At 61.4% G+C, this 57,311-nt stretch carries 53 protein-coding genes and 2 pseudogenes (1 of these 55 only partly in view); 32 read left to right on the plus strand and 23 right to left on the minus strand.

Annotated elements, in window-relative coordinates; genetic code table 11:
• Positions 1-77: 77 nt before the first annotated feature.
• Entirely contained in the window at positions 78-236 is a 159-nt protein-coding gene (locus ACQK2M_RS15010; RefSeq protein WP_425418444.1) for a hypothetical protein, read from the plus strand.
• Between the two features lie 400 nt (positions 237-636).
• Here the strand turns inward: ACQK2M_RS15010 and ACQK2M_RS15015 are convergent, their stop codons facing one another.
• Complete coding sequence (locus tag ACQK2M_RS15015) at positions 637-912, minus strand: hypothetical protein (RefSeq protein ID WP_425418445.1); 276 nt, start codon at positions 910-912, stop codon at positions 637-639.
• A gap of 4 nt (positions 913-916) precedes the next feature.
• Positions 917-1,339 (minus strand): hypothetical protein, encoded by a 423-nt coding sequence (locus ACQK2M_RS15020; RefSeq protein ID WP_425418446.1) that lies wholly within the window; start codon positions 1,337-1,339, stop codon positions 917-919.
• Between the two features lie 413 nt (positions 1,340-1,752).
• Between ACQK2M_RS15020 and ACQK2M_RS15025 the strand changes: the two genes are divergently transcribed.
• Positions 1,753-1,884 (plus strand): hypothetical protein, encoded by a 132-nt coding sequence (locus ACQK2M_RS15025; RefSeq protein ID WP_425418447.1) that lies wholly within the window; start codon positions 1,753-1,755, stop codon positions 1,882-1,884.
• Between the two features lie 235 nt (positions 1,885-2,119).
• On the opposite strand, the gene ACQK2M_RS15030 is transcribed toward ACQK2M_RS15025, so the two are convergent.
• Positions 2,120-3,145: a hypothetical protein gene (locus ACQK2M_RS15030; protein ID WP_425418448.1), complete on the minus strand. Its 1,026-nt coding sequence runs from the start codon at positions 3,143-3,145 to the stop codon at positions 2,120-2,122.
• Between the two features lie 163 nt (positions 3,146-3,308).
• Positions 3,309-3,515: a helix-turn-helix transcriptional regulator gene (locus ACQK2M_RS15035; RefSeq protein WP_425418449.1), complete on the minus strand. Its 207-nt coding sequence runs from the start codon at positions 3,513-3,515 to the stop codon at positions 3,309-3,311.
• A 261-nt stretch (positions 3,516-3,776) separates the two neighbouring features.
• Here ACQK2M_RS15035 and ACQK2M_RS15040 point away from each other — a divergent pair.
• A pseudogene (locus tag ACQK2M_RS15040) lies at positions 3,777-4,465 on the plus strand (IS3 family transposase); the annotation flags it as partial.
• A 264-nt stretch (positions 4,466-4,729) separates the two neighbouring features.
• A pseudogene (locus tag ACQK2M_RS15045) lies at positions 4,730-5,206 on the plus strand (IS3 family transposase); the annotation flags it as partial.
• Positions 5,207-5,433: 227 nt separating this feature from the next.
• Here the strand turns inward: ACQK2M_RS15045 and ACQK2M_RS15050 are convergent.
• Positions 5,434-5,925, minus strand: coding sequence for a hypothetical protein (locus ACQK2M_RS15050; RefSeq protein WP_425418450.1), 492 nt, complete (start codon positions 5,923-5,925; stop codon positions 5,434-5,436).
• Positions 5,926-6,305: 380 nt separating this feature from the next.
• Between ACQK2M_RS15050 and ACQK2M_RS15055 the strand changes: the two genes are divergently transcribed.
• Genes ACQK2M_RS15055 through ACQK2M_RS15070 form a run of 4 tightly spaced genes read left to right on the plus strand, consistent with a single transcriptional unit; the run spans position 6,306 to position 9,630 of the window.
• Positions 6,306-6,608, plus strand: coding sequence for a PqqD family protein (locus ACQK2M_RS15055; protein ID WP_425418451.1), 303 nt, complete (start codon positions 6,306-6,308; stop codon positions 6,606-6,608).
• 21 nt (positions 6,609-6,629) lie between these two features.
• Positions 6,630-7,643, plus strand: a complete 1,014-nt coding sequence (locus tag ACQK2M_RS15060; protein WP_425418452.1) for a hypothetical protein — start codon at positions 6,630-6,632, stop codon at positions 7,641-7,643.
• Positions 7,640-8,683, plus strand: a complete 1,044-nt coding sequence (locus ACQK2M_RS15065) for a nucleotidyltransferase family protein (protein WP_425418453.1) — start codon at positions 7,640-7,642, stop codon at positions 8,681-8,683. Before ACQK2M_RS15060 ends, ACQK2M_RS15065 begins: the two co-directional genes overlap by 4 nt.
• A complete protein-coding gene (locus ACQK2M_RS15070; protein WP_425418454.1) occupies positions 8,680-9,630 on the plus strand; it encodes a formyltransferase family protein in 951 nt (316 codons plus the stop codon). The genes ACQK2M_RS15065 and ACQK2M_RS15070 overlap by 4 nt, the downstream gene beginning before the upstream one ends.
• 426 nt (positions 9,631-10,056) lie before the next feature.
• On the opposite strand, the gene ACQK2M_RS15075 is transcribed toward ACQK2M_RS15070, so the two are convergent.
• Positions 10,057-11,238, minus strand: coding sequence for a hypothetical protein (locus ACQK2M_RS15075; protein ID WP_425418455.1), 1,182 nt, complete (start codon positions 11,236-11,238; stop codon positions 10,057-10,059).
• Between the two features lie 155 nt (positions 11,239-11,393).
• On the opposite strand from ACQK2M_RS15075, the gene ACQK2M_RS15080 reads away from it, so the two are divergent.
• The 13 genes from ACQK2M_RS15080 to ACQK2M_RS15140 all read left to right on the plus strand — a co-directional run bounded on the left by ACQK2M_RS15080 (position 11,394) and on the right by ACQK2M_RS15140 (position 25,448).
• Positions 11,394-11,951 (plus strand): NAD(P)-binding protein, encoded by a 558-nt coding sequence (locus ACQK2M_RS15080; RefSeq protein ID WP_425418456.1) that lies wholly within the window; start codon positions 11,394-11,396, stop codon positions 11,949-11,951.
• 369 nt (positions 11,952-12,320) lie between these two features.
• Entirely contained in the window at positions 12,321-13,859 is a 1,539-nt protein-coding gene (locus ACQK2M_RS15085) for an ABC transporter substrate-binding protein (RefSeq protein ID WP_425418457.1), read from the plus strand.
• Between the two features lie 29 nt (positions 13,860-13,888).
• Positions 13,889-14,896, plus strand: a complete 1,008-nt coding sequence (locus ACQK2M_RS15090) for an ABC transporter permease (RefSeq protein ID WP_425418458.1) — start codon at positions 13,889-13,891, stop codon at positions 14,894-14,896.
• Positions 14,893-15,804, plus strand: coding sequence for an ABC transporter permease (locus ACQK2M_RS15095; protein ID WP_425418459.1), 912 nt, complete (start codon positions 14,893-14,895; stop codon positions 15,802-15,804). The genes ACQK2M_RS15090 and ACQK2M_RS15095 overlap by 4 nt, the downstream gene beginning before the upstream one ends.
• Positions 15,801-16,808 carry an ABC transporter ATP-binding protein gene (locus tag ACQK2M_RS15100; RefSeq protein WP_425418460.1) on the plus strand — a complete coding sequence of 336 codons (1,008 nt, stop codon included), beginning with the start codon at positions 15,801-15,803 and terminating at the stop codon, positions 16,806-16,808. The genes ACQK2M_RS15095 and ACQK2M_RS15100 overlap by 4 nt, the downstream gene beginning before the upstream one ends.
• Entirely contained in the window at positions 16,805-17,824 is a 1,020-nt protein-coding gene (locus ACQK2M_RS15105) for an ABC transporter ATP-binding protein (RefSeq protein WP_425418461.1), read from the plus strand. Before ACQK2M_RS15100 ends, ACQK2M_RS15105 begins: the two co-directional genes overlap by 4 nt.
• A gap of 1 nt (position 17,825) precedes the next feature.
• Positions 17,826-18,917 carry a C45 family autoproteolytic acyltransferase/hydolase gene (locus ACQK2M_RS15110; RefSeq protein WP_425418462.1) on the plus strand — a complete coding sequence of 364 codons (1,092 nt, stop codon included), beginning with the start codon at positions 17,826-17,828 and terminating at the stop codon, positions 18,915-18,917.
• A gap of 44 nt (positions 18,918-18,961) precedes the next feature.
• Positions 18,962-19,957 carry a sigma-54 interaction domain-containing protein gene (locus ACQK2M_RS15115; protein ID WP_425418463.1) on the plus strand — a complete coding sequence of 332 codons (996 nt, stop codon included), beginning with the start codon at positions 18,962-18,964 and terminating at the stop codon, positions 19,955-19,957.
• Between the two features lie 156 nt (positions 19,958-20,113).
• Positions 20,114-21,493 carry an acyclic terpene utilization AtuA family protein gene (locus ACQK2M_RS15120; protein WP_425418464.1) on the plus strand — a complete coding sequence of 460 codons (1,380 nt, stop codon included), beginning with the start codon at positions 20,114-20,116 and terminating at the stop codon, positions 21,491-21,493.
• A complete protein-coding gene (locus tag ACQK2M_RS15125; protein ID WP_425418465.1) occupies positions 21,493-21,819 on the plus strand; it encodes a DUF4387 domain-containing protein in 327 nt (108 codons plus the stop codon). Before ACQK2M_RS15120 ends, ACQK2M_RS15125 begins: the two co-directional genes overlap by 1 nt.
• Positions 21,812-23,044: an acyl-CoA dehydrogenase gene (locus ACQK2M_RS15130; RefSeq protein ID WP_425418466.1), complete on the plus strand. Its 1,233-nt coding sequence runs from the start codon at positions 21,812-21,814 to the stop codon at positions 23,042-23,044. The genes ACQK2M_RS15125 and ACQK2M_RS15130 overlap by 8 nt, the downstream gene beginning before the upstream one ends.
• Entirely contained in the window at positions 23,044-24,204 is a 1,161-nt protein-coding gene (locus tag ACQK2M_RS15135; protein WP_425418467.1) for a CaiB/BaiF CoA transferase family protein, read from the plus strand. The genes ACQK2M_RS15130 and ACQK2M_RS15135 overlap by 1 nt, the downstream gene beginning before the upstream one ends.
• 35 nt (positions 24,205-24,239) lie before the next feature.
• Positions 24,240-25,448, plus strand: a complete 1,209-nt coding sequence (locus tag ACQK2M_RS15140) for a diaminopropionate ammonia-lyase (protein WP_425418468.1) — start codon at positions 24,240-24,242, stop codon at positions 25,446-25,448.
• Positions 25,449-25,705: 257 nt separating this feature from the next.
• Here the strand turns inward: ACQK2M_RS15140 and ACQK2M_RS15145 are convergent, their stop codons facing one another.
• The 3 genes from ACQK2M_RS15145 to ACQK2M_RS15155 all read right to left on the minus strand — a co-directional run bounded on the left by ACQK2M_RS15145 (position 25,706) and on the right by ACQK2M_RS15155 (position 28,609).
• Positions 25,706-26,884 (minus strand): tyrosine-type recombinase/integrase, encoded by a 1,179-nt coding sequence (locus ACQK2M_RS15145; protein WP_425418469.1) that lies wholly within the window; start codon positions 26,882-26,884, stop codon positions 25,706-25,708.
• Between the two features lie 375 nt (positions 26,885-27,259).
• Positions 27,260-28,153 (minus strand): hypothetical protein, encoded by an 894-nt coding sequence (locus tag ACQK2M_RS15150; RefSeq protein WP_425418470.1) that lies wholly within the window; start codon positions 28,151-28,153, stop codon positions 27,260-27,262.
• Between the two features lie 33 nt (positions 28,154-28,186).
• Entirely contained in the window at positions 28,187-28,609 is a 423-nt protein-coding gene (locus ACQK2M_RS15155; RefSeq protein WP_425418471.1) for a hypothetical protein, read from the minus strand.
• Positions 28,610-28,815: 206 nt separating this feature from the next.
• On the opposite strand from ACQK2M_RS15155, the gene ACQK2M_RS15160 reads away from it, so the two are divergent.
• Positions 28,816-29,148, plus strand: a complete 333-nt coding sequence (locus tag ACQK2M_RS15160) for an ArsR/SmtB family transcription factor (protein WP_425418472.1) — start codon at positions 28,816-28,818, stop codon at positions 29,146-29,148.
• Positions 29,149-29,168: 20 nt separating this feature from the next.
• On the opposite strand, the gene ACQK2M_RS15165 is transcribed toward ACQK2M_RS15160, so the two are convergent.
• Positions 29,169-29,396, minus strand: coding sequence for a sulfurtransferase TusA family protein (locus ACQK2M_RS15165; RefSeq protein WP_425418473.1), 228 nt, complete (start codon positions 29,394-29,396; stop codon positions 29,169-29,171).
• A 506-nt stretch (positions 29,397-29,902) separates the two neighbouring features.
• Between ACQK2M_RS15165 and ACQK2M_RS15170 the strand changes: the two genes are divergently transcribed.
• Positions 29,903-30,835, plus strand: a complete 933-nt coding sequence (locus ACQK2M_RS15170; protein ID WP_425418474.1) for an endonuclease/exonuclease/phosphatase family protein — start codon at positions 29,903-29,905, stop codon at positions 30,833-30,835.
• Between the two features lie 6 nt (positions 30,836-30,841).
• Here ACQK2M_RS15170 and ACQK2M_RS15175 read toward each other — a convergent pair whose 3' ends face one another.
• From ACQK2M_RS15175 to ACQK2M_RS15185, 3 genes are all read right to left on the minus strand, one after another.
• Positions 30,842-32,494 carry a sulfatase-like hydrolase/transferase gene (locus ACQK2M_RS15175; protein ID WP_425418475.1) on the minus strand — a complete coding sequence of 551 codons (1,653 nt, stop codon included), beginning with the start codon at positions 32,492-32,494 and terminating at the stop codon, positions 30,842-30,844.
• Positions 32,495-32,559: 65 nt separating this feature from the next.
• Positions 32,560-33,573 (minus strand): TAXI family TRAP transporter solute-binding subunit, encoded by a 1,014-nt coding sequence (locus ACQK2M_RS15180; protein WP_425418476.1) that lies wholly within the window; start codon positions 33,571-33,573, stop codon positions 32,560-32,562.
• Positions 33,570-35,486, minus strand: coding sequence for a TRAP transporter permease (locus tag ACQK2M_RS15185; protein ID WP_425418477.1), 1,917 nt, complete (start codon positions 35,484-35,486; stop codon positions 33,570-33,572). The genes ACQK2M_RS15180 and ACQK2M_RS15185 overlap by 4 nt, the downstream gene beginning before the upstream one ends.
• 117 nt (positions 35,487-35,603) lie before the next feature.
• Between ACQK2M_RS15185 and ACQK2M_RS15190 the strand changes: the two genes are divergently transcribed.
• Complete coding sequence (locus ACQK2M_RS15190) at positions 35,604-36,428, plus strand: helix-turn-helix domain-containing protein (RefSeq protein WP_223479344.1); 825 nt, start codon at positions 35,604-35,606, stop codon at positions 36,426-36,428.
• Positions 36,429-36,431: 3 nt separating this feature from the next.
• Here ACQK2M_RS15190 and ACQK2M_RS15195 read toward each other — a convergent pair whose 3' ends face one another.
• From ACQK2M_RS15195 to tpiA, 3 genes are all read right to left on the minus strand, one after another.
• The gene (locus ACQK2M_RS15195) at positions 36,432-38,060 is read right to left on the minus strand and encodes a CTP synthase (protein ID WP_425418478.1); all 1,629 of its coding nucleotides are present in this window, start codon (positions 38,058-38,060) and stop codon (positions 36,432-36,434) included.
• A 97-nt stretch (positions 38,061-38,157) separates the two neighbouring features.
• Complete coding sequence (gene secG / locus ACQK2M_RS15200; RefSeq protein WP_425418479.1) at positions 38,158-38,553, minus strand: preprotein translocase subunit SecG; 396 nt, start codon at positions 38,551-38,553, stop codon at positions 38,158-38,160.
• A 78-nt stretch (positions 38,554-38,631) separates the two neighbouring features.
• Entirely contained in the window at positions 38,632-39,384 is a 753-nt protein-coding gene (gene tpiA, locus ACQK2M_RS15205; protein WP_425418480.1) for a triose-phosphate isomerase, read from the minus strand.
• Positions 39,385-39,513: 129 nt separating this feature from the next.
• Between tpiA and ACQK2M_RS15210 the strand changes: the two genes are divergently transcribed.
• From ACQK2M_RS15210 to lexA, 6 genes are all read left to right on the plus strand, one after another.
• Complete coding sequence (locus ACQK2M_RS15210; protein ID WP_425418482.1) at positions 39,514-41,406, plus strand: peptidyl-prolyl cis-trans isomerase; 1,893 nt, start codon at positions 39,514-39,516, stop codon at positions 41,404-41,406.
• An 11-nt stretch (positions 41,407-41,417) separates the two neighbouring features.
• Complete coding sequence (gene trpD / locus ACQK2M_RS15215; RefSeq protein WP_425418483.1) at positions 41,418-42,437, plus strand: anthranilate phosphoribosyltransferase; 1,020 nt, start codon at positions 41,418-41,420, stop codon at positions 42,435-42,437.
• Between the two features lie 13 nt (positions 42,438-42,450).
• Entirely contained in the window at positions 42,451-43,269 is an 819-nt protein-coding gene (gene trpC, locus ACQK2M_RS15220; protein WP_425418484.1) for an indole-3-glycerol phosphate synthase TrpC, read from the plus strand.
• A 1-nt stretch (position 43,270) separates the two neighbouring features.
• Positions 43,271-43,768 carry a cyclic pyranopterin monophosphate synthase MoaC gene (gene moaC / locus ACQK2M_RS15225; protein ID WP_425418485.1) on the plus strand — a complete coding sequence of 166 codons (498 nt, stop codon included), beginning with the start codon at positions 43,271-43,273 and terminating at the stop codon, positions 43,766-43,768.
• Positions 43,765-44,979, plus strand: coding sequence for a gephyrin-like molybdotransferase Glp (gene glp, locus ACQK2M_RS15230; RefSeq protein WP_425418486.1), 1,215 nt, complete (start codon positions 43,765-43,767; stop codon positions 44,977-44,979). Before moaC ends, glp begins: the two co-directional genes overlap by 4 nt.
• Positions 44,980-45,075: 96 nt before the next feature.
• Entirely contained in the window at positions 45,076-45,795 is a 720-nt protein-coding gene (gene lexA, locus ACQK2M_RS15235) for a transcriptional repressor LexA (RefSeq protein WP_425418487.1), read from the plus strand.
• A gap of 2 nt (positions 45,796-45,797) precedes the next feature.
• Here lexA and ACQK2M_RS15240 read toward each other — a convergent pair whose 3' ends face one another.
• A complete protein-coding gene (locus tag ACQK2M_RS15240) occupies positions 45,798-48,158 on the minus strand; it encodes a ComEC/Rec2 family competence protein (protein WP_425418488.1) in 2,361 nt (786 codons plus the stop codon).
• 124 nt (positions 48,159-48,282) lie between these two features.
• Between ACQK2M_RS15240 and gltX the strand changes: the two genes are divergently transcribed.
• Positions 48,283-49,707 (plus strand): glutamate--tRNA ligase, encoded by a 1,425-nt coding sequence (gene gltX / locus ACQK2M_RS15245; RefSeq protein WP_425418489.1) that lies wholly within the window; start codon positions 48,283-48,285, stop codon positions 49,705-49,707.
• Between the two features lie 180 nt (positions 49,708-49,887).
• Positions 49,888-51,180, plus strand: a complete 1,293-nt coding sequence (gene gltA, locus ACQK2M_RS15250) for a citrate synthase (protein WP_223479332.1) — start codon at positions 49,888-49,890, stop codon at positions 51,178-51,180.
• A 54-nt stretch (positions 51,181-51,234) separates the two neighbouring features.
• Here the strand turns inward: gltA and ACQK2M_RS15255 are convergent, their stop codons facing one another.
• The 6 genes in view from ACQK2M_RS15255 to bamA are tightly spaced (at most 36 nt apart) and all read right to left on the minus strand, a layout consistent with a single transcriptional unit that may run on beyond the window.
• On the minus strand, positions 51,235-52,422 hold the full coding sequence (locus tag ACQK2M_RS15255) for a lipid-A-disaccharide synthase (protein ID WP_425418490.1): 1,188 nt from the start codon (positions 52,420-52,422) through the stop codon (positions 51,235-51,237).
• Entirely contained in the window at positions 52,419-53,303 is an 885-nt protein-coding gene (locus tag ACQK2M_RS15260; RefSeq protein ID WP_425418491.1) for an LpxI family protein, read from the minus strand. Before ACQK2M_RS15260 ends, ACQK2M_RS15255 begins: the two co-directional genes overlap by 4 nt.
• Before the next feature lie 3 nt (positions 53,304-53,306).
• Complete coding sequence (lpxA, locus tag ACQK2M_RS15265) at positions 53,307-54,137, minus strand: acyl-ACP--UDP-N-acetylglucosamine O-acyltransferase (RefSeq protein ID WP_425420055.1); 831 nt, start codon at positions 54,135-54,137, stop codon at positions 53,307-53,309.
• An 8-nt stretch (positions 54,138-54,145) separates the two neighbouring features.
• Positions 54,146-54,625, minus strand: coding sequence for a 3-hydroxyacyl-ACP dehydratase FabZ (gene fabZ, locus ACQK2M_RS15270; RefSeq protein ID WP_223479328.1), 480 nt, complete (start codon positions 54,623-54,625; stop codon positions 54,146-54,148).
• Positions 54,625-55,710 carry a UDP-3-O-(3-hydroxymyristoyl)glucosamine N-acyltransferase gene (gene lpxD, locus ACQK2M_RS15275; RefSeq protein ID WP_425418492.1) on the minus strand — a complete coding sequence of 362 codons (1,086 nt, stop codon included), beginning with the start codon at positions 55,708-55,710 and terminating at the stop codon, positions 54,625-54,627. The genes fabZ and lpxD overlap by 1 nt, the downstream gene beginning before the upstream one ends.
• 36 nt (positions 55,711-55,746) lie before the next feature.
• On the minus strand, positions 55,747-57,311 hold the 3' portion of the coding sequence (bamA, locus tag ACQK2M_RS15280; RefSeq protein WP_425418493.1) for an outer membrane protein assembly factor BamA. It continues 772 nt past the right edge of the window; 1,565 of the gene's 2,337 nt are visible here — the last part of the coding sequence; its start codon lies off the right edge, out of view — the gene reads right to left on this strand; it ends in the stop codon at positions 55,747-55,749.

Genomic DNA, 57,311 nt, shown 5'->3' on the forward strand with positions numbered 1-57,311 from the left:
GTATATCATCCGACATGATCAAATCTCCTCGGCATGATGGCGACTGGCCCGATTGCGCCCTTGAATGCGAGGAAGCGATGGAGGACGCCTTCATTGCCGTTGCTGACAGATTGCAAGCTGGCGGCATGTCGCCGGAACAGGTGGCAACCGAATTGATCAATGCCGCGGCAGACGCGCACCATCCCTTCGCAACGGATATTCGTCATCTGGCCGCATGGGCAATGGCGACTGGCTGACGAAAGCATGAAGTCGCGCGTGGTATAGTCAGCCTTGCCGAGAATTACAAACTCGCCGTAGATGCAAACCGCGAGACGGAGCGCGAAATCAAGCGTGCTTGGCAGTAGCCTAACGAAGGCCGGTGAGTAGAAGAACGATAGCGATATATACTGATTCGCGCATATGTTCTTTGCCCGATTCCCATGCGTTCGCCGGAAGGGAAAAACTCCCCTATACAAATTACTTAGGGGAACTTACAGGCGTATAACGACGGCGCTATCCCTTTCGCAGAACAGAATTGAGGCGTAATATACGGTCGCCGTTTTCCTCCCACTGAGGCGGCCGATGCCGGTGTGCATGGGGTGGACCAGCCCCATGTGCATCGGATCTTCAAATAGCCGCGCATTTCCTGCGATTTCTTCATCCGGTACTTTTAAGCGCCTCATAGATCTCCCGCACTCGCCTCATCGCTTCGTCGCGTAACGGAGCGGCACCCTCGCACTTGATGGCGCTTCTATCGCCGATATCCGCCGTACATGACCAGAACCACTCGCCTTGCTGCGGACCGTGCTCATAGCGATAGACGCGACCGATGCCGGGGACTGCCCAGTCATCCTCGCCGATTCGCCGCCATGTGCGCTTCGGTGAATTGTCTTCACCTGAATCGATCTTGCTGCGGACGTATCGATGCACCATCAGCTCAAAGTTCCATCCCGACTAGCCGGGCCATCATATAGGCCAATCCGGCATCCCACTGCGCTTCAAGACGCTCACCGCGTTCTCTCAGCTTGTTATAGGTCTGCCAGTGCATGCCCTTTGGTTTTTCAGGATATGGCTCCTCTAGGTCCGCAACCCCACCCAACTTGGTACGAATCTTTTCGGCCTTTCGGCGAAGCCGATCCAATCCATCTTCATTCTGACTCGCATAGGACAAGCGATAGCATTTGCGGCAGCGAAAATATGCGCCGCCATAGAGTACCATGCAGCTCCGGAAGCATCGCGGGCATAGAAAGAACCGTCGAAATCCTCCGAGCGGCTGCTCCTGCCTTATAAGCTGCACATGCTCATTGACGGATTTCCATTCGTCATCGCCGTATTCGCGGGTCTTATAGTCGAGCTCCAAGCTCCATTCGTGTGTTCGGTAACTGATTGATCCCGTCTTCTCCCTGCCGCGAGACCATGAGAGTGTTCCGAACGCACGCGGCGTCAGGCCGCCGCTCTTCCGTAGATAGCGAATGTCGATGCGCTTGTGGTGCTCGCAGACGCCGTGAGATGCGCTCTGCCAACGATTTCCTGAACCTGGACCGCCCATTTCTTGCCTCGGATTTTGCCGAAATCTTGTGGCAAATCTATCATCTGGCTGCGGCCTCAAAAAGGCATATATTCCTATTTTGGCGCTTGTACCTTACCCTTTTTCGGCCCCTCCCCGCGTGACATTTCCAACTATCGCCTGGCCGTTGGCGCGCGTACACGCGCGACGAGCTCTTGCAGCGGGACAAGGCCAGCCTCGACGTGTTCTGGCTTAGGGACGCGTCGATGACGGACCTGGAAAACCTTCCGGGACCGGAAATCCTTGCGGACGAAATCTTGGAAAACCTCCGGGCAGCGTTAGCCAGTTTCGAGGCGGTCGCGGCTGAAGTCGTGTCGCCACCAACGCAGCAATCCTGACCGTTCAAACACGCGAGCCGGCGATTTTGAAGGTATCCCGGCGCCCAACGCGCACTCTCCAGACGCCCTGTCCCACGTGTGCGCCGAAATTCTTTGTAGAGCCCACAAATCGTGCTTTTTGGACCCTTGAGAGCGACACATACCGGGAGCCCCCCAGTATCTCCACACTCCCTTCTCTCCATATGTAAGTCGTTTTGGCATTATGTCTCTGATCGCACGAGGAAAAATGTGTCATTCAACGCGACACGCGTAGCGCTTCATATCCGGCCTCATAGGCAATCCGTAACATCGCCTCCTCAAGGCGGTCGGCCTCTGACTCCTGAACGAGAAAACTGTCATGAACCGGGAGGACGATCACGCCGGCCCGCTGCATGAAGAGCATGACGGCCTCGGCGAGTTCGCTGTCGATAAGCATCAACTCCGCGCCCTTATCCGAATGAAACGCGCCCGTAATTCTATAGTGGAAGCGCTTGATATCACCGATCAGCTCGCTTGCGGCCTTATACGCTTCCTTCGATCCAGGAATTGCTATCGCGGCCATCGGCTCCCGGCTGGCAATGGCCAATCGCGCCTTTGTTGGATCTTTCGCGTTCAGTAGGATCAGCATGGCAACTTTTACAAGTTCGCGCGGCCAACTACCGATTGTGTAGCAATCTTCAGGCAGCGGTGCTCCATACTGCGCATATATGATTGCGGGGTGTAGGGTCTTGAAGTCGAGTTCGACCACCGGCTCACCATTGATTTGTATCTGCTTACGCAGAATCTTACTCATCGATTGCCAACCTCCTCCGATGCAATAGAAACGGCCACCGCGCTTGAATGAACGATTGAAAATCCTGACTAGCGCACACGGCATCGCGCCGCTGATCCGCGTGTAACGAAGCTGCTCGTTGATCGTCTGAAGCTTGCGACGCATCCGCCATGTTAAAGTAGTATCCCGGTAGTCGATCGGCATTTTCCCCGCATCGCGGAGAATGATTGATTCCGGCGGAGATTTCGGTCGCAGTAGCGGCCCATTCTTCAAGATTGATGAAACGCCATCAATCAGCTGAGGTCGCGCCAACATCGTGCTTTGAAAACCGCGTCGGCCAACGGGAGCCTTGTCATGCAAAATGAGACCATCACCAGCGAGCCGATCGGCCGCGGAAGTGACATTTGCATAGGTGTATAGTTTGCAGCGATACCGCTTCGGCGAATTGTAGTGGTTCTTGTTTCGAGAATAAGAAACTGGTTTGCCTGCCAGAGCCACGTCTAGGATCATTGCAGCACCCGTTTCCGTGCAGTCGAATTGTTTCTGTAAAGCTGGCCAGTGAGCCTTGTGATCCCAGCGCAACGACAGAGGCATGTCTCGTGCACTGGTTTCGGCACCAGACGGGGAGACAGGGCAACATCCAGTGTCGCCACAGTCGCTATTTTGGAATGCGTCAGAAAGCACGCTTGGCTTCGTATTCTGCTGTCGAGTTGAAGCTTTGGGTTTCTATCCAGTCCTGTAAATCCGACTGGCGATATGCGACACGTCGCCCTAACTTGATGTATTTCGGCGATCTTCCGCTCAACCTCATCTTCGCCAGCGTCGATTTGCTTAGGCTGAGTATCTCGGCGGCCTGTGCCGGATTGAGTAGTTTTTCCATGCGAACCTCGCGACATCTTTAGAGCACATCGGGAAACCGATGCCATGTCGCTGATTCTACTTCATGCATGTGGCAGGGCTAGACGCACAAAGCACCCTGCCCCAGCTTTTTTCCGTTATCCACAACCTGTGTTGTTCTGGTTATGTACCGTGCGTATTCACTGACAGTTTTGCTATCTTCCTGAGAAGATCATCGCTCTAATTGAATAGCCCCTAGATTCGTAGACGCCTTCTTCCCTAATTTTGAGGCAAGGAGGCCATGATGGGCAAAGCCAATTTCAGCGACGATTTCAAACGGGACGCGGTGGCGCAGATCACTGAGCGGGGCTATCCGGTAGCGGAGGTGTCGAAGCGGCTGGGCGTTAGTCCGCACTCGCTCTACGCGTGGAAGAAGAAGTTTTCACAGCCTTCTGATGACGATGACAAGGATGCAGAGATCCGGCGCTTGAAGAGAGAGCTTACGCGCGTCACCGAGGAGCGCGACATTCTAAAAAAAGCCACCGCGTATTTCGCCAAGGATGCAAATTGAGATACGCGTTCGTCGCCGATCATCGCCCGCTGTTTTCGGTGCGGGCAATGTGTCGTTGCCTGTGCATCCAACCCAGCGGCTTCTACGCCTGGCTCAAGAATCCGTTGAGCAAGCGCGCCCGCGAAGACGCGCGCCAGACCGAACTCATCCGGACAGCATGGAAGGACAGCGGCAAGGTGTATGGCTATCGGAAGCTGCACGACGATCTGCTGGATCAGGGCGAGACGTGCTGCCCGAACCGCGTTGCACGTCTGGCCAAACTGGCGGGCATCAAGGCCCAGATCGGCTACAAGCGTCGGCCGGGCAGCCATGGCGGCAAGCCGTCATTGGTCGTCGACAACACGTTGGACCGACAGTTCGATGTGGATGCGCCGGACCGGATCTGGGTCACCGACATCACCTACAGTGCGCCTCGACCCGGATAGTCTGGGGTGCATGTGTCTGGAATGCTTGGAGAAAGGAGGAAACCGAAATGCCTTGTCCCTTGCTGTGAAGGGGCATGAGCCCAAGCGGCGGTGGCCTGCCGTCAACTGGCAGGGTGACGTAGCCCGTGGGAAAAGGGGATTGAGGTGAAGTCGTTACGCCGAGATGGTCTCCATGGCTGGCCATGGGCCAAGCTTGAATGGAGAGCCGTATGCGCTGAAAGGTGCACGTACGGTTCGGGGAGGAGAAGCGCGAAAGCGCTTCTTACTCCATTCAGAACACTGGAAGGCTTCGCCTATCTGGCCGTCATCATCGATCTCTATTCCCGGCGCGTCGTCGGCTGGTCGATGCAGAGCCGTCAGACGACGGACGTAGTCCTGCAGGCATTGCTGATGGCGGTGTGGAGACGGAAGCCGAAGAGCCGGGTGCTGATCCATTCGGACCAGGGTTCCCAGTTCACCAGCATGGACTGGGCCTCATTCCTCAGGGCTCACAATCTGGAACACTCGATGAGCCGGCGCGGAAACTGCCATGATAACGCGGTTGCCGAGAGCTTCTTCAATCTGCTCAAGCGAGAGCGGATACGGCGCCGGACCTACAAGACCAGAGCCGAAGCCCGGCAGGACGTGTTCGAATATATCGAGATGTTCTACAACCCGAAACGCCAGCACGTGAGGAACGGGATGCTGTCGCCCGTTGAGTTCGAACGGCAGCAGGAAATGAGCACCGAGGGCGTCTAGAAAACTCGGGGCTATTCAAATCGGCGTAGGGGGCGGTCGATTGGGATCGAGAAAGCTCCGGAAGAGCGCTTATTTACGGCAATGACATGCCGTTGCGACCGGAGCGGAGGAATACTGATGTCGTAATGCCCTTTTCATTTAGAGCGTCAGCCGCATCAGTTCGATGCATGCTCCGAAACCAAGCTCGCTTCGGATTACGCTGATAACCTCACGGCACTTGTATTTTTTCACTTTCGATATCTCGCAGCGATATCAGTGAAGCGGCTTACGTTGCGTGCAGGCGCTGTAGGCTCCCGCTCGAGACCCGTTTGAGATCGATGAACGTCGATCCGCTTCCCGTTCACATGCTCATGGGTCAGGGTCGGATGATCGCGATACCCGAACATTTCTAACATCGCCAGACGGCCTTGGATGGCCGTCTTGTAGTCACCGGCTTCGGACGCCTTCTGACAGGTTCGCTCCAACCGCTCGAACTGCTGGCGTGCATCGAACGAGATCTCGTTGACGACTTGGTCCTTTGCCTCGTTACGGATCTCGACACGCAATTCCTCGACTCGGTCGCGAATCTTATCATCTGCTATCAAGCGCGAGGCATTGGCTGAAGCGGAAGACAGGGCGCTCTTGGGGTAGAGCTGCTTGTAGGCGTCTGCCTGCGACAGTTTTCCCTCGGCTATCAAGAGCGCGAACCGCTCGTGCCGGTTATTGTCGAGCGCCGCCAATTCTCACACCTCTGGCCGTTTGTCGCACACGGGAAAATCTCTGCTTGTTTATGGGAATAATAACCTATCACATCCCGGAATAGAATCGACCAGCCGACTCGTTGCGGACGACCGGCATCCATTGTTGTGATGTGACAGCCGCTTTCCGCTGATACCCGGCACGACCGAATTACCACTCAAAGCGGACATCATTTCATCGGCCGAAACCGGCGGGTTTTGACCCGAAGCAGTCATCTGAATGCGGAGGATACGGGCAATGTCTGGATCTCCAGCGGCCGTGGTTGTCAGATAGAGCTTATATGGACGATAGAAGACGGGGCAGAACTTGACCCGCCGTTTCAATTCGCCGAGAAGCGAGCAGATTCGTGGAGCACTAGTTGATGACGCAAGCATCCAGGAACGGGATTTCCCCAGCAACAAGGCTAGTAATCTCGTTGAAAGCAACATTGAAATCCATGGGCGAGAACGAAGGCGGTGTGCTCCTGAAACTCGATTCCGGGGAATTGTTTACCGTCAACGACACGACTGTCGCTTTCCTGAACGAACTGGATGGTAACAAGAGCCTGGCGGAAATCGTCAATCGGCTGTCCGACATTTATGATGTCGATGTATCGCTTCTCGAAGCCGACCTAATCGAGATAGCAGATGACCTGATGGATCAGAATCTTCTGCGAGCGGTGTGAGCTTGTCTTTGGGTATAGCCAGTGCCTGAACATGTACTACATCTCGATTTCTTCGGATCCGGCATTCAGGTAACAGCCAACACCGGCACGTGGATCGACGGGATGGCCCGCGCCTTTCCCGAATTCGTGACAACTGCATCCAGGCAGGGGGGCAACTCGTTCCGCGTTCGGATCCGGGAGACGGACCGCCTTCCTGATGCGCCGGACTTTCCGATGACCTGGGAAGGGATCATGTCCGACGGATTCGCCGGGCGGATCTACGAAAGCGACGATGCGGCCTTTCTGATCGTGGAAGACAAGGTAGCGGCCCTGCTGGCACATGCCGAGGGACGGGCCGAGGTCTATACGAAACCAGGCAGCGAACGCGAGTTCTTCGTTTCGGCATCGATCCCGATCGTGGATTCGGCGCTGGCAATTGAAAACCAGCATCTGGTCCATGCGGGCTGTCTCGTCGGGGAGCGATCGGGAAAGGCAATACTGATCTGCGCGCATTCAGGCGCCGGCAAGACCACGACATCGATTGCGCTGGCGCGGCGCGGCTTCGCGCTGATGACCGATGATGCCAGCGTGATCGTGCCGGGCAACGGCCAGCCACGCGTCTGGGCCTTGCCCCGCGACCTCAAGGTTCACCGGAAAACAGCCGAACTGCTGCCATGGATCGGGCCGCTGGCGGACGTCTGGGACGCGAATGGCGAACAAGGTATTCCGGTGGCGGCACTCCGCGACCGCATGGCGGTGATCGATCCGGAACCCGTTGAACTGGGCGCGATCGTCCTCCTCGGAACGCGATCGGCGGCCGGGCATTCGCTGTCGCCAATGTCGAAGCCGGAGATGCTGGTCGCACTGGCCCATGACAATGTCGCGCAGCGAACGGCCGGCATGACGGCCAAGGCGCGGCACCAATTCGACGTGCTTGCCGATGTCGTCTCGCGCGTGCCGGGCTTCATGCTCAATGCGGGCGAGGAACTGGACACCTTGCCGGAGTTAATGCAGCAGGTTCTGCACGGGCGCGCGGCATCGGAGTGCGCGGAATGAAGATATCCTCGGCGGGTGGCTGGCTCGCGCGGCTTTCGGACCCCGCCGGCCCGAACGGCAATCACCGGCCGCCGCCCTTGCCGGCGAGCGATTCCCGCCGCCTGGAGGCGCTTGTCGATCTCGCATTCCGCCATAACGTCCGCCCGATCGTGGTGCGCAATCTCAAGCGCCAGCTTGGCGACGATCCCGCCGCTATGCTGGCGGGCGAGCCGCCCATCCGCGACCGTGCTTCCGAAGCGCTGCTCGACTATGCGGAAGACCACTGGCTGTCCGACATCGCGCGCGCCGCGCTGCTGGCCGACACAGCTACCGAGATCGTTGGGCGAATTACCGCCCGGGGCATACCGGCGCTGCCGGTGAAGGGACCCGACTTCGCGATCGCCGTCTATGGCGGCATTCACGCCCGGACATTCTCGGACATCGACCTGCTGGTGCGCGCCGACGCGGAGGATGATCTCGGCGCTGTTCTTCGCGAACTTGGTTTCAGCGCGGTTACACCTTCGGTCAGGCGGGCATCCCATGCGGAGCGTGGCTGGATTCGGGCCGATGACTATGGCGGCACCACGCTGGTGGAGGTACATACGGACCTCGTGCACGCGCCGGAGCTGCGCGCCGCCCAGACGCTGACCTACGATCTCTTTGCCGATCCGGCCAATGGCGGCGTGACGCCGGCGGCCCGGCTTGTGCTTGCCGCCCTCCATGGCGCCACGTCGCACCTGTTCGGTCGCCTACAATATGTGGTCGATGGATTGATGATCGCGCGCATGGGCGTGGACGGCGACGAGCTTGCCGAACGCGTCGGACGCTCGGGCGCCATCCTGGCGGCGGCAACCATGTTGCGCCTCGCATCCGAAATCTACGGATGCCCGGAGAGCCGAGAGCTCCAGGAAAAGCTCGGGCCGATACCGTGGGGCAGCCTTGAACGCAGGCTGATCACGGGAGGGATGGTGATCGCGGCAAAAGACAAGCACCGCTGGCGGTTTTTGCCGCAGCGCCGCATCTACCGCCGGCTTCTCTCCACGAATAGCCGCACGGCATGACAGCGAGAACGGCGCTCTTCCTTGTCAGCCCTGTTCCGGAAGCGGCTGGCTCCATCAGCGGCTGGCTCGAGGCGGGCAACTGCATTTCGGAGATCTGGTACAGCCGCCCGCGAAATCGCGGGATGATCCATCGGGATGCCCGACTGGCAGTGCTGGCGCCACACTGGTCGGTCAGCCGGCTGGCGCGCAAGCACGGAATCGCGATGCGCGAAGTCCCGCCGCTTTCCAACTGGGCGGGTGCAGTGGAGACCGCGCGTTCCACTGGTTCCGACGCGATGATCAGTTGCATGTTCTCGTTCCGCATCCCGCAGGAGATGCTGGCGCTCTTCGGCGCGCGCGCGGTCAACCTTCATCCCGCACCTCTCCCGCAATACCGCGGCCCGCACACGACCTATGCAATGATCCTCGACGGCAGTATCACCACCGAGGCCTGCGTTACCTTGCATGTCATGGCGCCGGAATTCGATACCGGCGACGTCATCGCCGTCGAGCCGTTCGATTTTCCCGAGACCGGATCAATGATGCAGTTCTTCCTGCATTGCGGGCGTGCCGGATACCGGCTAACAGCCACGGCGGTGCCACGCTATCTTGACGGCGAACTGCCTGCGGTGCCGCAGGACAAGTCGCGGGCCGGGTATCCCCGTCTCGACCCTGGGGATCTTGCAATCGGACCGCATGTCGATCTGAAAGCAGTCAGGCGCATGTTCGCGACGCTCGGCAGTCTCGAGGCGCTGCGCGTCGCCGGCGTTCACGGCATAAAGGCTGCGAAATTGTCGGCGGTCCTCGGTTCCCCAAGCGGCGAGCCACCGGCGGTTCGCCAGAGGGCCATCGACTGCGACATCGCCGATGCGCGGATCCGGATGAGACGGAGTCTGCCCTGGAGCAGTGCTGCCGGAAAGCTGGTGCGGCTATTGAGCGTCATGACCGCAGCGCGACCGCGTGACTGACCGACAGGAGCAGGCACCGCATCAGGTTGTGGCGGACCTGCAACGGCGCCAGTACACGTTACCCGCCAAATCTTGCTTATGCGGTACTTATGGTCTAACGAAAGCCTTATCCAAGACGCCTGGGGCATTGCGTGAAGCGCGCGGGTGTGGAGGAACGGAACGCGAGCATCGCAATGGAGGCGAATTTGACAAAGAAGCGTTATGAAAAACCGACCATGAAGAAATCCCGCCTCACGCTGCAGGCCGTAACGGCTCTAAAGCCGGTCACCGGTACCAACGGCACCGGGAATTAATCCGGTATCAGATTAGACTGATCGAATTTCGGATAACCCGGGACGTCTCGAATGGAGGCGTGCCGGGCGTTTTTGTTTCAGGACAAACGGCCCGGGCTGCGTTTGGCGTTCTTCCTGCCAGCTTCCCGGCATTTCAGGCGATGACGATATCGTCGATTACAAGCTGCCAGTAATGTCGCGTGGATACGCGAATGCGCGTGACCGCGGGCAGCATCGGCATGTGACGAACCGGGGTCAGGGACGAAACAGCGACCTCATCGGACCGCAGCAGCGTTTCGCCGTTCCAGCATTCGACGAGGGCCGTTTCCCCTTCACTTTGCGCCCATGCCGCAGTCAGCATCATCGAGAACAGGCTAAACGGCTCGTCGCGCGATATCTCGGCCGGATGACCGCTGCTGGTATAGACCGCGTAATCGCCGGACGTCGTGCCGTTCGAATATCCGAAGCTGTTCGACGTGAACTCGCGCGACATGGCGTTCAGATTAAACCAGTCCAGCCCGGCGTAACCGTTCGGAACCTTCTTCAATCCGCTTGCGGTCAGGTCGTCGAAGCCGATGGTCCGCAAATCGCTGGTGTCGGACAAAACCGATTGCTCCGGTGCGATCGTGCCCAGTTCCACCGGACAGGCTCCGGGCGCGAAGGTGACGCTGGCACCTTCTCTGAAAAGCCTGACGCAATCGGTTTCTTCCGGCAATTCGAAACGGAACCGGCTGCCGGACGCAGGCGTCTGGCTCGCAAGAACCTCCCCATTGGCTAGTGCCTCGATGGAAATCCCGTCTTTGTTCACCATCCCACCGATCCAGCGGAGTGGCGCCAGTCCGACGGGGCGCAGCATGGCCTCGGCACCGATGCCCGCGGGCGATCCAGGCATGGCGGAAAACTGCGCCGTCTGGATGTCGTTTCTGCTCGTGACGCGCCAGCCGGGCGGCACCGAGACCTCGAATCGATAGGCCCCCGGCTTGCGAATTGGGGCGCGGCGCAGCGTGGTCGAGGAAAGGAAGTTGGCGAAGCCGTTGATGTTAGACACCGAGCGGCGAAGATGCGTTTCGTCATTATAAAGGCGAACATGGATACCCGTGATCGGGCGGTCAGCAAGCCCGTAACGACCGTCGCGATCCACATCGTAGAATACGAAGGAGGAGTAGTTGACCTTGGCGCTGCTCTTCGACCAGTCCTGCCGCACGGGATAGTCGTGTGTCTTGTCACCCGGCCGTCTCACGTTGCGCGCCATCCGGTACTTGCGTCTGAGCTTTATGGCGAGCCAGATCGCGGCACCCAGGCCAGCAAGAATGACGAAATAGTCCAGCCAGTTCATGAATTTCGGCTCCGGTTCCGATCCGGCCCTACTGCCACAGGAAAACACTGCTGCCTATGCAACTACCACGTCTTTTTGCGTGGGCAGTTGCGAGGCGCTTGCTTTTCCGGGGGCATGACGCCTAGCTTGACGGGCAATTCAGCAGCCGTGCCACCATGCCTGATCGCTCCAAAGATGTCGTCATTGTAGGCGCGGGAATAGCCGGCCTCTACTGCGCTTGGCGACTGCTTCGTTCCGGGATGCCTGCGGAGCATATCGCCATTTTCGAGACATCCACCCGTCAAGGTGGGCGCATCCATACTGCGGCGTGGCCGCAGGATCCCTCGATCCGCTTCGAAACCGGCGCGCACTACATCAACGGCGCGCACACGCTCGCTAACACGCTTGCGCGGAGTCTTGGCCTATCATTGCTGAATGCGCTTTTCGGCGAGTTGGAAACATTGGTCAGCCTGCGTGGCAAATGCCTGAGCCAACGAGAAATCCGGCGCAGCCGTTTCCGAAAGCCATTCCCCTACGACATCGGTGGCCGATGGCAGCGGCGCAGTCCGCGGCGTCTGCTGGAGCAAATTGCGGTCCGCGGTTCGGGTTCCGCTTTTTCCGGTCCAATTGAGAGCCTTCCGGGCCGAGCTCCGGAAGCGATGGCGCTCAACACGCTGTTGGAGGACAGGCTGGGCGCGGACGGACTGCAGTTCATTTGCGACCGCGTCGGTTAGGCGCCGCGGGGTCTTCCACGACCGTTGACTGGGATAACGGCTGGTTGCGCTCAGCATGAGCCGAAAACAGATCAAGAAATCGCTCTCATGACCGCTTGGCGGGCGACTGGCAGGCGCCGACTGATCCGCTGATCTGTACCTAAAACCGCGCGCGTGGATTTTTCACATATGCGTGAATTGCACGCTTGGATCTACGCAATTTTGTAATCCTGCCGAAACGAGCCAGCCAAACATCTGGAATCAATGCGCAATTTTTACCGTTTCGAATTGTCGCAACATGGCACGGTCTTTGCATTCCCGATACTATCCGGCGTCGCAGTACGAAAATTCGCGGAGTTGCCGGGCGCTCGACCAAAGGGAGATGACACCATGACCAGACTTAAACGAGCCCTCATAGCATCAGCCGCGGCAATGTGCGTCGCTTTGCCGGCCGCCCATGCTTCGGAGATCAGGGTTGGATTTTCTGCCGACGCCAACACGCTCGATCCTGCAAATCATCGTAACCGCGAAACCGAAACCATCATCCGAAACATGTATGACGGGCTGCTGACACGCGACGCGGCCATGAACGTCGTGCCGGAAATCGCGGAATCCTTCACCCAGGTTTCGCCGACCGCCTACGAGTTCAAGATCCGCGATGGCGTCAAGTTCCACGACGGCTCCGATCTCACGGTCGAAGACATCAAGTTCACCTTCGACAGGCTGATCCAGGAAGGCGGCATGGGCAATGACCAGACCAGCCCTCGCAAGAGCCTTCTCGGACCGCTGCAGTCCGTCGATATCGTCGACGACTCGACGGTACGCTTCAATCTGGAATCGCCGTGGCCGCTGCTGCCCGCCATGCTTCCCTTCCAGGAAATGACGTCCAAGGCCTTCGTCGAGAAAGTCGGCACCGAGGGCATGGCGACCCAGGTCAACGGAACCGGCCCCTTCAAGCTGGTGGAATGGCGCACGGGCGATTCCGTCATCATGGAGCGGTTCGACGACTATTACGGCGGCGCGGCGGACATAGCGCCGGTCGGCAAGGCCTGCGTCGACCGCGCGATCTTCAAGATTATTCCGGAATCGGCCTCTCGCGTCGCGGCCCTGCTCGCAGGCGATGTCGACATCATCAACGAACTGCCGCCGTTCTCTATCGCACAGGTGAAGAACAACGAGAACACGGACGTCATGACCGTGAACGGCACGCGCTCCTTCTTCATCGCGATGAATATGGAAGGCGAATATTTCGATGATCTGAAGGTCCGCCAGGCGGTCGCGCACGCGATCGACAAGAACCTGATCATCGACAAGATCCTCGGCGGCAACGCGGCGTCGATTTCCGGCATCCTGAGCCCCGACGCCTTCGGCAAGAACAAAGGTATCGAGGGCATCGATTATGATCCGGAAAAGGCAAAGGCGCTCTTGGCCGAAGCCGGTTATCCGGACGGCATCGACGTAACAATGGACACCACCGGCGCCTACAAGGACACCGCCGAGGCCGTTGCCTCGCTGATGACCAAGGCCGGCATCCGTACCACGGTTTCCGTCGGTGAAAGCGGACAACTTACCAGCAAATGGCGCACCAAGGGCGAGCCGAAATCCGGCGACATGTACTTCACGTCCTGGGGCAACGGTTCGCTCGATCCCTACGGCATCTTCAACCCGACGCACCGCACCAATGACCGCGGTAACTCGGCCGGCTATGCAAATTCAGATCTCGACGCCCTGCTCGACGCGGCCGTTACCGAGACGGATCGCGCCAAGCGCGCCGAGATTTACCGCGAAGCCGAGGCGATGGCGGCGGCCGATGTGCCGTATGTCTATCTCTGGGTGCCGCAGGACATCTACGGTGTCTCCAAGCGCCTGAAGGGCTGGCAGCCGAGCGCCGACAGCCGCATCAACCTGCACGACGCCTGCGTCGAGTAACAGCCAGAAGCCCGCCGGGAGAGACCGAAATGTCATTGGGCAAACTTGTCGAGAGGTTCATGCATCTCGTTCCCGTCCTGCTCGGCGTGAGTGTCATCGTCTTCCTGATGATGACGCTCACCCCGGGCGACCCGGTGGACATAATGATCGGTGACCAGAACATCACCGAAGAGGGCGAAGCGCAGTTGCGCCACGATCTCGGCCTCGACAAACCGATCGTCCAGCGATTCTTCATCTTCATTGGCAATGCCGTGCAAGGCGATTTCGGCCTGAGCTTCTATCACCGCCGTCCGGTGATCGACGTGATCGCCGAGCGCCTGCCCGCGACGATCGAACTGAGCCTGGTGGCGCTGATCATCGCGCTCGTCACCGCCATCCCCCTCGGCGTGCTGGCCGCGGTCCGGAAGAACTCCATCTTCGACAAGATCGCCACGGTCGGCTCGCTGCTCGGGGTGTCCCTGCCTGGCTTCTGGTTCGGCATCCTCCTCTTGATGCTGTTCGCGGTGCATCTGCACATATTGCCGGTATCCGGACGGATCGGCTTCGACAGCGAGGTGGAGCCGATCACCCACCTGTTGCTGATCGACAGCCTGCTGCGTGGTCGGTTCGACGCCTTTCTCGACGCGCTCTCGCACATCATCCTGCCAGCGATCACGCTCGGCCTGCCGATGACGGCGATCCTGATGCGCGTCACCCGCACCTCGATGCTCGAAGTGCTTCGCCAGGATTATATCACCTTCGCGGAAGCCAAGGGGCTCAGCCGCAACAAGATCCTGTTCCGCCATGCGCTCAAGAACGCTCTGATCCCGACCGTGTCGGTGGCGGCGATCGAGACCGGTTCGCTGCTCGGCGGAAACATGATCGTCGAGACCGTGTTCGGCTGGCCGGGGCTTGGCCGTCTCGTCGTCGAGAGCATCTTCCTGCGCAACTATCCGCTCGTGCAGGCCGCCGTGCTGTTTTACGCGGTGACCTATGTGCTGCTGAACTTCGTCGCCGACATTCTCTACACCGTGCTCAATCCGAGGGTGAAGCTGTGACCGCCGTTCATCCCGACACCGTGGCGCCGCCCGCCAATCGCCAGGCCGAAGATTCGCTCTTGCGGCGCAATCTGAAGAGCTTCGCCGACAACAGGCTCGCCATGGCGAGCGCGGGAGTCGTGTTCGTCTTCGTGGTGATGGCGATCTTCGCCCCGCTGATCGCTCCCCACGATCCCTACGAGACCGACCTGTTCCGCCGGCTGCAGCCGCCGGCATGGCAGACGGGCGGCGAGTGGAGCTTCCTGCTCGGCTGCGACGCGCTCGGCCGCGACATCCTCTCGCGCATCATCTACGGCGCGCGCATCTCGATCTTCATCGGCGCCGCAGTCATCCTCGTCGCGACGACCACCGGCATCGTCGCCGGGCTTTCAGCCGGTTATTTCCGCGGCTGGGTCGATGCCGTGATCTCGCGCATCGTCGATATCCTGCTCGGCTTTCCTTACCTGATCTTCGCCATCGGGCTGATGGCGATGATGGGACCCGGCCTGATCAACGTCATCCTGGCGCTTGCCTACAAGGAATGGGTCATCCCGTGCCGCGTCGTGCGCGGCGAGACGCTTGCGGTGCGCGAACTGGAATATGTCGAGGCCGCCCGCGCCATCGGCGCCTCGCCCGCCCATATCATGGGCAGGGAGATCCTGCCCAACATCCTGTCGCCGGTGATCGTCGTCTCGACCATCCGGATGGCCCACGTCATCATCCTGGAGGCCAGCCTCTCCTTCCTCGGTCTGGGCGTGCAACCTCCGACCGCCTCCTGGGGCTCGATGGTGTCCGACGGGCGCGCCTTCATCCTCGATGCCTGGTGGGTCTCCACCTTCCCCGGTGTCGCCATCCTGCTCCTGGTGCTGGCCATCAATGTCGCCAGCCAGGGCCTGCGCGACGCCTTCGATCCGAGGTTCCACGAATGATCGCCGCCAACGACACCCTCCTCGAAGTCACCGGGCTGCGCACCGTCTTCGACACGCGTGACGGATCGGTATGCGCCGTCGCTGGCGTCGACGTCACCGTGCGGCGCGGCGAATGCCTCGGCGTCGTCGGCGAGTCCGGCTCCGGCAAGAGCGTCACCTTTTCCTCGGTCATGGGGCTGGTGCGTTCGCCCGGCCGCATAGACGGCGGCTCGATACGCTTCGACGGGCGCGACCTGCGCGCGCTGACGCCCAAGCAGATGCGAGCCATCCGCGGCCGCGACATCGCGATGACGATGCAGGACGCATTGACCGCGCTCAATCCCGCGCTGACCGTCGGCGAACAAATCGCCGAGATGCTGATCGCCCATGACGAGACGCTTCCCGCCGCGCGCGGCGCACGGAAGACGGCGATCCGCGAGAAATCGGTCGAGATGCTCGGACTTGTCGGCATCCCGTCGGCAGCCGACCGGCTGTCGCAATACCCGCACGAGTTCTCCGGCGGCATGCGCCAGCGCATCATGATCGCCATTGCGCTTGCGTCGCGACCGAAGCTGCTTGTCGCCGACGAGCCGACCACGGCGCTCGACGTGACGATCCAGGCGCAGGTGCTCGAACTGATCACCGACATTCGCGCCAAGCTCGGCATGAGCGTCGTGCTGATTACGCACGATCTCGGTGTCGTGGCCGAGCATTGCGACCGGGTCATGGTGATGTATGCGGGACAGGTGGTCGAGGAGGGTCCGACGGATCGGGTAATCCGCGACCCGAAGCACCCTTACACGAAGGGCCTGCTTGGCTCCATCCCGAGGCTTTCCATGCGTGGCCAGCCGATCAAGCCGATCGAGGGCCAGGTGCCCGACCTGATCGGCTTACCGCCGCAATGCCGGTTCTATTCGCGCTGCCCCGAACGCGTCGAAGCCTGCCTGCAACCCATCGCGATGCATGACGCCGGCGAGAACCGGCACGCGCGCTGCATCAAGCTTGCCGGGGAGACCGTGGCATGACGCACGACACCGCACCGCTCCTGCGCGTCGAGAACCTGTCGAAGAACTACCTCGGCCGGCGCACGCTGGGCGACCGGATTGCCGGAACCGAACCGCTGACGGTGCGGGCCGTCAACAATGTCTCGCTGGAAATCGAACGCGGAGAAATCCTCGGCCTGATCGGCGAGAGCGGCTGCGGAAAGTCGACGCTTGGACGCGCGATCCTGCGCCTGCACGAGCCGTCCGCCGGGAAAGTATGGTTCGGCGGAACCGACGTCACCGCACTCGGCGCGGAAGAGCTGAAGGCGCTGCGCCGGCGCATGCAGATCATTTTCCAGGATCCCTATGCCTCGCTCAATCCGCGGCGCACCGTGGCGGAAATCGTCGGCCTTCCGCTTTTCCTGCACGGGCTGGCGAAGACAAAGGCCGAGGCGCGCGACATCGTCGCGCAGATTCTCGAAAAGGTCGGGCTGAAGGCCAACCAGATCGACCGCTATCCGCACCAGTTCTCCGGCGGACAGCGTCAGCGCATCGGCATTGCCCGAGCGCTGGTGAGCCATCCGGAGTTCATCGTCTGCGACGAGCCGGTCTCGGCGCTCGACGTGTCGATCCAGGCGCAGATCATCCAGCTCCTGATGGACCTCAAGCGCGACATGGGCCTGACCTATTTGTTCATCTCGCACGACATCTCGGTGATCGGCTATCTGTCGAACCGCGTGGCGGTGATGTATCTCGGCGAGATCGTCGAGATGGGACCGGTCGACAGCGTCCTGTCGCGGCCGCGCCATCCCTATACGCAGAGCCTGATGTCGGCGGTGCCGGAAGTCGACGAACCCGGCAGGCATCAGCGGGTAAGACTGACCGGCGACCTGCCTTCGCCGCTCAATCCGCCAAGCGGCTGCAAGTTCCACACGCGCTGTCCGCTCGCCATCGACCGCTGCAAGAGCGAGGCGCCGAAGACCGAAATGCTGGAGCCCGGTCACCAGGTCGCCTGCCATCGCGCGCATGAAGGCGTCACCGTGCTGGAGCAGGCATGACATGAGCGTGCTCGGCGTTGGAGAAGGCAGCTCCCTCTTCATGCACGGCGATGCCTGGCTGCGCGGCGCGAAACAGGCGGCCGAAAAGGGCGTCAGCCGCGACCAGATCCTTGCGGCGACGGTAGGCCGCGTCGAGCGCGCCCGCGCCGACGGGCTGATCGGCGTGGAGGAACAGGCCTATCTGATTGCGCAGAAAGCCTACGCCGAGGAAAACGATCCCCATTCAATGGCTGAGCTTGCCGGCATAGCCGACGGATTCGGCATCGCGTTCGACGACCTCTTCACGCATCTGCATCTCGGCACGCTGGGCGATCTCGCCAAGGGCGCGTCGCGCGATGTCGACGGTTGCAGCGCGCTTGCCGCGGGCAATACCGAGGATGGCCCGCTGGTCGCCAAGAACCGCGACTATTCCGGCTTGCATCTGGGCGTCCAGAAGGTGTTCCGGCACACCGGCCCAGATATCTCGACCGGCACGATGATCGCGATCGGCAGCCTCGGCAGCCCATGTGCCTATTCCAGCGGAATGAACGCGGCCGGCCTGCTACTTGCCGATACCCAGGTCGGGGTGCGCGCGCATCGGGTCGGCTGGCTGCGCTATTTCCTGATGAACCGGATACTCGCCACCTGCGCCACCGTCGACGAGGCCATCGCCTTCGTCCGCAAGGTGCCCCATGCGGGCGGCGGCACGCTGGTGCTTGCCGACCGCACCGGTGCGGCGGCGGCGATCGAACTCGGCGCGCATGCGGTCGCGGTCGAGCGCGGCGGCATCGCGCGGCGCACCAACCACTATGTCACCAGCGAACTGGCCGCCGAAACGCTCGATCCCGGCGACGACCGGATCGCCGCCAATTCGCGCAGGCGGCTCGACTATCTCGACCATGTTCTGCCGCGCATCGCCTGGACGGTGGCCGACCTGATGCAAGTGATGGCCCGCCACGAGGAGGATGGGCCGCAATCCGCGCCGGTCTGCCAGCATGCGCGCGACGGCGGCGCGCAGACGATTTCGTCGGCGGTTTATTCCTGGCGCGATCGGTGTCTATATTTCCACGAAGGCAATCCGTGCCTCGGCAACTGGAAGCGTTACGCCCTGTGAGTTCCGCCCGTTCGTCCGATGCCGAAAGCCGTCCGGGACAAGGCATGGCGGGCTACCAGAACGACCTCATCGGGGACCACCCCAGCATGATCGCGTTGCGCGCCCTGATCGAGCGTGTCGCCAGAAGTCCGGCGCAGACCGTGCTGGTCTACGGGCCGACCGGCACCGGCAAGGGCATGGTCGCGCGCATGCTGCACCGGCTGTCGCAGCGCGCCTCCAAGCAGTTCGTCGACATCAACTGCGCCGCCATTCCGTCCAGCCTGCTGGAATCGGAGCTGTTCGGACACGAGAAGGGCGCGTTCACCGGCGCGACCGACCGCAAGACCGGCCTGGTGGAGGCGGCCAATCACGGCACGATCTTTCTCGACGAGATCCGCGAGATGGAGCCGATGCTGCAGGCCAAGCTCCTGAGCCTCCTCGACACGCACGAGTTCCGGCGCGTCGGCGCGGTCAAGACGACCTCGGTCGATGTCCGCGTCGTCGCGGCGACCAACAAGGTGCTGCTGTCGGAGGTGCTGGCCGGCAATTTCCGCGAGGACCTCTATTACCGGCTGCAGGTCGTCGCCATCAACATTCCGGCGCTGAAGGATCGCGGCCGCGACGTGCTGACCCTGTCGGACTATTTCGTCGCCAAGTACAACGCCCGCTACGGCCGGAAAATAATGGGCCTGTCCGACGAGGTGGCGGAAATCTTCCTGAAGTACCCGTGGCCTGGCAATGTGCGCGAACTGGAGAACCTGCTGGAGCGGATATTCATCCTCGAGGATGACGACGTCATCCTGCCGCGCCATCTGCCAGACCGCATTATCCGCACCGTGCGCGCCGGCAGCACCACCGTGCCGCCGGCGCCAACTGACGAAGGATCGGACGGCGCGCTGCAACTCGGATTCCACGCCGCCACCGAGGCCTATCAGAAGGAACTGATCGAGAACGCCCTGGCAGCGTCTCGCAACAATCTCAAGGATACCGCCGCCCTCCTGAAGATCAGCCGGCACGCGCTTCGTCACCAGATGATCAAGCTCGGCATGATCAGTGCGTGAATTGCGCGCACGGCGGCGCGCAGACGACGCGTCGCCTTGTGCGGGAAAAGGGCTGGTCATAATTTACCCAGTGAATTCAGAAGGTTGGGCTGATCGATAATATTGGCATGCGCCATGCATCAAAGGGGCACAACCTTTGACAGATCGGAGAAACACATGAAATCGCTCAAAGTCATTTGCCCGAACGGGCATCTTGGCTTCGCGCCCCTGAAGACCGAAAGCTTCCGGATTGGCGTCGATGCCGGACCGGATTACATCGCCGCCGACTCGGGCAGCGACGACATCGGTCCGGTGCCGCTTGGCAGCAACACCTGCGCCAGCCCGCGGGCATGGCAGGAACGCGATCTCGAAGTCATGCTGTTGGCTTCGCGCCGCACCGGCAAGCCGATGATCATCGGTTCGGCCGGCGATACCGGCTCCAACAGCCGCGTCGACATGTATGTCCAGATCATCCGCGACCTGGCCAGGAAACACGACCTGCCGCCCTTCAGGATCGGCTGGTTCTATTCCGAGGTCGACAAGAAGACGATCCTGTCGAAGATGCGATCCGGTTCTCCGATTCTCGGCCTCGACGGCCGTCCGGAACTCGACGAGGCGGAACTCGACGCCACGGAGCGCGTCGTCGCCATGGCCGGCGTGCATCCGTTTCGCAAGCTCCTCGAGGAAGGCTGCGACGTGATCATCGGCGGGCGCTCCTCCGATAGCGCCGTCTTCGCGTCGGCCGCTTTGCACGAGGGCTATCCGGAAGCCGAGGCCTACTATCTCGGCAAGGTTCTCGAATGCGCCTCCTTCTGCGCCGAACCCTATGGTGCCAAGGAAACCGTGATGGGCGAGATTACCGAGGATTTCGTCGAGGTGACTGCAATGAACCCGGCGCAGCGCTGCACTATCGCCTCGGTGGCGGGCCACGCCATGTATGAGCGTTCCAACCCGTTCCATGAATATGTCGCCGGCGGTTTGCTCGACATGACCGACTGCCACTACGAACAGGTCGCCGAGAAGACCACCCGCGTCACCGGCATGAAATTCGTTCCCGCCGAGGATTTCCGCGTCAAGCTGGAAGGGTCCGGCAAGCTCGGCGAGCGCTTCGTCGGGATGGCCGGCATTCGCGATCCCTACACCATCGCCCATGTCGACGAGGTGATCGAATGGGCGCGCGAACAGGTGATCGAGCGCTTCGGCGAAACCGGCTGGGAACTGCACTACAACGTCTTCGGCCGCAACGGCATCATGGGCGAGATGGAGCCGCTGAAGGACAAGCCGGCGCACGAGGTGCTGATCGTCGTCCAGGGCGTCGCGCCCACCCGCGAGATGGCCGAGGAACTCACCATCACCGGCACGCGGCAACTCTTCTATGCCCGCCTGCCCGAGGTGAAAGGCACCGCCGGCGGCGTTTCCTTCGTCTTCGACGAGGTGATGCCGGCAAGCCCCGGCTATCGCTGGACGCTGAACCACACGATGGCGGTCGACGATCCGCTCGAACTCTTCCCAACGCACAGCGACGTCGTCGGCGCCCCGGTCACGGAGAACGCATGATGGCCACGAAAAAACTCTCCGAACTCGCCAAGACGATCCGCTCGAAGAACGCCGGCACCGACAAGATCACCTTCGACATCATCTTCCGGGAGCGCGATGTCTACGAGATGGTGAAGCGCTCGAAGGCGCTGACGCGCGAGAAGATGGCGGCGCTTTACAAGATCTCTGGCAACCGGATCACCGATTTCGTCGAATACGATCCGGCCAACGCGATCAAGTTCACCATCCTGCGCGAGCGGCCGAGCGGGAGCCCCGGCGATCCGGACATTTTCGGTGCGCAGCAATATGCTCCGCTTCTCGATGTCGAGGTGACTGTCGATGCTTGACAGCACTGGCGCTCCAGCCGCCCACGCCGCGTCGTCGCCCTCGGGCGGCGGTGTCTTCGCCTGGGACGATCCGTTCCTGCTCGACGAGCAACTCTCCGAAGACGAGCGGATGATCATGGAGACGGCGCGCGCCTATGCGCAGGAAAAGCTGCAGCCGCGCGTTCTCGACGCCTACCGTGAAGAAAAAACCGACCGCGCCATTTTCGACGAGATGGGCGAACTGGGTCTGCTCGGCATCACGCTGCCGGAGGACTACGGATGCGCCAACGCTTCCTACGTCGCCTACGGTCTGGTCGCGCGCGAGGTCGAGCGGGTCGACAGTGGCTACCGGTCGATGAATTCCGTGCAGTCCTCGCTCGTCATGTATCCGATTTACGCCTACGGCTCCGAGGACCAGCGCAAGACATACCTGCCGAAGCTGGCGAGCGGCGAATGGGTCGGCTGTTTCGGCCTGACCGAACCCGACGCCGGGTCCGATCCGGGCTCCATGCGCACCCGCGCCGTCAGGGCCGATGGCGGTTACGTGCTGAAGGGCTCCAAGATGTGGATCTCCAATGCACCGATCGCGGACATTTTCGTCGTCTGGGCGAAATCGGAGGCGCATGACGGCGCGATCCGCGGCTTCGTGCTCGAAAAGGGCATGAAGGGGCTTACCGCGCCGAAGATCGGCGGCAAGCTTTCCCTGCGCGCATCGATCACCGGCGAGATCGTCATGGACAATGTCGAGGTCGGCGAGAAACACCTGCTGCCCGACGTTTCCGGCCTGAAAGGCCCCTTCGGCTGCCTCAACCGGGCGCGCTACGGCATCTCCTGGGGCGCGCTGGGTGCGGCGGAGGATTGCTGGCATCGCGGCCGCGCCTATGGTCTCGACCGCAAGCAGTTCGGCCGTCCGCTGGCGCAAACGCAGCTTTTCCAGAAGAAGCTCGCCGACATGCAGACCGAGATCGCGCTCGGTCTGCAGGGGGCGCTGCGCGTCGGCCGCCTGCTCGATGCCGGCAAGGCCGCGCCCGAGATGATCAGCCTCGTCAAGCGCAACAATTGCGGCAAGGCGCTGGACATCGCGCGCATGGCGCGCGACATGCATGGCGGCAACGGCATCCAAGAAGAATACCACGTCATGCGCCATGCGCAGAACCTCGAGACGGTGAACACCTACGAAGGCACGCATGACGTGCATGCGCTGATCCTCGGCCGCGCGCAGACGGGGCTGCAGGCGTTCTTCTGATGGGCGACGCGCCGCTGAATGGCCTGCGCGTCATCGAGTTGGCGCGCATCCTGGCCGGTCCGTGGATCGGCCAGACGCTCGCCGATCTCGGCGCCGACGTGATCAAGGTCGAAAGCCCGGAGGGCGACGACACGCGCCAGTGGGGCCCGCCCTTCATCGAGTGCGATGGCGAGAAGGCCGCCGCCTATTTCCACGCCTGCAACCGCGGCAAGCGTTCGGTGACGGCCGATTTCCGCGATGACGACGACCTCGACTTCGTGCGTGGGCTGGCGGCCGGGGCCGATGTGGTCATCGAGAACTTCAAGGTCGGCGGGCTCGAGAAATTCGGCCTCGACTACGGCACTCTGTCGGCGGCCAACCCGCGCCTCGTCTACTGCTCGGTCACCGGTTTCGGCCAGGATGGACCCTATGCGTCTCGGGCCGGCTACGACTTCCTGATCCAGGGCATGAGCGGAATCATGGACCTGACCGGCGACGCGGCGGGAGAACCGCAGAAGATCGGCGTCGCCTTCGCCGACATCTTCACAGGGCTCTACGGCGTCATCGCCATCCAGGCCGCGCTCGCCGGGCGCGAGAGGACAGGGCAGGGAAGCCACATCGACATGGCGCTGCTCGACTGCATGACCGGCGTGCTCGCCAACCAGGCGATGAACTATCTCGCCTCCGGCGTGGCGCCGCACCGGCTCGGCAACGCCCATCCCAACATCGCGCCCTACCAGACCTTCGGGACCGCCGACGGCTTTGCCATCATCGCGGTCGGCAATGACGGCCAGTTCGCCCGCCTTTGCGCCGTGCTCGGCGTCGACGGCGCGGCGGCCGACCGGCGCTTCGCCACCAATGCGGCGCGCGTGGAAAACCGCGACGCGCTGACGGACTTGCTGGCGGAGAAGACGAAGGCATGGACCCGCGACGATCTCCTGGCCGCGCTGGAGAAAGCCGTTGTCCCCGCGGGGCCGATCAACACGGTGGAGGACGTGCTCGCCGACCCGCAGATCGTCCATCGCGGCATGCAGATCGCGCCGGGCGGCGTCCCGGGCCTGCGCACGCCGATCTCATTTGCAGGCGCGCCCGCGCCCGTTTCCGACCGTCCTTCGCCCAAATGCGGCGAACACACCGATGAAATCCGCGAAAAGGGCTGGACGGCTGGAACCCGGCGCTGAGAGCATGAATGGCGTCTCGTCCGATGGAGCACATCTTGTCGAACACATCCGAATTGATACTGCTGACAAACCCGCTGGCTCGGCGCGAAGCGCCGTGGACCGCCGCGCAGGACGCCATCCTCAACGATGCCGGATTCGCCCGCGCGAAAGCCACCATCACCGCGTGGCCCGGATATGCACCGACGCCGTTGGCGTCGCTTGGCGGCATCGCGGCGGTATCCGGTATCGGCGCGCTCTACTACAAGGACGAGGCGTCGCGCTTCGGCCTCGGCAGTTTCAAGGCGCTCGGCGGAGCCTATGCGGTCTGGCGGGTCCTGTGCGACACGGCTGCGGAGAAGGGGATCTCCCCGGACGATCGTGAGGCCTTTACCGCCCATGCCCGCACACTCACCGTGACCTGCGCCACCGACGGAAATCACGGGCGTTCGGTTGCCTGGGGCGCGCAGACTTTCGGCTGCAACTGCGTGATCTTCATCCATGCGACGGTCAGCGAAGGCCGCAAACGCGAGATCGAGCGCTATGGCGCGCGCATTGTCCGCAGCGCCGGAAACTATGACGACAGCGTGCACGAGGCCCAGGTGACGGCGGACCGCGAGGGCTGGATCGTTGTCTCCGACACGTCCTACGAAGGGTATACGGACATCCCCAAGGACGTGATGCAGGGCTACGAATTGATGGCCGCCGAGGCGATCGGGCAATGGCCGGAGGCGGGGCCGCCGACCCATATCTTCCTGCAAACGGGCGTCGGAGGCCTGGCGGCGGCAGTCGCCGCGCAATACTGGCGGCGATACGGCGCCGATCGTCCGATGATCGTGTTGGTCGACCCGCTGCAATCGGCCTGTTGGCTGGAATCCATCCGGGCCGGACAACCCACGGCTGTCAAGGGAGATCTCGACACGCTCATGGCCGGGCTTGCCTGCGGCGAGATTTCGGCCCTGGCCTGGGAAATCCTGCGGCATTGCGCCGATGCCGTCGTCGGGCTTTCCGACGACGCGGCGGTCGATGGTATGCGCATGCTGGCGGAAGGCCGTCATGGCGATGCACCGCTTGTTGCCGGGGAATCCGCGGTCGCAGGTTTGATGGCATTGGTCGCGGCAGCGGCCGATCCGGAGGCACGCGTCACGCTGCAACTTGATATTGGTTCTCGCGTCCTCGTCTTCGGTACCGAAGGAGCGACGGACCCGGGACTCTATCGTGAAATCGTGGGTCGTAGCCCCGAGGCTATTCGGGAGCGTCTCGCTTGATGGACATGTCCGATTGCAGCGTATGCAAGCCAGTTTCGGTTTCACAGATCCGACTCAAAGAGCGCTCTTTCGATACGGTAGCCGCTCTCTTTTCAAGCCAGGAGGCTATTTGGATCGATGGTTTCGCCAAACAGCTGTGCTTATCGAAACTTTAATTTGCGGAAACGACCGGATATGGAACATAACGGCCGCATTTCATTGGTGCACAGGATGGCCGAACCGCATCGCAAAGCGGACAATCGGGAATAGTGCGTCTGCTAGGTTTCCCCTGAGGCTTTGCGATGGCTGCTAATCACGCGCATTCGTTCACCAATCGCTGTAGATGCCTTCCGTATCGGATCATCACTCAAATGGGCATATCTAGCCGTCGTCTGTGGCTGCGAGTGGCCAAGAAGCGCGCCGATCAATGGTAGTGACATCCCGCTCGCGACAGCAACAGATGCAAACGAATGCCGTAGGTCATGGAGGCGAACATCATTGAGTCCCGCCTTGGACCGGATTGCGGTCCAGGGCTTCTGCAAATTGACCAGCCGCCCCCCCTGCTTCTGGCCGCAGATGACATGCGGATTGTCTTCGAGATGCGGCAACCGCGATAGAACATCGAGGGCCGGCGCATTCAAATAGATAGTCTTCGCGCCGGTTTTCGAGTCCGGCAGCCTTAGACACGCATCCTTGAAATCCACCCACTGCCAGCGCAACGAAAGTATTTCGTTCAGCCGCGCGCCGGTCAGAACCAGCAGCCGGACTGCGCCGATAATAAACGGGCTATGCGCGTCTTCGGCCTCGAGTTCACCAAGAACAGCTCCGAGCCGCGCCAGCTCTGCTTCGGAAAGGAAACGTTCGCGCCGATTCTCCTTAAACTTTTCGATATGATGTGCCGGATTTGTGTGGTCTGGTCTGTATCCATTCTTTTCGCACCAGTTGAAAAACTTCCGCAGCACGGCAAGCAGCCTGTTCGCTTGGTACGGCGTCTTCGCCAAAGAATGATGAAGCGCGGCGACATCGCGACGAGTTATCTCTGTAATAGGCATTTGTCGAAAGCGCTTGGGAAAAAGCTTGTCCAACAGGCGCCGATATTCCATCCGCGAGCGTTCTTTTAGCTTTGCGTCGGCGTGGCTCGAAAGAAACCGCTCCAGAAGCTCGCCAACTCGCTGTTCTTCCCGCTTCTGGTCCTTCTCAAACATGGGATCTTCGCCGCGCGCAATGCGACGCAGCGCAGATTGCGCATCCGTTCTCGCCTGCTCCGCAGTGATATTCCCGAAACGGCCGAGCGTCATTCGCCGCGACCTACCGCCGATCCGATATTGCAGGACGAAGACCTTGCGGCCTTTCGGCGTTACCTTGAGCCCGTAGCCCGGAAGGTCATCGTCCCATAAGAAGATATCTTTTTCGTCGGCCGAAGCCTCGGATACCGTGCGCTTGGTCAGCTTTGCCATTTCACACCGCTTTGCTTACTGGAATTGATCTAGCAAGCAGATAGTAAGCGAACAGAGCGGAACCAACAAGAATCACGGGGAACCGAAATGCCCCTATCCCATTGTTTTATTATGATTCAATTTCACTTTTCGGAAACAAGGGCAACCTTGAGAATCGTTAGACTTTCAAACTTTTAATCAGTAGGTCCAGGGTTCGAACCCCTGCGCGCTCACCAACAATTTATCTGAAAAATACTATTTCTGGGTCGAATAACATCGCGATTCGATCAGCCGAAACCGGATGCGATGATAAAGTGCGGCCCAAAGGTAGAACGCACCCGCAATGGCCATCAGAAAGGAGATGCCCCCTTCGGGCTTCCCGCTCAGCGCCTCGCGTCAATCAGCGCCCAATTCGGGTGCCACGGGTTTGTCGATGCCGAGAATTGGCGCGATCCGTTCGAAATGGTCGATGATGGCCAGGGTTTCGGCGCGCAGTGTTTCTCCGTCGGCGTTCTCGGTCCAGTATTCGCGCGATTGGCCGAAATCGAGATATTCGTAATCGCCGATCACGCGCGGACCCTCGGGGGTGGCGACCAGCGAGAAGGTTTCGCCATCGCTTCGCACGGTCATCGGGATTGGCCTTGAGACTCGCGCATCGCCGAAGATCGCCGCATGACCGAAAATCTTTGCCGTCCCGAGAACGCGGGCGTTTCCGTAGATCGCGGCGTTGCCGTAGATTTCGGCACTGCCCGACACCTGCGCGTTTTGCGAGATATGGGCGTAATCATGGATACGGGCATGTCCCCGGACCAGCGCGCTGCCATGCGCCCAGGCGTGGTGATAAAGTTGCGCATCGCCCGACACGCGCGCCTTCTCCGTGACCTTGGCCTTTCCGGAAATCCGCGCGTTTTGCGAGATCACCACGTCGCCATACACCTTGGCATTACCGCCAACCTCGGCGTGATCGCAAATTCGCGCGTTGCGATAGATTTCGGCCTCTTCGCCGATACGGGTATTGCCGCAAATGCGCGCGGCGCCGTGAACGCGGGCGCTACCGTAGACGGTCGCCGCATCCGATATCAATGCATTCTCGGAGACGACGGCATTCATGAACACTTTCGCCTCGTCGGCGATCCATGCCTCGCCGTCCTGCGAGAGATTGTTTTCCGCCTGTACGAAGCCGCCTTGATCGCCTTTCTTCACCTTTCCGAAATCAGTGGTCGCACGGATCCGGCGAAGCGTGTGGCCAAGATGGGAAACGGTCTCGGCGGTCAGCTCGTATTTCGCCATTCTCGCCCTGCCTCCTGCCGTCGCGGTGTCTCGTCAGAGGATGATCAGGTAGTGGTTCCCTTTGGAATCGCGAGCGATCCCGGAGCCGTTCGATGTTCCCCTGCGGGTCACGAAATCCATTTCCACGGATGTGCCATAATCGCAATGAAGCGATGCCTGTCCGTTGCGCGAACTCGAAACGCCGCCGGCAATCGCGACATCGCGCTCGACGCTCTCGCCACCGGCCTGCAGAAGCGAATTCGACCCGATGCCGGCAAACCGGCGCTTTGTCGTGGACCATCTGCCGAAGCAGGGTTCGCCATCCGGAAGGATCAGCGAGATCTTTCCGCTTTCGCCCCAGATGTTCGACAGCGTCGCTTCGACCGGCGCCGAGGCTGCTTTCGGGCTATCTGCCGGATAAACGGCGAGTTTCTTGCTCACGCAGGCGGCGAGCAGGAGAGAGGCCGAGACAAGCACGGCACAGCGCAGGACGGCCGATGAAGCCGATGCAATGGATTTCCCCGTGGATCCGGCTGTGGCGAAAACTCTCATGACACCACAGGTAATCGCGTATTCTTGCGCGAAGGCTTCCAAGTCGCCCGCAAACCCGCATGCCTTGCGCTCGTGTGCGTGCGTACTAGATAATGCGGGAAATCCAACGCCATTTGGGACATGTGACACCAATGGGTACCGCTATCGATGAGAAAGCCGCCGACGATCAGGCCTTGTCGGGCCAGATGCTCGAAAACGCGACGGTCACCACACAGTTTCTGAAATCCCTGGCCCATCCCGCACGGCTCGTCATTTTGTGCAGGCTCGCCGAGGGAAGCATCAATGTCGGCGAACTGGAATCGATGCTCGGCCTTCCGCAAGCGGCCGTTTCGAAACAGTTGGCGCGTTTGCGTGAGGACGGTCTGGTCGATTGCCGCCGCGAAGGCCGCTCGATGGTCTACACGCTGGCGGATGAGAGAACGCGCAGAATCATACGCGCGCTCTATGACGAATTCTGTGCCTGACGACGTCTGTTCGGGCCCTGTCAGCCCGCTTTTCTGATCAGGTAGATATAGGTGTTGCCGTCCTGGCGGGATTCCAGCAACTCGTTGCCGGTCGAGCGGCAGAATGCCTCGAAATCCTTCACCGAACCGGGATCCGTCGCCTGAACTTCCAGCGTGTTGCCGGCCGCCATCCCCTTCAGCGCCTTTTTCGCGCGAAGGATCGGCATCGGGCAATTGAGCCCCTTCGCGTCGACGGTTTCATCGGCCATTTGTCGTGCTCCTTGGCGGGCTGCGTCCGTTCAATCCTTAGATATCAATAGTTTCTCGTCCGCCCGTGTCCAGAGCGCGACGTCGACTTTTCGGCCAACTTCGCGGTCCTTCACGCTCCGTCGACCGAAAGCGCGGTTTACCCCACGATATTGCGGCTATGAAAGATCAGAGACCGAGAGATCTGGAAAAGGAGATCAGGCTGCGCACGGCGGATTCAGTCATGGCTCCGCCATTCTGGGTGAAGTCCCAGACGAGCAATATCGCAATCGCAATTACTGCAAGCATAAGTTTCATCGCCATAGGCTAGCACGTATTGGCCGACATATGAATTCGGACGAACAGGCTCTGCCGGTTATCGTAAAGCCCGGTGTGCCGCTCTTCGTCGACTTTTAGCGATCCATGGATCGCGCAAGCTTATTGGAATGCGCGCCGAACGCGATATGGCCAGCCGAGCTCGACCGATTTACGGTGCTTCGGTACCGGTTCATCAGATTGCTTCCGATTCATGCGTATCGCGACTTTCAACGTTCAGAACATGCGCCTTCGCCGCACGGATGACGGCGTCCATCTGACGGGCGCGCGCGACATGGACGAACCCGCAACCGAAGGCCCGGCCGCGCGGGCGGTCGACATGATCGACCGCCGCCTCACGGCGGAAATCCTGGCCGAGGCCGATGCCGATGTTGTCGGGCTGCAGGAGGTTTTCGATCGCGAGACGCTCGATTACTTTCACGACCGTTATCTCCTGCCGGCCGGCGCCGCACCCTACCCCCATCGCGACTGCCTGCCCGGCAATGACGGGCGCGGTTTCGATGTCGCGCTCATGTCGCGGATCGCCCCAAAGGCGGTTGAAAGCCACGCGACGTTGACGCCGTCCCTGCTTGGCCTCGACAATCCGTCGGGACGCAATCCTGACGAGCCGGTGTTCCGTCGGGACTGCCTGAGTGCCGATGTCGGGCCCGTCACGCTCTACATTTGCCATTTCAAGGCGCCCTACCCGGATCCCGATGTCGCCTGGCGGGCAAGGCGGCTGGAGGCGCTGGCAGTCCGGGAGCTGATAGAGAAGCGCTTTGCCGGTCGTGATGACGCCTATTGGCTGATCCTCGGCGATCTCAATGAACCGGGCCGGGAGGAACGGTCCGAACGCGCCATCGCCCCCCTGCTCGGCGGGTTTTCCGTCGATCTTGTCGCGCGCATGCCGGAAGCCCGGCAATGGTCGTACCATCTCGAGGAGGCCGATCTCTATTCGCGACCGGACGCGATGCTTGCCTCTCCGGCGCTGGCTTCGGACTTCCCCGACACAAAGCCGCGCTTTCTGCGCAGGGGGCTCGGTCATGACACAGCGCGCTTTGACGGAGAGAGACTTGAGGGCGTTGGCTACCACCGCCCGCATGCCAGCGATCACGCTGCCTTGGTGATCGAATTCGAGGGATTGTGACGCCGCCTATGCCGCGGGACCGCGATATTTGACGGTCAGTTCCGGATCGACCTCGTCGCCATCATAGAGACCGAGCAGCACGCCCTTGCGCCGCGAGCGGCCGCGCATCGCGTTGATCGTATCGTCCGAGATCGCGGTGCGCTGCGCCATGCGGCGCGCCCAGCGCGCCAACCGCTCATACATCATGTCGATGATTTCGGCATGGTCGGGGCTGTCGCCGAGATCGAGATATTCCTCGGGATCGTTTTCGAGATCGAACAGCATCGGCCGCAGGCCGCCCTCGGCATGCATCAGCTTCCAGCGCTTGTCGGTAATCATGAAGAGACGTGCGTCGCGCGGCTCCATGCCCAGTTTCACCGCCATCGGCGTTGCCGAGTAATCATACTCGCTGACCGCGAAATCGCGCCAATTTTCGGGCGCTTCGCCATGCAGGAATGGCCGCAGCGAACGACCCTCGACCACATGAGCTGGCACCTTGCCGCCGGCGGCCTCGATGAATGTCGCGGCGAGATCGATGCTTTCGATCAGTTCGTCACACACTGTACCGCGTGTCGCATCGGCTTCCGGCGACGGATCGTAGACGATCAGCGGAACCTTGACCGACTGTTCGTGGAACAAATCCTTCTCGCCCAGCCAGTGATCGCCGAGATAATCGCCATGGTCGGAGGTGAGAACGATCATGGTGTCGTCGAGACGCCCGGTTTCTTGCAGATGCGCCATCAGGCGGCCGAGTTCGTCATCGCATTGCTTGATCAGGCCCATATAGGCGGGGATCACCTTTTCGCGGACCTCATCACGCGAGAACGCCTGTCCAATCGCGTTGGCCTGAAACGCGCCATAGACCGGGTGCGGATCGTCGCGTTCGCCAGGATGCTTCCTCGCGGGCAAGATCTGATTGCGGCCATACATCTCGTGATATGGCGCCGGCACGATGTAGGGCCAATGCGGCTTGATGTAGGACAGGTGACAGAGCCACGGAGCGTCTTCGCCTTCGCGGTCGGCGAGGAAATCGATCATGCGCGACGTCAGCCATGGCGTCTCGGAATCAGAATTGTCGATGTTGGCCGGCTTGTCGGCGTGTTTCATGAACCAGCCCGACGCCATCTCGCCATCTTCGGTGACACCGGAATTGGCGAAGTCGTGCCAGGGATTGTCGCCGGGGTATCCCCTGGTCTTGAGATACTCGTTGTAGGGAGAACGCCGGGAGTCGTAGAAGCCGTCCGGTCCTTCGCTCCACAAACCGTCGTCGCGGAGATACACGTCGAACCCGCATTCGGAGACCCGCGCGCCGACAATGCTGTCGCGGGCCAGTCCGAGGCGCTCCATCCCCTCCTCGTCGACCTTCATGTGGGTTTTGCCGATCAGCCAGGATTGCATGCCGAGCTTCCGCAGGTGATCGCCGATGGTCTGTTCGCCCACCTTGAGCGGAAAGTTGTTCCACGCCGCGCCGTGGCTGTGGACGTAGCGGCCGGTGTAATAACTCATCCGCGAAGCGCCGCAGACGGGCGATTGAACGTAACAGCGAGAGAACCGCACGCCGCGCGCGGCCAGCGCATCCATGTGCGGGGTTTCCAGCCATGGATGGCCGGCACAGCTCAGATAGTCGAAGCGGAGCTGGTCGTACATGATGAAGAGGATGTTGCGGATCTTGCGGGACATATGTGGCCGGTTTCAAATCTGGTTCATGTGAACGGGGCCGGCTGAACCGGCCCCGCGATTTCAAGTCATTGCATTTCGTCGGGAATTTCGAGGCCGATTTCCTTGTAATATCTGATCGCGCCGGGATGGAGCGGCATGGCGCTGGACTTCTTCAGTCCATCAAGCGTGACCTTGCGCATGAAGGGAGTCATTTCCTGCACTTCCGGCAGGTTTTCCCAGAAGACCTTGGTGATCTCGTAGACCGTGTCTTCGGGCATATCCATGCGCACGCCCACGCCGACCGTCGAACCGACTTCGTAGACGTCTTCGCTGTTGACGACGCCATCGCCGTAAATGCCGGCCGGAATCACGTCGAGCGTCCGGCCCGGACCGCGTGACGGGGCGAGCATTTCGTCGGTCGCGGCATCCACCTCGGCCTTGGTCGGGCCGAGAATGCGCAGTTTCGACGTCAACGCCAACTGCTCGATCTGCGGATAAGGCGGGATACCGCCATTGATGTAGACGTCGATCTGGCGGTCCTGGAAGGCCTGCAGCGCGGCACCCCAGGACGCCTTGACGTTTTCGTAGTCCTCGCCCGCCTTGTAGCCGGTCATCGACTCGATCCAGGCGTTGGCCGTGTTCCATGCGCCGCCGCCCGGAGGCCCGAGGAAGACCTTTTTCCCCTTGATGTCCTTGAGCGACATCATGCCGGAATCGGCGTAGGTGACCACGTGATAGGCGCCATAGGGGAACCAGTAGATCAGGCCGAGATTCTTCGACAGTTCCGGCGCCTTTTCCAGCTTGGAATACATCGCCTTGCCGTTCTTCATGAACTGATAGACGGTCGGCGAGACCATGCAGAGATCGATCTTTCCGGACGCGACCTCGACCATGTGTTTCGTCGCCGCGCCGGTGGCGTCGACGGTGATTTCGTAATCGCTCTGCTTGTCGTTGACGATATTGGCCATGGTGGTCATCACCAGATAGGCCGAAGAGCCCGGATCGATGGTCGCCATCTTGAGCTTCTCGGCGGCGAATGCTCCGGTCGACAAGGCGACCGTCGCAAGGCCCGCCAATGCGGCACGGGTCAGATGTTTCATGTTTTCCTCCCTTGGGTTGTGGTTTCCGGAAGCGCCTCCACGCTCCGGGATCTGATGTAATGCAGGACGATCAGCAGCACCGCGAGCGTGCCGCCTGCGAGGCTCGACAGGATGTCCGGGGTCAGCACGGCGACCGCAGCAGCGAGTCGAACGGCGCTTTCCCATAGCGGAAGCCCCGACTTGTCGAATCCTGCGAGAGCCGTGCCGATCATCCAGGTCGCCAGCATGAAACAGGCGAGCGACCAGACGAGGCCTGTGACAGTGAAGCCGTCGATGATCAGGATGTCCGGGTGATAGACGAAGATGAACGGAATGATGAAACCGGCGATTGCCAGGCGAACCGCCTCGACGCCTGTCTCCATCGGCTTGGCACCAGCGATCGGCGCGGCGGCAAAGGCGGCAAGCGCGACCGGTGGTGTGATCACCGAGAGCACTCCGAAATAGAGCATGAACATGTGTGCGGCGATTTTCGAGATACCGAGGCCTTCCAGCGCCGGTCCCATGACGAGCGCCAGGATCAGATAGGCCGTCACGGAAGGCACGCCCATTCCCATGACGATGCAGCCGGCCATGACGAGGATCAGCGCGATAAACAGGCTGCCGCCGGACGCGGCGCGGATCGCATCGGCGAATTCAAGGCCGATCCCGCTCATGTTGACGATGCCGATCACGACGCCGACCGAGGTGACGATGATCATCAAATTTGCGCCCGTCTTGCCCGCGCTGACGAGCGCCTGCCACCAGGCGGACGGATGCCGGAACCGGGGAAACAGGATCAGGCAAAGGACCGAGGCGACGCAGAGCGCGTAGAAGCCGGCATTCTGAGGCGTGCGACCAGTCAGCAGGACCGCGATGATGACACCGAGCGGGATCCAGAAGGCGAGACTCGCGATCCAGTCCTGGCGTGTCAGCGTTTCGCGTATTTCGGGCGGTGTCGCGCCGATCCCCTGCTTTCTCGACTCGATGAGGACGACGATAAACAGGCTCGCATAATAGAGGATCGCGGGAATGAGCGCCGCGACGACGATCTTCAGATAGGGAATTCCCGTCACGTCGGCCATGATGAAGGCCACTACGCCCATGACCGGCGGCATGATCTGCCCGCCCGTCGACGCAGCAGCCTCGACCGCGCCCGCGAATTTGGCCTTGAAACCGGCGCGCTTGATGATCGGAATCGTGAAGATGCCGGTCGAAACGACATTGGCGATGGCTGCGCCCGACATGGTGCCGAACATCGCGGAGCCGACAATGGCGGCATGCGCCGGACCGCCGGCGAAGCGACCGGTGGCGGCGAATGCGATCTTGAGAAGCACATCGCCCGCGCCCGACGCCTGCAACACCGCTCCATAGACGATGAAGATCAGGACCGTGGTGGCAACGACCTGAAGCGGCCTGCCGAACACGCCATCGGTGGTAAACCACTGCCGGTCGGCGACGCTGGACCAGTCGAGATCGGCGCCGCCAAGGCCATCGGGAAGGACGGCGTAAAGAAGCATTCCGAAGAACACGATCGCCATCGGGATGCCAAACAGGCGCCAGGTCAAATAGCCGATGATCGCAAAGGCGATCCAGGACGCCATCAGGTCGGTGCGGGAGATATCGACGAAGAACTCTTCCTGCTCCAGCATGATCCCCATCCAGCGCAGGACGAGGAATGCGAAGACCGCGAGGAGAATGAAATGCGCCACGCTGACGAACGGAATGGCGGTGCTGACGGGGTCGCTTCCGACAGGCGCATCGACAACCTCGCGCTCGCCTGAATCGAGGAGCAGAATGGCGATCACCACTCCGGCCAGTGCAACGCCGCCGAAGACAATGATCGTGTCGAAAATCCCGAACCCGGCGATATAGACCGCGAATGCCGCCAGCGCGGCGGCCAGAACCTCCGCAATCCGCGTTTTCAGTTTGCGCACGATGGCTCCTCCCAGACGCGCTTCACATCCGATCATGCGGAAAACGCTTCCCGGCACAATCAAACCTTGAAGAGCGTGCCACTCAGTGGCACGCTTTCGCTTCGGAGGGTCACGTGAATGACAGAACTGGCGAACCGGTCTCTTGACCGCGGGATCACCATTCTGGAATCGCTCGCCCGCAATGGCGCGAGTTCGCTGGCGGACCTGCATCGCGATTGCGATATCGCCAAGTCGACCATCAGGCGGCTGCTCGGAACGCTGATCGAACATCGCCTCGTGCGCCGCTCGGTGTCCGACGGTCTTTATCGCGTGACGATCGCGCTTCCGGCCGGCGCAAACGAACCCATCCCGCAGGAAATGGCGAGCCTGACCGATGTCGCCATGCCGCGCGCGGTGGAACTCACAAAAGAGGTGGAATGGCCGTCCGATGTCCATGTGCTCGACGGGCTTTGCATGCGCATCGTCGATTCCACACGTCCGCTCAGCCCGTTTCACATGTATCGCGGCATCATCAATCGCAGGATAAACATGTTCGGATCGGCAACCGGAATGGCTTGTCTTGCCGTTCGCACCGATTCCGAAATCGCCGAGTACGACCGTCTGACGGCCGGCAACATGTCAATTGGCCTGTCGCGTTTCGGCTATACGCTGAAACAGTTCATGCCGGAGATCGAAAAGGCTCGCGCGCGCGGTTATGGCATACGCCTCGGGGTTTATCGCGGCGAAACAATGCTGGATGACGGACTGGCCGCGATTGCCGTGCCGATCAATGTCTATGGACAGCCCAACGCCGCGATCAGCATGATCTGGCCGCGGGCATTCCAGGAGCCGGAAGAGTTCGCGAAACGGCATCTGAAGCCCCTCGAGGAGGCTGCCCGGCGCATCGCCGAGGATCTTGTGACACTGTTTCCGCAGGACGCGGAACCCGCGCGCCGCACTTGACGATCACACGAGGCGGCTCTGTTCCAGCGCGGCCTCGATGAAGCTTGAGAACAGCGGATGCGGTTCGAAGGGGCGCGACTTTAGCTCGGGGTGATACTGCACGCCGATAAACCACGGATGATCCGGATACTCGATGGTCTCCGGCAGAACGCCGTCGGGTGAAAGGCCCGAGAATACGAGGCCGCATTCCTCCAGACGTTCCCGGTAGTCGATATTGACCTCGTAGCGGTGGCGATGACGCTCCGATATGTCGGTCTTGCCGTAAATGTCGGCGATACGCGTCCCTTCCCGCAACGACGCCTTGTAGGCACCCAGACGCATTGTCCCGCCCAGATCACCGGCCTGGGTGCGCTTTTCGAGCATGTTGCCTTTCAGCCATTCGGTCATCAGGCCGACCACGGGTTCCTTGGCCGGGCCGAATTCGGTGGAGGACGCATGCTCGATACCCGCCAGCGACCGCGCTGCCTCGATGCATGCCATCTGCATGCCGAAGCAGATGCCGAAATAGGGAACCTTGCGCTCGCGCGCGAAGGTCGCGGCGGAGATCTTGCCCTCGGAACCGCGTTCGCCGAAGCCGCCGGGAACGAGGATGCCGTGGACGTGTTCGAGATAGGTCGCCGGGTCTTCGCTTTCGAACACCTCGGATTCGATCCATTCGAGCTTCACCTTGACCCGATTGGCCATGCCGCCATGATGCAGCGCCTCGATCAGCGATTTGTAGGCATCCTTGAGGCCGGTATATTTGCCGACGATGGCAATCGTGACCTCGCCCTCGGGATTGTGCACCCTGTCGGATACGTCGTCCCAGACGGCCATGCGCGGCTGCGGGGCCGGCTCGATACCGAAGGCGGCGAGCACCTCCTCGTCGAGCCCCTCATCGTGATAAGCCTTCGGTACGTCGTAGATCGAGGCGACGTCGAGCGCCTGGATCACGGCGGATTCCCGAACGTTACAGAACAGCGAGAGCTTCTTGCGCTCCGAATCCGGAATCGGACGGTCGGCACGCACCAGCAGGACATCCGGAGCGATACCGATCGAGCGCAGTTCCTTGACCGAGTGCTGCGTCGGCTTCGTCTTCAATTCGCCGGCAGCTGGGATATAGGGCATCAGGGTCAGATGCACGTAGACGGCGTTGCCGCGCGGCAGATCGTTGCCGAGCTGGCGGATCGCCTCCATGAACGGCATCGCCTCGATGTCGCCGACGGTGCCGCCGATCTCGCAGAGAACGAAATCGTATCCGTCATTGCCGTCGAGGACGAAATTCTTGATCTCGTCGGTGACGTGCGGGATCACCTGCACCGTCGCGCCCAGATAATCGCCGCGCCGTTCCTTGGCGATGATGTTCTGGTAGATGCGCCCGGTCGTGATGTTGTCGTTCTGGTTGGCCGACCGTCCCGTGAAGCGCTCGTAGTGGCCGAGATCGAGATCCGTTTCCGCGCCGTCGTCGGTCACGAAGACCTCGCCGTGCTGGTAGGGCGACATCGTGCCCGGATCGACGTTGAGATAAGGGTCGAGTTTCTTCAGTCGAACGCTGTAACCGCGTGCCTGCAGAACCGCGCCGAGAGCTGCGGAAGCGATGCCTTTTCCGAGGGAAGAAACCACGCCACCAGTTATGAATACATACCGTGCCATGGGCTTTGACCGATATCCCCTCGAATACGATTACGCAAAGAAAAAAACGCCTCGAATGGACTTACCCACACGAGGCGCTTGATGGATTGGGTTGGCGTTAGTTGTTCGGGACGGACGGTTCGGACGGCGTTTCCGTCGTTTCGGCCGGCGCCTCGTCGGGCGCACCGAGCATGTCGAGAACGCCATTCTGCGTGGGAACCGGCGTCGTTCCGTCTTGCTCCTGCTGGATTTGCGCAGGCACCCTATCGAGAATGTCGGTCGGGTTTTCGCCGTAACGCGCGAGCAGGCCGAGCGCGATCGAGGTCGCAAAGAACGCGGCCGCGAGGATCGACGTCGTCCGCGTGAGCGTGTCGGCCGCGCCGCGCGCCGACATGAAACCGCCATTGCCGCCGCCGCCCATGCCGAGCGCACCGCCTTCGGAGCGCTGAAGCAGTACGACGCCCACCAGGGCGACCACGATCATGAGGTGGATAACAATCAGAACGGTTTGCATATGACGGTCTTGGTTATTTCGTTGGACGGGCGCGTCTCTACACCCTCATCGGCGCGACTGGAAGGCCGAATCGGACTTTCAGCCGCCTATTCCGTCACAGATGGCGAGAAAGTCGGCCGCTTTCAAGCTCGCGCCGCCGATAAGCCCGCCATCGACATTGGGAATCGCGAAGATTTCAGCCGCGTTGCCCGGTTTTACCGAGCCGCCATAAAGAATGCGGATCGCAGCCCCCTCGTCGCCGAAGCGCTCGGAAACCGTCTTGCGAATGAAGGCATGCATTGCGGCGATGTCCTCCGAAGACGGAACGAGACCGGTGCCGATGGCCCAGACCGGCTCGTAGGCGATCACCGTCGTCGCCGCGGTCATCGCGTCCGGTATCGATCCGGCCAGTTGCGTGCCGACGACGCTCTCCGCATCGCCCGCTTCCCGTTCCTCACGCGTTTCGCCGACACAGATGATCGCCGTCAGTCCCGCGCGCCATGCGGCTTCGGCCTTCGCCGCGACCTCGCCGTCGGTCTCGCCGTGATCGGTGCGCCTTTCGGAATGTCCGACGATGACCGCCGATGCGCCTGCATCGGCCAGCATCTCCGCCGAGACGTCGCCGGTATGCGCGCCGCTTTCATTGGCATGGCAGTCTTCACCGCCGATCATCAGCGCCGATCCATCGGCTTTTCGTGCGGCACGTTCGACGAGTGTCGCCGGGACGCAAAGCAGCGTTTCGAACGTCGCCGCCGCGGGCGCGGCGCACACGGCTTCGACTTCGGCGAGCGATGCCGCGGTCCCATTCATCTTCCAGTTGCCTGCTACAAGTGGTTTCACGCCCGGCGTCATCGCTCTCCCTTTCCTGAAATTGCAGTTCCTGTTAACGCCAAGGGGCGCAAAGGAAAAGCCCGGCGCGCGCTTGCGTCGCCCTTCAAGCACTCCTAAAAAGCGCGGAAATCGAAATCGGAACTCTCCTTCATGCTTGATAGTCTTCGCAAATCGTCCAAGTCGTGGGTGGCAAAGGGACTGCTGCTCCTGCTGCTCGTCAGCTTCGGCGTCTGGGGCGTATCCGGTCAAATGCTCAGCGGAAGCGCCGGTCAGGCCGTTGTGACCGCCGGCCAAACCGAGGTGTCGGCGCTCGATTACCGCCTCGCCTACGACCGGCAGATGGCCGTCTTCTCGCGCCAGCTCGGCGAGCGCATCTCGCGTGAACAAGCACGTCTGTTCGGCATCGACCAGGCGGTTCTCGGCCAGATGGTCGCGGGCGCCGTGCTGGACGAACAGTCCCGTCTCATGAATCTGGGCCTTTCGAAGGACCGCCTCGCCGCCCTGGTTGCGGAAGATCCGGCCTTCCGGGGCGTCAACGGCCAGTTCAGCCGCGACAGCTTCCGGCAAGTGCTTCGCAGCGTTGGAATGAGCGAGGACGACTACATCCGCAATCGTCAGGAGGTCGCCATCCGCCAGCAGATCGTCGAGGCCGTCTCCGACGGGATCGATGTCCCGCAGGTCATGCTCGAAGCTTTCGCGCAACACAGCGGCGAAACGCGCGATGTCGAGTATTTCTCGGTCGGCCAGGGTGCGATCGAGACCGTCACCGCACCTGACGATGCGACGCTCGAAGAGTATTTCGACGCCAACAAGAACGCCTACCGTGCCCCGGAATATCGCGGCATCCAATATGTGCGACTCACGCCGGACGCCATCGTGGATCTCGATTCCGTTTCCGAGGACGACGTGCGCGCCGACTACGAAGCACGGATCGACCGCTATTCGACTCCGGAGACGCGGACGGTCGAACAGCTTGTTTTCAGCGACGCGGCAAGCGCCGCCGCCGCCCATGAGCGCATCCTTGCCGGTCAGGCGTTCGAAGACGCCGTGACCGATGCGGGAAAGACCATGGATGATGCGCAACTCGGTACGCTTGCGAAGTCAGACCTTCCGGATCCGGCGGTTGCCGAAGCGGCGTTCGACCTTGCCCGTGCCGGTGACGTCTCCGGCGTCATCGACGGCGCATTCGGCCCCGTGATCGTGCGTGTCACGGCCATCACGCCGGAAACGGTCAAGCCTTTCGAGGAGGTCAGCGATGATATCCGGCGCGAACTGGCGCTGGTGACCGCCAATGATACGCTCCTCGATATCCACGACGCCTATGAAGATGCCCGTGCGGGTGGAGCGACCATGAAGGAAGCCGCGACCCGTCAGAAGCTCGAAATGCAAACGATCGAGGCAACCGATTCCCAGGGCCGCACACCATCCGGCGAGACACTGTCGACGATCCCCGAACAGGCCGATCTCATCGCAGCGGCCTTCGATTCCGAGGAAGGCGCCGAGAACCCGCCGATCAACGCGGCCGATTCCGGTTTTCTCTGGTACGAGGTGACAAAAGTGGAACCGTCCCGCGACAGGACATTCGACGAGGTCCGCGAGCGCGTGACGTCCGACTGGATTGCCGAGGAAACTGATCGGCGTATCGAGGAAAAGGCGAATGCGTTGGCCGAGCGGCTCGACGGCGGAGAGACCCTGTCCGAAATCGCTGAAGCCGAGGGTTTCACGGTTGAGTACAAATATGGCCTGCAGCGCGGCAAGAACGATGCCGAATTCGGTGCGAGCGGGATAGCGGAAGTCTTCGACGGCGGTCCCGACCACAAGGGATCGGTCGCATCGCCTTCGGGCAATGCACGCTACGTTTTCCGCGTCACCGGCGTTTCCCAGCCGGTGGGCGGAATCGAGACGCTCGGCGAAGGCGTGGCAGCCAACATCAAGTCCTCGATCGCCGATGACCTGCTTGACCAGATGGTGACCAAGCTGCAGACGGTTTTCACGGTTCAGGTGAACCAGAACGCGATTGCTCGCGCGCTGAGCACGCAATAGCGGAGCGCTTCATGGACAATCTGAAACCCTTCATCGCCAAGGTCGCCGACGGACAAGCGCTCTCGGCACAGGAGGCGCGCGACGCCTTCGGCGTGATGATGTCCGGAAATGCGACGCCGTCCCAGATCGGCGGGTTTCTCATGGCGCTGCGCGTGCGTGGCGAGACTGTCGACGAAATCACCGGTGCTGTCACCGTCATGCGCGAAAAGATGACCCGTGTCGCCGCCCCGAAAGGCGCGATCGACATCGTCGGCACAGGCGGCGACAATTCGGGCAGCTACAATGTCTCGACCTGTGCGGCGTTCATCGCCTGCGGCGCGGGCGCGACGATCGCGAAGCACGGCAATCGTTCGCTCTCCTCGAAGTCGGGCTCGGCGGAAGCACTTGGCGAACTTGGCTTCGATCTCGACGCCACGCCGCAAACCATCGGACGGTGTATCAGCGAGGGCGGCCTCGGCTTCATGTTCGCGCCGATGCACCATGCGGCCATGCGTCATGTCGGGCCGAGCCGCGTGGAGCTTGGGACGCGCACCATTTTCAACCTGCTTGGGCCGCTCTCCAATCCGGCCGGTGTCGAACGGCAGGTGGTGGGCGTCTTCGCGCCGCAATGGGTCGAACCGCTGGCGGAAGTCCTCAAGGCGCTTGGATCCAGCCATGTCTGGGTGGTTCACGGTGACGGGCTCGACGAGCTGACAACTGCCGGCACCACAAAAGTCTCGGAATTGAAGGATGGCGCCATATCGACCTTTGCGCTGACGCCGGAGGAACTGGGCCTGCCGCGTGTTTCGATCGACGATCTGAAGGGCGGAGATCCGAAGCACAATGCGGCGGCCTTGCGCGCCGTTCTGGAAGGCGAGAAAAATGCCTATCGGGACATCGCCTGCCTCAACGCCGCCGCCGGCCTCGTGGTCGCCGATCTTGCCACCGATCTTGCCGACGGCCTGTTGAAGGCGGCAGAGTCGATCGACAGCGGAAAGGCGCACTCCGTGATGGAACGCGCGGCTGCGATCTCCCGTGGCGAAACGGTTTAGGACAGTAGAACAAGTGTCTGATATCCTGCAGAAAATCGAAGCCTATAAGCGCGAGGAAATCGCTGCGGCGAAAGCGGCCTGCCCGTTGAACGAGGTCAAGTCGCGCCTGGCGGACATCGCGCCGCCTCGCGGGTTCCTCGCTGCCCTTCAAGCCCGCAAGGCCGCCGGCGAATTCGGCCTGATTGCCGAGATCAAGAAGGCGAGCCCTTCGAAAGGGCTGATCCGTCCCGACTTCGACCCGCCCGCATTGGCGACGGCTTACGAGCATGGCGGCGCGGCGTGCCTCTCGGTTCTGACGGACACCCCCTCTTTCCGGGGCGCGCCGGAATATCTGACGGCCGCGCGTGACGCGTGTTCGCTCCCGGCCCTTCGCAAGGACTTCATGTTCGAGCCATATCAGGTCTATGAGGCGAGGAGTTGGGGCGCCGACGCGATCCTCATCATCATGGCCTCGCTCTCCGACGACGAAGCGCGCGCACTCGAGGATACCGCTTTCGAACTCGGCATGGATGCACTCATCGAAGTCCATGACGAGGCCGAAACGGAACGGGCATTGAAGCTTTCCTCGAAGCTGCTCGGCGTCAACAACCGCAATCTGCGGACCTTTGAAGTCGATCTGGCGAACAGCGAGCGGCTCGCCTCCATGGTCACCGGGGACAGGCTGCTCGTCGGCGAAAGCGGCATTGTCACGCATGAGGATTGCCTGCGCCTTGAGCGATCAGGCATCTCGGCCTTCCTGGTCGGCGAAAGCCTCATGCGCCAGGACGACGTCACCGCCGCGACACGGCTCCTGCTGACCGGCGAAGCCTGCGCTAAACGGAAATCAGCCTGAGATGGCCGAAAGGGAAGCCGGCTCGCTGACTCATCTGGGCGCTGACGGTGCGGCCAACATGGTCGATGTCGCCAGCAAGGACGACACGGTGCGCGAAGCCGTCGCCGAAGGCCATGTCAGCATGACCGCCGAGACACTGGATGCGATTCTTTCGGGCAACGCCAAGAAGGGCGATGTCGTCTCGGTGGCGCGGATCGCGGGGATCATGGCGGCCAAGAAGACGCATGAACTCATCCCGCTTTGCCACCCCCTCATGCTGTCCAAGGTTTCGGTCGAGATAGAACCGGACCCCGCCCTGCCCGGATTTCGCGTCGAGGCGCTGGCGCGGCTGACCGGCAAGACCGGCGTCGAGATGGAAGCACTGACCGCGGTCTCCGTCGCCTGCCTGACGATCTACGACATGGCGAAAGCCATCGACAAGGGCATGGAGATCGGACCTGTCCGGCTGGTCTCCAAGACCGGGGGCAAGTCGGGCGAATGGACCCGGAGCGCACCTTGAGTGGACCCTTGATTCCCGTCGCGGAGGCTCGTGAACGGCTGCTGGCGGATGCCGCGCCGCTCGGTAGCGAGACTGTCGCGCTGAACGACGCCCACGGGCGCGTTCTTGCGGCCGACATCACGGCGCGTCGCACCCAGCCGCCGCAGGCCGTTTCCGCCATGGATGGCTATGCGGTGCGCGCTTCCGATATCGCGAATTCACCTGCCGATCTCGACCTGATCGGCGAAGCGGCTGCAGGTCATCCCTTTGAAGGCAAGGTCGGTGCGGGCCAGACCGTGCGGATCTTCACCGGAAGCGTCGTGCCCGGCGGCGCCGACACGGTGATGTTGCAGGAAAACGCGACCGTTCTCGCCGATGGCCGTATCCGCTCGAACCAGAGCGAACCGGCAGGACGCCATATTCGCGCCGCCGGCCTCGACTTCAAGCAGGGGCAATCCGTGCTTCCGGCCGGAAAGATGATCGATACCGGGGCGCTTTGCCTCGCGGCGGCGGCCAATCATCCTGAATTGCCTGTCATTCGAAAACCGCGCGTTGGCATTCTCGCGACCGGCGATGAATTGCTGCTGCCCGGCTCAGTGCCCGGTCCGGGCCAGATCATCGCATCGAACTCATACGGCGTCGCGGCGCTTGCGCGCGAAGCCGGCGGCGATGCCATCGATCTCGGCATCGTCGCGGATCGGGAAGCGGATCTTGCCGACAGGCTGGACCGCGCGGTCGCCGATGAGCTCGATATACTGGTGACCCTTGGCGGCGCATCTGTCGGCGATCATGACCTCGTCCAGAAGGTATTCGTCGCACGCGGGATGGAACTCGACTTCTGGCGGATCGCCATGCGCCCGGGCAAGCCGCTGATGTTCGGCCGTCTCGGTGACATGCGCATTCTCGGCCTGCCGGGCAATCCTGTCTCGGCAATGGTCTGCGCCATCCTGTTTCTCCGGCCGCTTCTCGAAAAGCTCGGAGGGCGGAATTTCGCGCAACGGCGCGTGCCGGCGGTTCTCGATGCGCCGATGCGCGAGAACGACCGCCGCGAGGATTATGTGCGCGCGGCGACATACCGCGCCGAATCAGGTGAACTCCACGTCACCCCCTTCCCCGTTCAGGATTCCTCGATGATCAGCACTTTTGCGCGCTCCGACGCGCTGATCATACGACCGCCGCACGCGGCTTCGGCGGCCATTGGCGACACGGTGGAAATATTGGAGCTTAAATAGCCCGGCGCTTAAACGATTGTTAAACGCTTGCAGAACACATATGGAACAGATAATGTCCGTTCTGTGTTTGTTTATATTTGATTCTGCGAGGGCGCGATGCTGACACGCAAACAACTCGATCTCCTGATGTTCATCAATGAGCGTCTGAAGGAGTCCGGCGTGCCGCCATCCTTCGACGAAATGAAGGAAGCGCTGAACCTCGCCTCGAAGTCCGGAATTCACCGCCTGATCACCGCGCTGGAAGAGCGCGGGTTTATTCGCAGGCTTCCGAATCGCGCTCGTGCTCTGGAGGTAATCCGGCTGCCCGACAGCCTGACGCCCGGCGCGGGTCAACGGCGTGGTTTTTCGCCCAGTGTCATCCAGGGAAGTCTTGGGAGACCAGCGCCGGAACCGAAGCCGGCTCCGCGACCCGTCAAAGCAAATGATGCGGACGGCCCGATCCCGATCCCCGTCATGGGCAAGATCGCGGCCGGCGTGCCGATTTCCGCCATCGAACACCAGACGCGCTCGATTTCGCTTCCGCCGGACATGATTGGCGCAGGCGAGCATTACGCGCTTGAGGTCGAGGGCGATTCGATGATCGAGGCCGGTATCTTCAGCGGCGATACGGCGATCATCAAGAAGAGCGATACCGCCAATGCGGGCGACATAATCGTGGCACTCGTGGACGACGAGGAAGCGACGCTGAAACGTTTCCGCCGCAAGGGCGCCTCGATCGCGCTCGAAGCGGCGAATCCGGCCTACGAGACCCGTATCTTCGGACCCGACCGCGTTCGCGTGCAGGGTCGGCTCGTCGGTCTCATTCGCCGCTACTGACGCTATCGCCGATCGGCAAGGTCGCGTGCGGCACGCGAATAGCGGCGGTGATCCAGCCATGGCCTGACGGGTCCTGGAAGCGCATGCGTGATCTTGACTTGGCCACCGGGCGCGAGACGGATTTCAGCCGTTCCATTCAAGGCCAGCGTTTGCGCGGAAAGAACGGGCGTGCCGTCGGCGCAGGTTTTTGGCGACGGCGCCTTGGCGAAGATCACCAGATCGTATTCGCGGCATAGCGTTTCGAGGCTCGAACCGGACATCCTCAAGTCTTCGAAGGCCGCCGATACATAGCCAATTCGCGCGGGCGCACGCGCATTGCCGGCCTGTGCGCTGCAGATCGTCTTATCGCATGTCATGACCGCAGACTCGTCGGGTTTGATGAAATCGGTCGCCCGATAGGCCTGCTGCCACAACTCCATCGTGAAAGCGTTCGGACGTTCCCGATTGGTATGCAGGCGGACGGCATCTGCCTGCGCCTGGATCAACGCAAACTGGCGACCGTCTTCGGACATGACAGCGACCGGAGGCGACGTAGCGGACCAGACGATGAACCCTGCCCCGAAGAACGGCAGCGACAGCCATCGCAGGCGGGTCGTCAGCAGGCACAGTATCACAAGTCCCAATGACAGCAGTCCAAGCGCCGCGGCCGGCATCTGTCCGGTCGCAAGCGGCGGATGCATAGCCGCGACACGTTCGGCGATGGCGATTACCAGCCCCACCGCCCATGCCATCGCCTTGAAGAGGTAGACATGCAGGCCGAACGGCATGACGACCATGGCGGCGACCGCAAGCGGCATGACCAGGATTGTCACGACGGGCATGGCGGCCAGATTTGCGAGCAAGCCATAGGGCGCGACCCGCCCGAAATGATAGGATGCGAACAGTCCAGTCGCGGCCCCGGCGACCAGCGATGTCACGGCTATTCCGAACGCATAGCGCGACAGGGTGACAAGACCGGCGATGAACGGTCCCCTCTCCGTTCGTTCCGTTTGCCGCCTCTCGCGCCTGTTGGTCCAATCCTGCCAGCCGCCATAGACAGCAATCAGCGCTGCGGTTGCGGCAAACGACATCTGGAACCCGGGACCCGTCACCTCATGCGGTGCGATTGCCATGACAAGCAGGCCCGCCAGTGCCAGATTGCGCATGGTCACGGCGTTCCGGTCGAATGTCAGCGCCAACAGCATGATGGCGAGCATTGCGAAAGAGCGTTGGGTGGCGACGCCGGCGCCTGCGAGGAACAGGTAGAACCCCGTAGCGGCAAGCGCACCGGCTGCCGCATATTTCTTCACGGGGCGGCGTGCCGACCACTCGGGAGCGAAGGCGAACCCGAGCCGCAGCGTCGCCATCACCGTTGCCGCGACAAGCGCCATGTGGAGGCCGGAAATCGACAGGATGTGAGCCAGCCCGGAGACGCGGAGCGCTTCGGTCACGCTTTCCGGAATACCGGACTTGTTTCCCGTCACAAGAGCCGCGGCGACGGCGCCTTCCCGTCCCGGTGCGGATCGCTGGATCTCCCGGCTGATCGCAAGGCGCGCACGCTCGACAGCCGTTGCGAGGCTTTTCATGCCCCATGATTGCGCCGGTATTTCAATCGGATCAGGATGGCCGAGAAAGAAGCCGTTGGCGCCGAGGCCGTCGTAAAAGGCATGGAAACCGAAATCGTAGCCACCAGGATGGAAAGGGCCGGAGGGCGACGTCAGTCGGACGAGCCCTTTTATCCCGCCTCCCACCTCGAAACCCTCGGCCGATCCCGGTGCGGTCACACGAACGCGATCCGGCGCATAATAGAGGGCCGGTCGCTCGGTTTTCAGCACGTCGATCGTGAACCGGGTCCGCCCGTTTGCGCGCTCCTCCATCGCCGTTATGCGACCGGTCAGGCGCGTCGAGACATCCGAGCCAAGCATTGGGGTCGCCGTCCACCATGTTTGCGCTTGTGCCAGCGACATTCCGGCGACGATGACGAAGCCGATCACCGCCACTATCCGCACCGGCCCGGTCTGGCCTCTCAGCGCAAACAAAATGAGCGCGAGCGTTACGAGCCCGACCGGCAGGTTCCAGGGCTGCGGTTCGACCGGAAGGCGAAAATATAAAACGATACCCGCGAGCAGTCCGACGGGAAGAAACAGGAAAGGCGTACCGACGGCTCGTTCGCGCTCTGTGGCGCTCCGCCATGCGCGTTGCAGGCTGCGACGGGTCGGCACAGGCAGCCGGGGCAGATGTGGGCGCGGGAACGGCGTTGCGGCGTCGGGCAATGCCTCTTCGACGACCGGAATGACCGTTTGCCCGGCCTCTTCGCCGGCTGGGCGAAAGAACAGCCTCTCATCGGTCGTGGTCCGCGTGTCGTGCCTGGATTCCCCGGTCATCGCGGATGAGCGCTCCGGGCGCCACAGGCCTTGTTTGCGCTGGGCGCGGCGTGTGTTAGACGTGCACCGAATTCCGCACCCGGCCGCCTTGACGGCCCGCTAATCAAAACAATCGGAGCACAGCATGACTGGCGAGGTCGTCACCCGTTTCGCCCCCTCCCCGACCGGTTTCCTGCACATTGGCGGCGCACGCACCGCACTGTTCAACTGGCTCTACGCCCGACACACCGGCGGCAAAATGTATCTGAGGATCGAAGATACCGACCGCGAACGTTCGTCGCAAGCAGCGGTTGAGGCGATTCTGGACGGGTTGCATTGGCTCGGACTGGATTGGGACGGCGAGCCCATATCCCAGTACGAACGGGCCGTCAGACATCGCGCCGTTGCGCTCGAGCTGGTCGAAAAAGGCTTGGCCTATCACTGCTATGCATCCGCCGAGGAACTGACGGAGATGCGCGAGAAAGCCCGCGCGGAAGGCCGTCCGCCCCGCTATGACGGCCGCTGGCGTGACCGCGACCCCTCGGAGGCCCCTGAAGGCGTGTCGCCAGTGGTTCGCATCAAGGCGCCACGCGAGGGCGAAACGGTCGTACGCGACATGGTCCAGGGCGATGTGCGGTTCCCGAACAAGGATCTGGACGATTTCATCATCCTGCGATCGGACGGCAATCCGACCTACATGCTTGCGGTCGTAGTCGACGATCACGACATGGGCGTCACGCATGTCATTCGCGGCGACGATCATTTGACCAATGCGGCGCGCCAGACGATCATTTTCCAGTCGATGGGTTGGGACGTCCCGAACATGGCCCATATTCCGCTGATCCACGGCCCCGACGGTGCGAAGCTCTCCAAGCGCCATGGCGCGCTTGGCGTCGAAGCCTACAGGGCAATGGGTTATCTGCCCGAGGCATTGAGGAACTACCTCTCCCGTCTTGGCTGGAGCCATGGCGACGACGAGATCATGTCGACGGAGCAGATGATCGAGTGGTTCGACGTTACCGACGTCAACAAGGGCGCGGCGCGGTTCGACTTCGCCAAACTGGAAGCCACCAACGGGCTCTATATCCGCGGCGCCGACGATGCCTATCTTGTCGAACGAATCGAGGCCCTTCTGCCGGAACTCGAAAACACGGAAGCCATACGCGAAAAGCTCTCGGCTGCAGACATGCGCGCAAAGCTGCTCGAAGCGATGCCGGGCCTCAAGGAACGCGCCAAGACGCTGACCGAACTGATCGACAGCGCTGGCTATCTTTTCGCCGACCGTCCTTTGAACTTCGATGAAAAGGCGTCCGGTATCCTGTCCGACGAAGCGCGGCAGGTTCTGGGCCGCCTGCGACCGCAACTCGAGGCGATTGGCGAATGGTCCGTCGAGGCGCTGGACGCAGCTGTACGTGCCTTTGCGGAAACCGAGGAACTCAAGCTCGGCAAGGTTGCGCAGCCGCTCAGAGCGGCGCTGACCGGCCGCGCGACGTCGCCAGGCGTTTTCGATGTCCTTGCCGTACTCGGTCGGGAGGAATCGCTGGCGCGCATTCGTGATTGCGAGTCTTAAAAGGCTTTCTCACAGCCGCTCCGAGCCTTATAATGCATTGCAGCATTAAGCCCTTAGGCTGGCTTGGCAGCGCGTCGCGGATACGGTAGCAACCAGCGCGGGACCATTCATACAGGAATATGCTGCATTGCAATAATTCACGTCTTTTCCGTGAAAAGTTTTGTTTGAGAAGGAGACATTATGTCTGAGGAAACTGCGAAACTGTCATTCTCGGGTAAGGAGCATGACTTCTCCGTACGCAAAGGTTCTATCGGGCCGGACGTCATCGACATATCCAGCCTCTACAAGGAAACCGGCGCGTTTACCTACGACCCGGGTTTCACCTCCACCGCGTCTTGCGATTCGGAAATCACCTTCATCGACGGCGATGAGGGCACATTGCTTCACCGCGGTTATCCGATCGAGCAACTGGCCGAGCACGGCGACTTCCTGGAAGTCTGCTACCTGCTGCTCTATGGCGAATTGCCGACGAAGACCCAGAAGTCCGATTTCGACTACCGCGTGACGCGCCACACCATGGTGCATGAACAGATGAACCGGTTCTTCACCGGCTTCCGTCGCGATGCACACCCAATGGCTGTCATGTGCGGCACTGTTGGCGCGCTTTCGGCCTTCTATCACGACTCGACCGATATCTCCGATCCGCATCAGCGCATGGTCGCCTCGATGCGCATGATCGCGAAGATGCCGACGATCGCGGCCATGGCCTACAAATATCACATCGGCCAGCCGTTCGTTTATCCGCAGAACGATCTCGACTACGCATCGAACTTCCTGCGCATGTGTTTCGCGGTCCCCTGCGAGGAGTATGAGGTGAATCCGGTTCTGGCCCGCGCCATGGACCGTATCTTCATCCTGCATGCCGATCACGAGCAGAACGCCTCCACCTCCACCGTGCGGCTTGCCGGCTCTTCCGGCGCAAATCCGTTTGCCTGCATCGCGGCCGGCATCGCCTGCCTGTGGGGTCCGGCGCATGGCGGTGCCAACGAAGCGGCGCTCAACATGCTGGCCGAGATTGGCAGCGTGGACCGGATTCCTGAATATATCGAGCGCGCGAAGGACAAGAACGATCCGTTCCGCCTGATGGGGTTCGGTCACCGGGTCTACAAGAACTACGACCCGCGCGCGAAGATCATGCAGAAGACGACGCATGAGGTCCTTGGCGAACTCGGCATCAAGGACGACCCGATGCTGGAAGTCGCCATGGAGCTGGAAAAGATCGCGCTTCACGACGATTATTTCGTCGAGAAGAAGCTGTATCCGAATATCGACTTCTATTCGGGCATCACGCTGCGCGCGCTCGGCTTCCCGACCAACATGTTCACGGTGCTGTTCTCCGTCGCCCGCACGGTTGGCTGGATCGCCCAGTGGAAGGAAATGATCGAGGATCCGAACCAGCGCATCGGACGGCCCCGCCAGCTCTATACCGGCGCGCCGAAACGCGACTACGTGCCGATGAACAAGCGCAGCTGACACAGTCCTGCATGACGTTCTGGGCCGGCTGTCCGAAAGGATGGCCGGCCTTTTCTATTGCTGCGACAGGGTTTTGGTCTTTAATTCCGCCAGCACGACGCCGGCAGCCGAAATGCCCGGGCGCTCAGGTGTCGCCATCAGTTCCCGCATATCCCGAAATGCGGCGAGCTGGCGCTTCGCGGCAAGGCTTTCCGGCGCGACAAACTCCTCGATCCAGCGCGCAAGCATGCCGGGCCTGATCGTCGTGTCCAGGAACTCCGGAACGACCGGTCGGTCGCATATGAGGTTCGGGAGCGCTGCGGTCCAGATCTTGATCATCGGCAGGAACGGCTTCATGAAGGCGTCCGTTCGATAGCAACTGATCGCGGGCACCCCGGCGAGCGCGAGTTCGAGGATCACGGTCCCGGACGCCGCCAGCGCCGCGTCCGCGCGCCGAAAGGCATCCAGCTTTTGAGAATGGTCCACGGTGATCGTCGGCTTGACCGGCCAGTTTGCAGTCTCGCTTTCCAGGAACCCGACAAGTTTCGGCAGCGTCGGCATGTGAATGCGGAACGTTCGTCCGCGCCGGTTCAACTCCGCTACGGCAGCCCCGAAATCGCCGATCAGTGACTTGACCTCGCCGACCCGCGACCCGGGAAGGAGAAGCAGGTCGAATGCCTCGTTCCCGTTCGGTTGGGAACGGCTCTCCCGCTTGGTCCAGATATCCGCCAGTTCAGTGTCGGATGCCAGAGGATGCCCGACATAGTGCGTTGGCGGTCCGCCGAGGCGTTGCATGACCTCGGGCTCGAATGGAAGGATCGCAAGGACGTGGTCGATATGTCCGGCCATCTTGCGCGCACGGTCCGGCCGCCAGGCCCAAACGGACGGCGCGACATACTTCACGATCGGCGTATCCGGAAGGGCGCGTTTCACGCGTCGTGCCACCCGGTGAGAAAAGTCCGGGCTATCGATCAGCACGATCGCGTCTGGCCGGGCCGCGATCAGGGCATCCGCCGTCTGTCGAATGCGCAGAAACAGGCGCGGCAGACTGGCGAGCACTCCGGAAACGCCTGTTATGGCGATCTCAGACGCATCGAACACGCTGTCGAGCCCCCTCTCCCGAAGCCGGTCGCCGCCAACGCCGACAAGCGAGATGTTCCGTCCGGACCGTGTCTTGATCGAGTCCAGAAGATCGATGGCAAGATTCTCGCCGGATTGTTCTCCGGCGACGATACCGAGTACCAATGTATCACTGACCGTCATTGGCGCCCGGTTCCTCCGGCGGTGGTTTCCGGGTGGATCCCGTGCAGGAAAATGCCGAGTTCCTCCGCCTTGGCGCAGGTCGCGTCATGATCGGAAATGAGGGCGCGGCCGGCATGCACGCAAATGCCCTTCAGCTTCGCGGCGTGGGCGTTCTGCACCGTAACGAGCCCTATTGTGGGCAGGTCGGCACGGATTTCCTGGCCGGGTTTTGCCAGTTTGACGAGGACGCCGCCCCGGCGATCCGGGATACGGCCTTCCTCTCGCAGCTCGGAGACGCGCAGGAGCATCTGGTCGGTTCCCTCTGCCCCTTCGAGTGCGACGATTCGCCGGCCGATCGCAACACAAGCCTGACCGGCGTCAAGCCGGCCGAGAGCGAGTGCTCCATTGACCGCGGTCGCGATGCTCTCCCCGTCCGCAGCTGTCGGAGCCGGTCCGGCGATATGTCCTTCGGACGCGAGCAACTCGGGTACGAGCTCGTGCACGCCCCGCACGCGAAATCCGGCCTCTTCGATCATCTCGACGACGCCGCGCAACAGAGAATCGTCACCAGATTTGAGCTTGGGAAGGAATTTCGCAGCCAGCCGGAACGTCGTCCAGTCCGGCCTTATGCGCCAGAGGCTTGGACGCTGTTTCGCGCTGCCCACCATGACCACGTCCGCCGGCCGGATCCGCTCCAGTATGGAGAGCAATACGCCTATGTGGGACGTATGAATGTATTCGTGCTCGAAACGCGACACGGCCGGATCGGCCTCGCCCTCGAGCGCAACGATGAAGGGGTTGCGGCCCTGCTCGGCGAGCGTTTCGGCAACGAAGAGAGGAATGTTTCCGCCGCCGGCGATGATAACGACACGTCCGTCACTGGCGGAGGCGACGGCTGGCATCGGTCACTCGCCGTCGGCCATGCGCGCCCGAAAGTCACTCAACGGCGTCATGTATTTGTGATTGCCGGGCGCCAGAATGAACTCCGCAATATCGCGTACGGAATCGAGGTCCTTGTGCTCTTCGAGCAATCGGGACGCGTTCTCGCGCATCGAACCGAGTTCGTATGCAAACAGGCTCTTATAGGCGCGGCGCAAGACATTGATCTCAGACCTGTCCATGCCGGAGCGCTTCAATCCGACAAGGTTCGGACCTGCCAGGAACGCACGATTGCCCATGACCAAGGCATAGGGAATGACATCCTTCGTAACCGCAGCGAGACCACCGATAAAGGAATGGTGTCCGACGCGGCAAAACTGGTGAACGCCCGCACCCCCACCGATAATGACACGGTCTCCGATGACCGCGTGGCCGCCGATCATCACATTGTTTGCAAAGGTGACATTGTCACCCAAAACGCAATCATGGGCGATATGTGAATAGGCTAGGAACATGCAGTTGTCGCCAACGGTCGTGATCCCCCGCGACGACCCCGTCCCGGTGTGCATGGTGACCCCTTCGCGGATCGTCGCATTGCGCCCGATCACCAGCTTTGTGCGCTCGCCCTTGTAGGCCGTATTCTGCGGCTCCGCGCCGAGAATGGCATGCGGAAAGACGCGGCAATTCTCTCCAATCGTCGTATCGCCCATCACGACGACATGGCTCATCAGTTCCACGTTGTCGCCGATAACGGCAAGCGGTCCGATATGACAGAACGGTCCGATGCGGACGCCGGACCCGAGTTCGGCGCCCGGTTCGACAATCGCCGTCGGGTGAATCGAGGGAGACTGGCTCATTTCCACGATCAGTCCTCTCCGTAATCGAAGGACAGTTTCGCGGTTAGTTCCGCTTCAGCGACCTTTTCACCGCCGACCTTGGCCACGCACGCATAACGGCACACCGTGCCCCGCTTCTTCATCAGGGATACGTGGTATTCGAGCACGTCCCCCGGAACGACCGGTCGGCGAAATTTCGCATTGTCGATCGTCATGAAGAACACGAGCGCCGATTTCTCGGACTTGCGCGCGCGAACGCCGATTGCGGCGGCGGTTTGCGCCATGCCCTCGATCATGAGAACACCCGGCATGATCGGCAGATTGGGAAAATGGCCCTGGAAGTGCGGCTCGCTCGCCGTGACGTTCTTGATGCCCACCGCTGACTGCTCGCCGTCGATATCGACGATCTTGTCGATCAGCAAAAACGGGTAGCGATGCGGCAACAGCTGCATGATCTCCTGAATGTCGGCTGCCTCCAGGATCGCGGCCTGTCCTTCGGATTCGGTCATCAACTGTCCTGCTGTTTCTTGTTTTTCGGCTTCTTATCGGCGGCCGCAAGTTTACGCAACGCCGCAGACTGGCGAAAAAACTCCTTGTAAGGACGCGCCGGAGTGCCGGCCCAGCGTTCGCCATCGGGAATATCATGCATCACGCCGGACGACGCAGCAATCTGTACGCCCGAACCAATCGTCACGTGATCGGCGATCCCGACGGCACCTCCAAGAAGGCATCCATCGCCGATAACGACGCTTCCCGAAAGTCCGGTATGGGCCGCGATCGCACAATGCCGTCCGATCCTGACGTTGTGCGCGATCTGGACAAGATTGTCTATTTTTGTGCCTTCGCCAATCACCGTATCGTCAAGCGCGCCACGATCGACCGTCGCGTTGGCGCCAATCTCTACACGGTCCTGGAGGATGACGCGACCGAGCTGCGGCACCTTCTGGAGACCTTCCGGACCCGGGACATAGCCGAAGCCGTCCTGTCCGATACGCGCCCCGCCGTGAAGGATCACGCCGTTTCCGATCAACGCATACTGGATATCCGCAAGCGGACCGATCCGGCATTCGCGGCCGATCTGGCAATGATCGGCTATGACCGCGTTCGAACCGATGATCGTGTTGCGGCCAATAGCGACATGATCGCCGATGACCGCGCCGGCACCGATGACGACACCGTCCTCGATTTGCGCGAGCCGGGAAACGTATGCATCGGGATAGTCCGTCTTATACCCGTCGCTGGCATTCGCCCGGCCCGGCCCAAGACTGTCAGGGAACAGATGGCAGCCGATCGCGGCGAATGCCGCATGCGGTGACGATACGACTATCTTGACGGGACCACCGGGAAGAGCGGCAAGTCCCTTCTCGTTGCACAGTACGGCTGCGACTTTCGAGAGCGCCGCGAGTTTCTCGGCGCTTGTCGATGACTGTACGAAAACGAGAGAACCGTTGCGCGGATCATCCAGCGACGACAGACCGGAAATCCGGGTCGATCCGTTCAAACCATCTGCGACACGTCCGCCGCACAGTTCCGCGACGGCGGCGACGCTCAGTTCCGCAATGGGCTTATGGAAATTGGGCTGTGATTCAAGCACGAGAAAAAAGGCCCGGCTTCTTGCCGGGCCGTTCTATCAGAATGCGGTCGAGATGGAGAAGTTGAAATTCTGCACCTTGTCCGTCGGCTCTTTCATGAGCGGCCAGGCATAATCGAACCGCAACGGCGCGAACGGAGAGTCCCATATCAGGCCGATACCCGCAGATGCACGCCATTCCATGGCGGTGTTTGCCGCATTCGCCCCATCGTCATGACCGAATAGCGTCGCCGCATCCGCAAAGACGGAACCTTTAAGACCCAAGTCCCTTGGGAAAGCCGGCAGCGGGAACTGCGCCTCAGCCGACGCATTGAAATAGGTTTTTCCGCCGATGTGGTCACCTGTCGAAATATCGGTCGGTCCGATTCCGTTGTTTTCGAAGCCGCGAATAAACTTCGTACCCAGTTGGAAGTGATCGACCGAACGCACATCTTGCCCAAGGCCAGTGATGTTACCCGCTCCAAACCTGAGCACACCTACGAGGTCTGCTTCGTCCGACAAGGTCTTGTAATAAGAACCGGCGACCGTCGATTTCACATGCCGCGCATCGCCGCCAACGCCCGCGAATTCCTGTCCGAAACGGAGATACAATCCTTCATGCGGATCCTGAGGGCTATCGACCGTGTTGTAGGTCAGCCCATAGAAAATCGTCGATTCGGTCCAAGTGTTTCCGTAGGTGCTGATGTCATCAAGAATCGATTGCGGGGTCGAGCCCACGCCATCTACGTTTGAAAACTCATCCTGCTGGAACTTGTAGCCGATATTTGCGCTCAGATCATGCGTGATCGGCAATCCGAAGCTGATGCTGCCGCCGGTCGACGCAAGATCGTAGGTGTTATAGTCTTTCGTCTTGCGATAAGCCGCGCCGGTTAGCGCAAGCCGGTAACCGAGGAAATACGGCTCGGTGAACGAGATGTTGTAGGTCCGGTTATCGACGCCGCCGCCGGCGCTGATGCGAATCGTTTGCCCGCGGCCAAGGAAGTTGCGCTCGACAACGCTAGCTTCGACCGAGACGCCACCCGAAGACCCTGCGCCAGCCGTTGTGTAGCCTGCGCCGATACCGAATTCACCGGTCGATTTGTCGACAGCATTGACGACGATAATAACCCGATCGGGAGCCGATCCAGGACGCGTCGTAATATCGACCCGCTCGAAATAATCGAGCCTTTCGAGTCGACGCTGCGCGCGGCGAAGCAGAGTCTGGTTGAACGCATCGCCCTCAGCGAGATCGAACTCGCGGCGGATGACATAGTCGCGGGTACGCGCATTGCCCATGATCTCGATACGCTCGACAAAGGCGCGCTGGCCCTGGTCGATCACGTAGGAGACATCAATGGTGCGGGTCTCGAAATTGCGGTTTCCGACCGGCGTCACTTCTGCGAATGGGAAGCCTTCGGTGGCAAGCCGCTCCGACATCGCGATCAGCGTGTCTTCCACGTCTTCCGCGCTGTAGATCGCGCCATCGCGAGTCGAAACCGTCGAGCGGAGTTCCTCCGACCCGACACCGCTCACGGTGCTGTCGATATCGACCATGCCGAATTTGTAGCGCTCGCCTTCATCAACCTCGATCGTGACGACGACATTTCCGGTATTCGGATCGATAT

The organism is Oricola indica (genome assembly GCF_965227485.1).
GTDB classification, from domain to species: domain Bacteria; phylum Pseudomonadota; class Alphaproteobacteria; order Rhizobiales; family Rhizobiaceae; genus Oricola; species Oricola indica.

Bases quoted from the DNA above. Each gene is read 5' to 3' on its own strand.
- secG (WP_425418479.1), bottom strand. From the start codon at position 38,553: ATGCAAACCGTTCTGATTGTTATCCACCTCATGATCGTGGTCGCCCTG.
- ACQK2M_RS15100 (WP_425418460.1), top strand. From the start codon at position 15,801: ATGATCGCCGCCAACGACACCCTCCTCGAAGTCACCGGGCTGCGCACC.
- ACQK2M_RS15080 (WP_425418456.1), top strand. From the start codon at position 11,394: ATGCCTGATCGCTCCAAAGATGTCGTCATTGTAGGCGCGGGAATAGCC.
- ACQK2M_RS15240 (WP_425418488.1), bottom strand. From the start codon at position 48,158: ATGACCGGGGAATCCAGGCACGACACGCGGACCACGACCGATGAGAGG.
- moaC (WP_425418485.1), top strand. From the start codon at position 43,271: ATGGCCGAAAGGGAAGCCGGCTCGCTGACTCATCTGGGCGCTGACGGT.
- ACQK2M_RS15260 (WP_425418491.1), bottom strand. From the start codon at position 53,303: ATGCCAGCCGTCGCCTCCGCCAGTGACGGACGTGTCGTTATCATCGCC.
- ACQK2M_RS15125 (WP_425418465.1), top strand. From the start codon at position 21,493: ATGGCCACGAAAAAACTCTCCGAACTCGCCAAGACGATCCGCTCGAAG.
- ACQK2M_RS15130 (WP_425418466.1), top strand. From the start codon at position 21,812: ATGCTTGACAGCACTGGCGCTCCAGCCGCCCACGCCGCGTCGTCGCCC.
- ACQK2M_RS15195 (WP_425418478.1), bottom strand. From the start codon at position 38,060: ATGGCACGGTATGTATTCATAACTGGTGGCGTGGTTTCTTCCCTCGGA.
- ACQK2M_RS15110 (WP_425418462.1), top strand. From the start codon at position 17,826: ATGAGCGTGCTCGGCGTTGGAGAAGGCAGCTCCCTCTTCATGCACGGC.
- ACQK2M_RS15175 (WP_425418475.1), bottom strand. From the start codon at position 32,494: ATGTCCCGCAAGATCCGCAACATCCTCTTCATCATGTACGACCAGCTC.
- ACQK2M_RS15015 (WP_425418445.1), bottom strand. From the start codon at position 912: ATGGTGCATCGATACGTCCGCAGCAAGATCGATTCAGGTGAAGACAAT.
- ACQK2M_RS15065 (WP_425418453.1), top strand. From the start codon at position 7,640: ATGAAGATATCCTCGGCGGGTGGCTGGCTCGCGCGGCTTTCGGACCCC.
- ACQK2M_RS15085 (WP_425418457.1), top strand. From the start codon at position 12,321: ATGACCAGACTTAAACGAGCCCTCATAGCATCAGCCGCGGCAATGTGC.
- lpxA (WP_425420055.1), bottom strand. From the start codon at position 54,137: ATGAGCCAGTCTCCCTCGATTCACCCGACGGCGATTGTCGAACCGGGC.
- ACQK2M_RS15070 (WP_425418454.1), top strand. From the start codon at position 8,680: ATGACAGCGAGAACGGCGCTCTTCCTTGTCAGCCCTGTTCCGGAAGCG.
- ACQK2M_RS15165 (WP_425418473.1), bottom strand. From the start codon at position 29,396: ATGGCCGATGAAACCGTCGACGCGAAGGGGCTCAATTGCCCGATGCCG.
- ACQK2M_RS15115 (WP_425418463.1), top strand. From the start codon at position 18,962: ATGGCGGGCTACCAGAACGACCTCATCGGGGACCACCCCAGCATGATC.
- ACQK2M_RS15075 (WP_425418455.1), bottom strand. From the start codon at position 11,238: ATGAACTGGCTGGACTATTTCGTCATTCTTGCTGGCCTGGGTGCCGCG.
- ACQK2M_RS15170 (WP_425418474.1), top strand. From the start codon at position 29,903: ATGCGTATCGCGACTTTCAACGTTCAGAACATGCGCCTTCGCCGCACG.
- ACQK2M_RS15135 (WP_425418467.1), top strand. From the start codon at position 23,044: ATGGGCGACGCGCCGCTGAATGGCCTGCGCGTCATCGAGTTGGCGCGC.
- ACQK2M_RS15035 (WP_425418449.1), bottom strand. From the start codon at position 3,515: ATGGAAAAACTACTCAATCCGGCACAGGCCGCCGAGATACTCAGCCTA.
- ACQK2M_RS15145 (WP_425418469.1), bottom strand. From the start codon at position 26,884: ATGGCAAAGCTGACCAAGCGCACGGTATCCGAGGCTTCGGCCGACGAA.
- ACQK2M_RS15105 (WP_425418461.1), top strand. From the start codon at position 16,805: ATGACGCACGACACCGCACCGCTCCTGCGCGTCGAGAACCTGTCGAAG.
- ACQK2M_RS15030 (WP_425418448.1), bottom strand. From the start codon at position 3,145: ATGATCCTAGACGTGGCTCTGGCAGGCAAACCAGTTTCTTATTCTCGA.
- ACQK2M_RS15160 (WP_425418472.1), top strand. From the start codon at position 28,816: ATGGGTACCGCTATCGATGAGAAAGCCGCCGACGATCAGGCCTTGTCG.
- ACQK2M_RS15120 (WP_425418464.1), top strand. From the start codon at position 20,114: ATGAAATCGCTCAAAGTCATTTGCCCGAACGGGCATCTTGGCTTCGCG.
- gltX (WP_425418489.1), top strand. From the start codon at position 48,283: ATGACTGGCGAGGTCGTCACCCGTTTCGCCCCCTCCCCGACCGGTTTC.
- ACQK2M_RS15255 (WP_425418490.1), bottom strand. From the start codon at position 52,422: ATGACGGTCAGTGATACATTGGTACTCGGTATCGTCGCCGGAGAACAA.
- ACQK2M_RS15210 (WP_425418482.1), top strand. From the start codon at position 39,514: ATGCTTGATAGTCTTCGCAAATCGTCCAAGTCGTGGGTGGCAAAGGGA.
- ACQK2M_RS15190 (WP_223479344.1), top strand. From the start codon at position 35,604: ATGACAGAACTGGCGAACCGGTCTCTTGACCGCGGGATCACCATTCTG.
- ACQK2M_RS15055 (WP_425418451.1), top strand. From the start codon at position 6,306: ATGACGCAAGCATCCAGGAACGGGATTTCCCCAGCAACAAGGCTAGTA.
- gltA (WP_223479332.1), top strand. From the start codon at position 49,888: ATGTCTGAGGAAACTGCGAAACTGTCATTCTCGGGTAAGGAGCATGAC.
- ACQK2M_RS15010 (WP_425418444.1), top strand. From the start codon at position 78: ATGGAGGACGCCTTCATTGCCGTTGCTGACAGATTGCAAGCTGGCGGC.
- ACQK2M_RS15150 (WP_425418470.1), bottom strand. From the start codon at position 28,153: ATGGCGAAATACGAGCTGACCGCCGAGACCGTTTCCCATCTTGGCCAC.
- fabZ (WP_223479328.1), bottom strand. From the start codon at position 54,625: ATGACCGAATCCGAAGGACAGGCCGCGATCCTGGAGGCAGCCGACATT.
- ACQK2M_RS15090 (WP_425418458.1), top strand. From the start codon at position 13,889: ATGTCATTGGGCAAACTTGTCGAGAGGTTCATGCATCTCGTTCCCGTC.
- tpiA (WP_425418480.1), bottom strand. From the start codon at position 39,384: ATGACGCCGGGCGTGAAACCACTTGTAGCAGGCAACTGGAAGATGAAT.
- ACQK2M_RS15180 (WP_425418476.1), bottom strand. From the start codon at position 33,573: ATGAAACATCTGACCCGTGCCGCATTGGCGGGCCTTGCGACGGTCGCC.
- ACQK2M_RS15025 (WP_425418447.1), top strand. From the start codon at position 1,753: ATGACGGACCTGGAAAACCTTCCGGGACCGGAAATCCTTGCGGACGAA.
- lexA (WP_425418487.1), top strand. From the start codon at position 45,076: ATGCTGACACGCAAACAACTCGATCTCCTGATGTTCATCAATGAGCGT.
- trpD (WP_425418483.1), top strand. From the start codon at position 41,418: ATGGACAATCTGAAACCCTTCATCGCCAAGGTCGCCGACGGACAAGCG.